Origin of the sequence: Pseudomonas sp. NPDC087029 (genome assembly GCF_044745345.1) — a bacterium.
Classification (GTDB): Bacteria; Pseudomonadota; Gammaproteobacteria; order Pseudomonadales; family Pseudomonadaceae; genus Aquipseudomonas; species Aquipseudomonas faucium.
Genome location: NZ_JBIVAB010000009.1, coordinates 55126 through 110516, shown reverse-complemented (window position 1 = coordinate 110516; position 55391 = coordinate 55126). Strand labels below are relative to the sequence as shown.

Here is a 55391-nt window from a genome sequence, read left to right as displayed (position 1 = left end):
GCCGAGCAGCTGGGCATCGCCCCGCCCACCCTCAGCCGGCAGATCCAGGACATGGAGCGCGAGCTGGGCGTGCGCCTGTTCGAGCGCAATCAGCGTGAAGTGAACCTGACGGCTGCCGGCCAGGCGCTGCTGATCGAAGCCGAACACGCCGTGCGCCAATTCGATGCCGCGCAACTGGGGGCGCAACGTGCCGGGCGTGGCGAAAGTGGCAGCATCGAGCTGGGCTACGTGGCCTCGGCGGCCTACTCGGGCATGCTGCAGCGCCAGGTGATCAGCTTCAGCGATAGCCACCCCGGCGTGCGCCTGAACATCCGCGAGCTGCCCATGGCCGAGCTGCCCGGGATGGTCCGCGATGGCCTGCTGGACCTTGCCTATGTGCGCTCGCCCATGGAGCTGCCGGAAGAACTCGAGGCCATTGCCCTGCACCGGGAAGACTTCGTCCTCGCCCTGCCCGCCAGCTCGCGGATCAACGAACTCCCGCAGATTCCAGCCGCACGCCTGGCGGGTGAAAGCTTCATCCTGCCCGAGCAGATTTCCGGCACGCTGGAGGTGGCGGCGCAAGGGGGATTCGTGCCTCGGTTAGGCCCGCAGCCCGGCAGCCTGGTTGCGGTGATTACCTTGGTTTCCTTGGGCCAGGGGATTGCCGTGGTGCCGGAGTCGGTGGTGCAGCGCATCAACCTGCCGCAGGTGAACTACCGGCGTATTGCCGATTGCCAGGCCAGTTCGTGGTTGAGCCTGGTCTACCGGCGCTTTGAAAAGGCACCGGCGGTGTCCAGGTACGTCGAAATGATGGCCAATTGAGCTTCAGCCTATTTGTCGCATCACCGGTGCGACTTTTCTTGGCTGGATTAGTGTCAGCAGCGCTGGCACTTTTAGATGCTCAAAAAACAAGGGCACCCATCCGGAGTGCCCTCGCCCTTGTTGCCAGGTGAACCCAATCACCCCATCGTCCGCGCCCCCACCGGCTGCGCATGCCCCCGCGACGTCACGATCCCGAGGAACGAAATCACGATCGCCAAGCCCAGGGTGGAACTCACCTCCGCCCGATGCTCAGGGGTATACATCATCACCGCCAACGCTCCACCAATGAACAAGATCACCGCCCAGGTCAGCCACGGGAACAGCCACATGCGGAACTTCAGCTCGGCGTTCTCGCGCTCCAGGCGGCGGCGCATGCGCAGCTGGGAGATGGCGATGACCATGTACACCAGCAGCGCGATGGCGCCGGAGCTGGCGAGCAGGAACTCGAACACGCCCTTGGGTGCGAAGTAGTTGAGGATGGCGATGGCCGCGCCGATCAGCGTGCTGCCGAATACCGCGGCGCGCGGTACGCCGACCTTGGAGGTCTTGTTGAGGAAGGCCGGGGCGTCGCCGCGCTTGGCCAGCGAGTACATCATCCGCGAGGCGATGTAGATCGACGAGTTCATGCAGCTGGTGACGGCCACCAGCACCACCAGGTCGACCATGAAGGCCGCGTTGGGGATGTTCATCAGCTCCAGCGCGCGCTGGTACGAACCCACCACCGCCAGCTGCGGGTCGTTCCACGGCACGATCGAGATGATCACGAAGATCGACAGGATGTAGAAGGTGCTGATGCGCCAGATCACCGAGCGGGTGGCCTTGGCGATGTTGCGCGAGGGGTCGCTGGATTCGGAGGCGGCGATGGTCACCGCCTCGGTGCCGATGAAGCTGAACATCACGGTGATGAAGGCGCCGATCACGGCCGACCAGCCTTTGGGCGCAAAGCCGCCATACTCGGCCATCAGCCCGCTCAGGCCGCTGACTTCGCGGTTGGGCAGCCAGCCCATCAGCGCGGCGAAGCCCAGGCCGATGAAGCCGAGGATCGCGGTGACCTTGAGGATGGCGAACCAGAACTCGAACTCGCCGTACTTGGCCACGCTGAACAGGTTGGTGCAGGCCAGCAGCAGCACCGAGGCCAGGGCGAAGATCCAGCTGTCGACCTGGGGGAACCAGGCGTTGAGCACGTGCCCGGCGGCCAGGGCTTCGATCGGAATCACCAGCACCCAGAACCACCAGTACAACCAGCCGATGGTATAGCCGGCCCAGCGGCCGATGGCCTGGTCGGCGTAGGTGGAGAACGAACCTGTGTCAGGGTGTGCCACGGCCATTTCGCCGAGCATGCGCATGACCAGCACCACCAAAGTGCCGGCCACGAAATAAGAAACGATGGTGGCTGGCCCGGCCGCCGCAATGGCGTGCCCGGAGCCGACGAAAAGTCCGGCGCCGATGATGCCCGCGATGGACAGCATCGTTACATGACGTGGCTTGAAACCTTGTGCAAGGTTGCCATCAGATCCCACGGTGTTCATTGATGTTGTTCTCTTTTTGCTGACACAAGGAAAGGACGGGCAGGCGTAGGCGAAAATATCTCCTTTGAAATCAGTAAGTCGACACGTTACCGGTGCTCTGTTGTTGATCTTTGGCACGCGTCACAGAGCAACGTGTCAGGGCGAGTCGGGGTTCATTTAAGCCCCGTGGGGATGTGGGAAATTACACGAGAACGCCTCGGAACTGTTCGATCACGACAGGGCATTTCCCTGAGCGCCAAATGTCGCGATTGGCATGTCCGATTGCGCCAGGGGGCCGTCTGGCGCTTTAGTTTTTCATTTGGATGTGTTGTGGCCGTAACGGCCAATCGCCGGCAAGCCGGCTCCCACAGGGGCACCACTGTGCTCAAGGGCGGTGGTGTGCCTGTGGGAGCCGGCTTGCCGGCGATTGGGCTCAGTTACCAGGTCAGGCAGATCTTGCCGAAATGCCGGTTGCTCTCCTGGTAACGGAACGCCTCGACGATCTGCTCCAGCTCGAAGTGCTTGTCCACCACCGGCCGCAGGCCGTTGGCATCGATCGCCCGAACCATCGCCTGCTGCTGGGCGCGGTTGCCCACCAGCACGCCCTGCAGGCGGATCTGGCGCACCAGCGCCTGCACCAGCGGCAGCTGCCCGGCGACGCCGGTGAGAATGCCGATCAGCGAAATATGCCCACCGATGCGTGCGGCGATCATCGATTGCTCCAGGGTCGCCGGGCCGCCCACCTCGATCACATGGTCGACGCCGCGGTTGCCCGTGAGCTCGCGCACCTTCTCGCCCCAGGCGGGCGTGCCCTTGTAGTTGATCAGGTGGTCGGCGCCCAGCGCCTTCAAACGCTCGAGCTTGGCATCGCTGGACGAGGTGGCGATCACCGTGGCGCCCGCCAGCTTGGCGAACTGCAGGGCAAATATCGAGACACCACCGGTGCCCTGCACCAGCACGGTATCGCCGGGCTTGAGGTGGTCATCGCTCATCAGCGCGCGCCAGGCGGTGAGGCCGGCGGTGGTCAGGGTGGCGGCTTCGGCGTGGCTGTAGCCCTGGGGCGCCAGGGTGAATGAGGTGGCGCGGGCGGTGACCTTGGCGCGGGCATAGCCATCGATGCCGTCGCCCGGCACGCTGGCGAAGCCTTCGACCAGCGCCTGGCCGTCGAGCCAGTCGGGGAAGAAGGTGCTGACGACGTTGTCGCCGACCTTGAATTCGCTGACGCCGGCGCCCACTGCGGTCACTTCGCCGGCGCCGTCGGCCATGGGGATGCGCCGCTCGCTCGGGCCCCACATGCCGCTGACCACGGCGAAGTCGTGGTAGTTGAGTGAGCTTGCGTGCAACTGCACGGTGATTTCGCCGGGCTTGGGCGCAGCGGCCTCGCACGTGCCGACCTCGACCTTGTCGTAGCCGCCGCCGGGTTGCACATAGATGGCCTTGCTGGTCATGGCTGGGTCTCCAGTTCAGGGGAAAGACTGGAGTTCAGCATAGACAGTGCCGGCCTCTTCGCGGGGCAAGCCCGCTCCCACAGAGCGCCTCTCTGCCCTTGTGGGAGCCGGCTTGCCGGCGATGGGGCCAGCAAAATCAGCCCAACATCCCCTGCAACGCCCGGCAATCCACCGCATGCCAATCCACCAGCTCCGGCCACGGGTTATCCGGCAGGTTCACCAGCACCGTGCGCGCGCCGGCAGCGCGCCCGCAATCCAGGTCGAAGCGGTAATCACCCACCATCACCAGTTCGCTCGGCGCCACGCCCCAAGCCTGGGCGATCTTCAGCAGGCCATCCGGGCTGGGCTTGGGCTCGGCCTCGTCACGCCCCAGCACATGCTCCACCTCGAAGCAGTCCGCCAGGCCGATGGCCTCCAGCGTCACATGCGCGAGCTCGCGCGCATTGCGGGTGAGGATGCCCAGGCGGCACCCGCGCTCGGCCAGCGCCCGCACCAGCTCCACCGCCCCGCTGGCCGCCGTGGAGGCGATCGCCAGGTCACGCTCGTGCTCCAGCAGCCAGGCATGCTTGGCAGCGGCCTCGGCGGCCGGCAACGCCGCCAGGTGCGTGAGGATGTCGTGCTCGGCGGGAATTTCCAGCGCCTCGCGGATGGCGGCAAAATCGTGCACCGCCACGGTCAGGGTGCCGTCCATGTCGAACACCCAGTTGCGGATTTCACCCAGCTTCATGCCCAGTCCTTGCGATGGCGGATCAGGCCTTCCTGGCTGGACGACGCCACCAGTTGCCCGGCGCGGTTGTAGATGCTGCCGCGGCAGAAGCCACGGGCATTGCCGGCCCAAGGGCTGTCGGTGGCATACAGCAGCCACTCGTCGGCGCGCAGGTTGCCGTGGAACCACAGCGAATGGTCGAGGCTGGCGATCTGCATGTCGCGCTGCCACACCGACTTGCCATGGGGCAGCAGCGCGGTGGTCAGCAGGCCGAAGTCGGAGGCGTAGGCCAGCAGGTACTTGTGCAGCGCCGGTACGTCCGGCAGCGTGCCGTCGGCGCGGAACCAGGCGTACTTCACCGGGTCGCCGGGCTTGGGGTTGAACGGGTCGCGCTCGGTGACCGGGCGAATCTCGATCGGCTTGGCGCACAGCACCTTGTCGCGGATGCGCTCGGGCAACTGGTCGGCCATGGCGCGGGCCAGCTCCACTTCCGTGGGCAGGTTTTCCGGGCCCACCACCTCAGGCATCTGCGCCTGGTGCGAGAAGCCCTCTTCGTCGTACTGGAACGAGGCGCTGCAGGTGAAGATGGTCTGGCCCTTCTGGATGGCCGTTACCCGCCGGGTGCTGAAGCTGCCGCCATCGCGCACGCGGTCGACCGAGTACACCACCGGCAGGCTGGCATCGCCCGGGCGCAGGAAGTAGCCATGCAGCGAGTGCACGTGGCGCGCGTCCTCGACCGTCTGGCTGGCGGCCGACAGCGACTGGCCCAATACCTGGCCACCGTACAGCTGGCGGAAGCCCAAATCCTGGCTACGCCCACGAAACAGGTTCTCCTCGATTGGCTCGAGGCTCAACAGGTCGACCAGGTCGTCCAACACATGACTCATCGGGGGTTCTCCTAGCAAGGCATCACAGCTCTACGGCGCTCTCATGAAGGCAAATGATACAGGGTTTGTCATCGGCACCGCGCATACCTGCCTATTCAGCGCGCTGGGTCTGCTCCCAGCGGGCGCGGTCGATGCGGTACAGCACGTGGGGGCGCAGCGGGTGGTCGACGGGCAGGCGGGGGTGTTCGAAGCTGCCCTTCACGTCCTGCAGCATGCCGATGGCCTGCATGACCTTCTGCGACGGCAGGTTGCCTTCGGTAGTGAACGACACCACCTCCTCCAGGCGCAATTGGGCGAAAGCACAACGCAGGCAGGTCCACGCCGCCTCGCTGGCAAAGCCCAGGCCCCAGTGGCGCCGGGCCAGGCGCCAGCCGATTTCCACGGCAGGGCCGAAGGGGGCGTCGAAGTTGACGTTGAGCAGCCCGGTCATGCCGATGAAGGCGCCGCTGTCCTTGCGCTCCAGCGCCCACAGGCCAAAGCCGTATTCGTTGAAGTGGCCGCGTATGCGGCCGATCAGCGCCGCCGTTTCCAGGCGCGTGAGCGGCGCCGGGAAATAGCGCATCACCTGCGGGTCGGCACACATCGCGGCGAACTCGCGCAGGTCGTCGTCGTGCCATTGGCGCAGTACCAGCCGCGCGCTTTCGAGTTCCAGGATGGGTGTCATGGGGGGTGTGCTCCGGTTCTTGCCCTGCAGTTTACAGCGTAGGCGAAATGCAATTTTCACACGCCCTTCACCGCCTCCCGACAGGCCGCTTCGCACAATGCCGCCACCACCGCCGCGCAGGACGCGGCCATGCCATCGGAGCGCAGCATGCAGTCGAGCAACACCCTCGGACACACCGCCATCCACGCCCGCCGCAAGCGGCGTTTGTCACGCAAGGCCCTTGGCGCTGCCCTTGGCTTGTGCATGGTGGTGGCGGCGTTGAGTACCTGGCTGGCGACGAGGACGCACATCGTGGACCTTGGCAATGAACGGCAGTTGAGTGACAGCGGCCTGCTGCAGGACTGGGCCGAAGGTGCAGTGATCGTGATGATCCGCCATGCCGAGCGCTGCGACAGCGCACCCGGCCCGTGCCTGGACGACCCCACCGGCATCACCGTGGCCGGCAGCGCCGCCGCCACCCGGGTTGGCCAAGGCCTGAACGCACTGGGGCTGGCCAATGCCGACCTGATCAGCAGCCCGAAACTGCGCACCCGGCAGACCGCCCACTTCATCCTGGGCCAGGCCGTTGCCAGTGAAGACTGGCTGGAAAACTGCGACAACGGCTTCGCCAAGGAGGCGCTGGCGCACAAGCAGCCAGGGCATAACCTGGTGCTGGTAACGCACAACGGCTGTATCGATCACTTCCAGCGCGACAAGCGCGTGGTGGGCGGCGAACGTGAAAGTGGCTACGCCAGTGCGCTGTTCGTTTCGGTCGATGCCGATGGCAAGACGCGAATCCTTGGCCGCTTGAACGAGCCGGACTGGCAGCGCGTGCTGGCCAGCGCGAGCAAGTAACCCCACCACCGGCTTGCCGGCGATTGGGCCGCAAAGCGGCCCCACCATGGCAACCCAAGCCCAACAACTGGCAAGATCAGCACTGGCCCTGATTGCGACCCCACCATGCCACTGCCGCTGATCTACCACGAAGACTACAGCCCGGAATTCCCCCCCGAGCACCGTTTCCCCATGGACAAGTTCCGCCTGCTGCGCGACCACCTGGTCGACAGCGGGCTGACCCATGACCAGGCCCTGCTGCGCCCGGACATCTGCCCCAACGACATCCTCGCCCTGGCCCACGATCGCGGCTACATCGAGCGCTACATGAACGGCGAGCTCTCCCGCGAAGACCAGCGCCGCCTCGGCCTGCCCTGGAGCGAGGCCCTGGCCCGGCGCACCGTGCGCGCCGTCGGCGGCTCGCTGCTGACCGCCGAAATGGCCCTGCAGCATGGCCTGGCCTGCCACCTCGCCGGCGGCACCCACCACGCCCACTATGACCACCCGGCCGGCTTCTGCATCTTCAACGACCTGGCCGTGATCAGCCGCTACCTGCTCGAAGCCGGCCGCGTGCACCGGGTGCTGATCTTCGATTGCGACGTGCACCAGGGCGATGGCACCGCGCGCATCCTCCAGGACACCCCGGAGGCCATTACCGTGTCGCTGCACTGCGAGCAGAACTTCCCGGCGCGCAAGGCCCACAGCGACTGGGACATCCCCCTGCCCCGCGGCATGGGCAATGCGGCCTACCTGAAGGTGGTGGAAGACGCGCTCAACTACCTGCTGCCGCTGTACCAGCCGGACCTGGTGCTGTACGACGCCGGGGTCGACGTGCACAAGGACGATGCCCTGGGCTACCTGCAACTAACCGACGAGGGCGTGGCCGCGCGCGACGAAATGGTCATGCGCCATTGCCTGGGCCGCGATATCCCGGTGGTCGGGGTGATCGGCGGCGGCTACAGCAAGGACCGCGCAGCACTGGCCAGGCGCCACGGCATCCTTCATCACACCGCGGCGAAGGTCATCGGTTGTTCACAATGACTGTGGAACCGCTTGTGGATAACCTGCGGGAAAGCCGCTACAGGCCTTGAGCAAGCTGGCCTGCAGAGGATTGATCATTTTTTGCCCAGTGCTCAAGCAGGCCGCGCTGCGCTAGAATGGCGGGTCTTTTTCCACAGCCTGCCGCCGACCATGTCCGATTTATCCCCTGCCTCCCCTTCTCGCGCCGTCGTCATCGGCGCTGGCCCCGCCGGCTTGATGGCCGCCGAGGCGCTGGCCCAGCGTGGCCTGGCCGTGGCGGTGTACGACGCCATGCCGTCGGTGGGCCGCAAGTTCCTGCTGGCCGGTGTGGGCGGCATGAACATTACCCACTCCGAACCTTATCCACAGTTCGTGGCGCGCTATGCCGAACGCCAGGGCGAAGTGGAGGGCCTGCTGCGCGACTTCGACGCCACAGCCTTGCGCCAGTGGATTCATGGCCTGGGCATCGACACCTTCGTCGGCACCTCGGGCCGGGTGTTCCCCACCGACATGAAAGCCGCGCCCCTGCTGCGTGCCTGGCTCAAGCGCCTGCGTGACAGCGGCGTAGTTATCCACACCCGCCATCGCTGGCTGGGCTGGAATGCCGATGGCAGCTTGCGGATCGCTTATCCACAGGGTGAGTTGCAGGTGCAGGCCGACGCCGTGGTGCTGGCGCTGGGTGGCGCCAGCTGGGCGAGGCTGGGCTCGGATGGCGCCTGGCAGCCGCTGCTGCAAGACCGCGCTGTGGATATCTCGCCGCTGCGCCCTAGCAACTGTGGTTTCGAGGTACAGGGCTGGAGCGCCCTGCTCAAGGACAAGTTCGCTGGCGCGCCACTGAAGAACATCGCCCTCAGCGTGCCGGGCCAGGCGCCGCGCAAGGGTGAGTTCATCCTCACCGCGCAGGGGGTGGAAGGCAGCCTGGTGTATGCCTGGTCGGCGCCGCTGCGCGAGGCCATCGCCCGTGACGGGCAGGCCACGCTGTTGCTCGACCTGTTGCCCGACAAGCCTGTGGACAAGATTGCCCAGGCGCTGGCCAAGCCGCGGGGCTCGCGCTCGATGGCCAAGCATTTGCACAGCCAGTTGAATATCGATGGGGCCAAGGCGGGCTTGCTGCGCGAGCTGACCGATCAGGCGATCTTTGCCGATGCCACTGCGTTGGCGCGGGCGATCAAGGCGCTGCCGATCACGCTGGTGCGAACGCGCCCGCTGGACGAGGCGATCAGCAGTGCGGGCGGGGTGCGCTTCGAGGGGCTGGATGAGGGGTTGATGGTCAAGGGCCTGCCGGGGGTGTTCTGTGCTGGCGAGATGCTTGACTGGGAGGCGCCGACCGGGGGCTATTTGCTGACCGCATGCTTTGCCAGCGGGCTGCGCGCCGGGCGGGCGGCGGCGGATTGGCTGAACACTCGGCGCTGAAGAATCTCTGGTAGACGCAAGCCTTGTGGGAGCGGGCTTGCCCCGCGAAAGGGCCGGCCCAGGCAACCGCGTTGCATGGCACGGGCATGGCCCGTGTTCGCGGGGCAAGCCCGCTCCCACAGAGACTCATCCAAGCTTTGCTGCTTTGGAGTAACGCCTTATGGCTTGCGCTTTTTCGGCCCGGTATTGAAGCTCGGCACCTTGCGCACCGACTTCACCGGCGCTTCGTCTCCACTGTCCATCCAGCGCCCCAAACCACGCTTGGCGCTGTTCTCCTTCGGTTTCTTGGGCTTCTTCGGCTTCTTGATCACCTGCCCACTGGCGTCGGTCATCGGCACCCGGTGGTCGGGGATGAAGTCCGGCTCTTCGTGGCGCGGCAGGGTCTGGCGGATCAGCGTCTCGATCGACGCCAGCAACTGCACCTCGTCCGCGCACACCAGCGAAATCGCCTCGCCCTTGTTGCCGGCACGGCCGGTACGGCCGATGCGGTGCACGTAGTCTTCGGCCACGATCGGCAAGTCGAGGTTGACCACCAGTGGCAGGTCGTCGATGTCCAGGCCACGAGCCGCCACGTCGGTGGCCACCAGCACCTGGATCTCGCGGGCCTTGAAGCTGTCCAGCGCACGCTGGCGCGTGGCCTGCGGCCGGTCGCCGTGGATGCCGTCGGCGTTCACGCCCTCGGCCAGCAAGCGCTCCACCAGCTGGTCGACGCCGTTGCGGGTCTTGGCGAACACCAGCACCTGCTTCCAGCGCTGCTTGCGCAGCAAGTAGCAGAACAGGTCGGCCTTGCGCTTTTTATCCACAGGCACCAGCCATTGCTTGACCGTGGTGGCGGCGGCGTTGCGCGGGCTCACCTCGATGCTCAGCGGGTCATTCAGCGCCAGGCCCGCGAGCAGGCGAATCTGCTCGGAGAAGGTGGCGGAGAACAGCAGCGTCTGGCGCTTGCGCGGCAGCGCCGCGTACACCGACTGCAGCTCTTCGGCAAAGCCCAGGTCGAGCATGCGGTCGGCTTCATCGAGCACCAGAGTCTGCACCTGGTTGAACTTGACCGCGTTCTGCCGGAACAGGTCGAGCAAACGGCCCGGGGTGGCCACCAGCAGGTCGACGCCGCGGCGCAGGCGCATCATCTGCGGGTTGATGCTGACCCCGCCGTACACCGCGTAGGTGCTCAGCGGCAGGTTCTCGGCGTACTCGCGCACGTTGTTGTGCACCTGCTCGGCCAGCTCGCGGGTGGGCACCAGCACCAGGGCGCGGATCGAGTTGCTGGCCACCTTTTCCCCTTCCAGCGCCAGGCGCTGCAGCACCGGCAGGGCAAAGCCTGCGGTCTTGCCGGTGCCGGTCTGGGCCGCGGCCATCAGGTCGCGGCCGGCCAGCACGGCGGGAATGGCCTGGGCCTGGACCGGAGTCGGGGTGGTGTAGTCCAGCTGCTGCAAGGTGCGCAGCAAAGGTTCGATCAGGCCGAGTTTGGCGAAATTCATGGCAATACCGTCAGGGGGTTCAGCGAAGGCGGCAAGTTTACCGCAACACCCCAGGTTACTTGCAGATTTCGCCCTTCAGCGGCGCTACGGGTGGCTGCGCCGGCTTGCGCCACTGGGGCAGGCCGATCAGCACCACGGCGCCGATGATCACGGCCATGGCCACGCACTCTTCGGCGCCGATCTGCTCGCCGGCGAAGACGATGCCCAGCATCACCGCCACTGCCGGGTTGACGTAGGCATAGCTGGTGGCCGCTGCCGGGCGCACGTTCTTGAGCAGGTACATGTAGGCACTGAAGGCCAGGATCGAGCCGAACAGCACCAGGTAGGCCAGCGCGCCCCAGCCTGCCGCAGTCGGCATCTGGGTCATGCGTTCGCCCGACACGGCGCTGCCCAGCAGCAGCACCGCGCCGCCCACCAGCATTTCGGCCGCACTGGCCATCGGCCCCTGGGGCAGCGGCAGGGTCTTGCTCCAGACCGAGCCAAAGGCCCAGGAGGCTGCGGCAAACACGATCAGCGCAGCGCCGATGGGGCTGGCCTGCAGGTTGGAGCCGAGGTTGAGCAAGCCGATACCGACCAGCCCGAGGACGATGCCCGCCCATTCCAGGCGCGAATTGCGCTGGCCGAACAACAGGCCGAACAGCAGCGTGAACAGCGGCACCGTGGCCACCGCCAGCGCCGCCACGCCCGAGGCTACGCCGGCATGCTCGGCCACGGTGACGCCGCCATTGCCGCAGCTGAGCAGCAGAAAGCCGATGGCCCCTGCCGCGCGCCATTGTGGCCAGGTCGGCGCCGGCACCCCGCGCCAGCGCAGGAAGCCGTACAACAGGCCGCCGGCGATCACGAAACGCACCCCGGCCATCAGCATCGGCGGCCAGGACTCGACGCCGATGCGAATGAACAGGTAGGTAGAACCCCAGACCAGGTACAAGGCCAGGAAGGCGCCAATCAGCAATAACGGGAAGCGACGAGGGGCAGGCATGGGAAAGGCTCGAAATCCGTTTACGGGTGGCTTAGTTTAGAAAGGACTTCGAGCAAACTTAAGTTACAAAACGGCTTTAAATCACCCGCACACTTTTTAATGAGGCTCGCCGGTCGGTTTTCTGCGTCATTGAGATCGAGCGCCGCCCGCGCGGCGCATCGCGGATAAATCCGCTCCTACATTCGTTGCAACGTACCTATGCCTGATAGGCCATGGTTGTCAGCCTCGTGAGTACGACGCAATGTCTCGGCAGGCGCCAAAAGCGGACAACCATGGCCTGACAGACCGTGGCACGTTGCAACAGATGTAGGAGCGGATTCATCCGCGATGCGCCGCGCGGGCGGCGCTCGATCTCAAGAGCAACCCAACCCAGATGCCAAGCACCTCAGTGGCGCAGCAGCAGGCGCCCTTCGATCGGCACGTAGCGGCTGGCCGCGCGAATCAATGACATCGCCGTCAACCCCGGCACGCCATACACCACCGCCTCGGTGCCATGGCGCTGGATCACGCGCTCGAGCAACACATCGAAATCACCATCCCCGGACGCCAGCACCACCTGGTCGACGCGGCTGGCCGCGTCGATCACATCCAGCGTGATGCCCACGTCCCAGTCGCCCTTGGCCGAGCCATCGCTGCGCTGGATGAACGGCTTGAGCCGCACGTCGAAGCCCAGGTTGCGCAAGATCTGCTGGAACTGCTGCTGCTTGCTGTCGCCGCGGTCGATGGCATAGGCCACGGCCTCGACGATCTCGCCTTCGCGGCTGACTTCGGCCCACAGCGCGCTGTAGTTGAAATGGCAACCATGAATCTGGCGCACGGTGTAGTAGAGGTTCTGTACATCGGCGAACAGCGCGATTTTCTTCACGGCATACCCTCGACCGAAAGGGGCGCGTGGCGCCCGCAAAATGCCGGCAGTATGCCAGAGCGGTCAGACGAAGGTGTCGTCGTCCGAGAAGAAGCCGCCATCGTCACTGCCATAATCGGTGTCGGCGAAACCGCCCTGGTCGTTGCCCCAGCCACCGTTGTCGGCAACCTGCTGCTGCCCGCCGTTGTCGTTCCAGCCGCCCGTGTCACTGGCCGGGGCCGGCTCTTCCTTGATCACCTCGACCACCTCTTCGGGCTGCGAGTGGTGGTTGAACAGGCTGCTGATGCCTTGCGCCAGCAACACACCACCGGCAACACCGGCGGCCGTTTGCATCGCGCCGCCAAGGAAGCTGCTGGCGCCACTGCGCGCCGGCGCGGCGCCGAAGCCGGGTTGAGCGGCCTGGGCCTGAGGCTGCGGCTGGGAGAAGCCCGCAGCGCTCGGCTCACGCCAACCGCCGGAAGATGGCGGCGGGGCTACGGAGCGCTGGGGTTGCGGCGCAGGCTCAGGGTTGCGTGCACCGGCGCCAAAGATGCTGGAAAGGAAGCCACCACCGCTGTTGCCGCTGCTGGCACGGGTGGCCTCGAGCTGGGCACGGGCCTGCTTGAGCTCGTTTTCCAGTTGCTTGTTCTGCTCGTCCAGGCGCTTGAGCGCGGCTTCCTGGACCAGGATCGCCTGGGCCATGTAGTACGGCGCCGCCGGCTGCTGGCGCAGGTGGCCCTCGATGCATGCCTGGGCCTGCGCATCACGCGGCTGGCTCGGGTCTTCGGCTTGCTTGATGCGGCCGAACAGGCCGTCGATCAGGGTTTGTTCTTCAGTGTTCATGGGCTACCTCGTGGGCAAGCGGGACATCGGACAGCGTCAAAGATGGGGCCCACAGGCGCAGGATTCAATTAGCCATGTGGTGAAACTTTTTTCAGCAAGCGCCGGCTCTGGGCTAAAGTTATGCCCCTGCTTTTACTGCCATGCGATGTTGACCGATGAATCCGCTGAGCGTTCTGCGCGACTCCTTGTACTTCTTCCGCCGCCACCTGACGAGCATCATCCCGCTGTGCCTGCCGCTGGTGGTGCTCGAAGCCCTGCTGACACAGCTGCTGTACCGCCAGCTGGGCGACCAGGCATCGCCGGCCTACGGCATGCTGGTCAGCCTGCTGCTCTACCCGCTGTACAGCGCGGCGCTGATCCTCTACCTCGACACCCGCAGCAACGGCCAGGACATCCCCCGGCGCGACCTGTTCGCCCGCGCCGTGCAGCTGTGGCCGCAGCTGGCCTTGCTGGTGCTGATCAGCTCGCTGCTGATCATGGCGGGCCTGGCGCTGTTCATCTTCCCGGGCGTGTGGATCATGATCAACCTGGTGTTCGCCGAGTACCTGCTGGTGCTGCGCGGCCTGCCGGTGGTGCAGGCGATGCGCGAGAGCGCTCGCATGACCACGGGGCATTTCATGCGCATCATGGTCTGCGTGGTCGGTGTGCTGGCGCCGATCTGGCTGCTCGACGGCCTGTTGCTGATGGCCTTCCCCGACCCCGCGCCCGGTGTGCAACTGGCCATGGACAGCCTGAGCAGCTTCCTGCAGCTGTTCAGCACGGTGGTGCTGTACCGCCTGTTCATGCTGCTGGAAGCGCAGCCCGCGGCCTGAGCTGCGTTCAGGTGCCGCGCGGCTTGGCCCGCGCGGTCGCCTCGGCTACCAGCGGGTCGTCTGGCCAGTAGTGCTTGGGGTAACGCCCTTTCAGATCCTTCTTCACCTCGGCGTAGGTCGTGCACCAGAAGTTGGCCAGGTCCTGGGTCACCTGCACCGGCCTGCGCGCCGGTGACAGCAGGTGCAACTTGACCTGCTGGCGGCCCTGGGCGATGCGCGGGGTGTCGGCCAGGCCGAACAGCTCCTGCAGGCGCACGGCGAGGATCGGTGGGTTTTCGCTGTAGTCCAGGCGGATGTTCGAGCCCGACGGCACCGCCAGGTGCGTCGGCGCCCATTCGTCCAGGCGCTGGGGCAGCGGCCAGGGCAGCAGGTTGCGCAGCATCGACGACAGGTCCAGGGCGGCGAAGTGGCTCAGGCGCGAGACCTTGCCCAGGTAGGGTTGCAGCCAGTCCTCCAGGCGCGCCAGCAGGGCTTCGTCGCTCAGGTCGGGCCATTCACTCTGGCCAGTGCCAGCCATGTCCAGCTGGCGCAGCAGCGCCACCCGCGCCTGCCACTGGCGCAGCTCCGGCGTCCAGTTGAGCAGGTTCAGGCCTTTGCGCCGCACCAGGCCAAGCAATGCCTTGGCGCGCGCTTCGTCATCCAGGCCCGGCAGCGGTTCGCGGCTGAGCACCAGCTCGCCGACCTTGCGCTGACGCTCGGCACGCAGCACCTGCTCGCGCTCGTCCCAGTCGAGGATATCGATGCGCTCGACCTGTTCGGCCAGCACATTGTCGAGCAACGCCGGGTCGAAATCGGCGGCCAGGTAGATGCGCTCTTCACGCTGGCCCTGGCGGCTGCCCAGGTCGGCAATCACCAGCCAGGGGCATTTCATCAGCGCGTCGGCCTCGGCGAACACCGCCGCGCGGCCGTTGGCCAGGCGATACTCCGCCCCACCCTCGCGCCGTTGCTGGGCGACCCGGTCGGGGTAGGCCAGGGCCAGCAGCGCGCCGAGCCAGCGTGGGTGATCGGGGTCGCTGACGGCGGCGCCAGCCTTGCCGCGCAGCAGGCCGCGGTACTGGCGGGCCAGTTGCCGCGCCCGCTGCACACCGCCTTGGCCACCGCGGGCGGCCTTGCTTTCGCCGCTGACCAGCGCCAGCCGGCTGTGCAAGTCGGCGCCACCACCCCGCTGGATGTCGCGCTCACCGAGCAAGGCGGCGACATCGCAGGCCATGCTGGCCAGACCCAGGTCCTGGCCGCGCAGCAGCAGGTGAGCGATACGCGGGTGAGCCGGCAGTTCGGCCATGGCCTGGCCGTGCGCGCTGAGGTTGTCGCGGCTGCCAGCCTTGAACGCGCCCAGCCGCGCGAGCAGCTCCTGGGCTTGGGCGAACGCCGCGGCGGGCGGCTGGTCGAGCCAACGCAACTGATCGGGCGTGACGCCCCAGCGGGCCAGTTGCAGGGCCAGGCCGGCAAGGTCGGCCTGGAGAATTTCGGCGCTGCCATGGGCGGCCAGTTGCGCGTGCTGGGCCTCGGACCACAAGCGATAGCACACCCCTGGCTGCAGCCGCCCGGCGCGGCCGGCGCGCTGGGTGGCACTGGCGCGGGAGATGCGCTGGGTGTCCAGGCGCGTCATGCCGCTGCCGGGGTCGAAACGTGGTACCCGGGCAAGGCCTGCGTCGATCACCACCCGCACGCCTTCGATGGTCAGGCTGGTTTCGGCGATGTTGGTGGCCAGCACCACCTTGCGCATACCGTCGGGCGCCGGGTCGATGGCGGCGCGCTGGGCGCTGAGGTCGAGCTCGCCGTGCAAGGGGCAGAGCAGGATGTTCGGGCGTTCGCCCAGCGCCTCGTGCAGGCTCTGGTGCACCCTGCGGATCTCCGCCTGGCCCGGCAGGAACACCAGCACGCTGCCGGCCTGGTCGGCCAAGGCCTGGAGCACGCAATCGAGCACCCGCGGCTCGATGAACTCGCCCGGCTGGTAGGGCCTGCCCCACTGGATGTCCACCGGGTGCATGCGCCCTTCGCTGCTGACCACCGGCGCATCGTCGAGCAACCGCGACAGGCGCTCGCCTTCCAGGGTCGCCGACATCAGCAGAATCTTCAGCGCCGGCTCGTCACGCAGCAGTTCGCGGCCATTGAGGCTCAGCGCCAGGGCCAGGTCGGCGTCGAGGCTGCGTTCGTGGTACTCGTCGAAGATCAGCAAGCCGACCCCGTCCAGCGCCGGGTCCGCCTGCAGGCGGCGGGTGAGGATGCCTTCGGTGACCACTTCGATGCGCGTGTTCGGGCCCACCTTGCTGTCCAGGCGGATGCGGTAACCCACGGTTTCACCGACGTTCTCGCCCAGCTCGCTGGCCAGCCGCTCGGCCGCCGCGCGCGCGGCGAGGCGCCGTGGCTCGAGCATGAGGATGGTCTGCCCGGCCAGCCAGGGCTCGTTCAGCAGCGCCAGCGGCACGCGGGTGGTCTTGCCGGCGCCGGGCGGGGCCTCGAGCACGGCTTCATCGCGGTTTTGCAGGGCCAGGCGCAGGGCGGGCAAGGCGGCATCAATGGGTAATGAAATCATGGTGGTCCTCGAACAGTCGCGCGAGTATAACGGCGAACCCAGCCTGCTCTATCATGGTCTTAGCTTCAGGTACTGGCGCTTCGCTTGTCCGCTTGAACCCCTTTTCGGAGATTTACATGCGCATCCCATCCCGCCTTGTTGGTGGCGCCCTGATTGCCACACTGCTGACCCAGCTGACGGCCTGCGGCACGATTTTCTACCCCGACCGCCGTGGCCAGATCGGCGGCAAGATCGACCCGGTCGTTGCTGCGATGGATGCCATCGGCATCCTGTTCTACGTGATCCCCGGCCTGATCGCCTTTGGCATCGACTTCGCCACCGGCGCCATCTACTACCCAGGCGGCCACACGGCCCAAGTCGACCCGGCGAAACTGCACGAAGCCGTGAGCCCGGATGGCAAGGTCGACAACCTCAAGCTGCAGGCGATTCTCGAAAGCGAACTGGGCCAGCGCCTGCCGCTGGATGACCCACGGCTGATCCAGCACCGCGGCAGTGTCGAGCAGCTGGCGACCCTGGGCCTGGTACCGGCCGCCTGACCTCCACAAGGACATCCTCCACGGCATGCCCACCTCGGCCGAACACCAACGCCTGCTACGCCTGGCCACCCGCGCATCGCTGGCGGTGGCCAGCATCCTGGTCCTGAGCAAGGCCGTGGCCTGGTGGCTGAGCGGTTCGGTCAGCCTGCTGGCGGGGCTGACCGACTCGGCCCTGGATGCGGTCGCGTCGTTTCTCAACCTGCTTGCCGTGCACTATGCGCTGCGCCCGGCCGATGACGACCATCGCTTCGGCCATGGCAAGGCCGAGGCCCTGGCGGGCATGGCCCAGGCCCTGTTCATCGGCGTGAGTGCGGTGCTGATCGGGGTGCAGGCGGCCGAACGCTTGCAAACGCCGCAGCCATTGGGCGACACGGCCATCGGCATCGGCGTGATGGTGCTCTCGCTGGTGCTGACCCTTGCCCTGCTGGCTCTGCAGCGCAAGGTCATCCGCGAGACCGGCTCGACCGCAGTGCGCGCCGACTCGCTGCACTACCGCTCCGACCTGCTGCTCAATGGCAGCATCCTGCTGGCGTTGCTGCTGGCGCGCTTTGGCTGGCCGCAGCTGGATGCGCTGTTCGGCCTGGGCATCGCCCTGTACATCCTCTGGAGCGCCCTGCAGATTGCCCGGGAAAGCACGGCAATCCTGATGGACAAGGAGCTGCCGGGCGATATCGGCGAGGCCATGCAGGCGCTGGTGCTGGCCATCCCTGGGGTGGAGGGCGTGCATGACGTGCGTACCCGGGTGTCGGGCAACCAGTGGTTCGTGCAATTGCACCTGGAGTTGCCTGGGCAGTTGCCGCTGGATGAAGCGCATGCCCTGTGCGTGGAGGCCTCGCAGGTCATCCGCCAACGTTATCCGAAGGCGGATGTGATGGTGCATGCCGACCCGGTATGAGCCTCAGTTGATGCTGTAGCCACGCCCACTGAAGCAGGCGCCCAGGGCTCGTCGATAGGTGTCGGCCACGTTGCCCGGCGGGGCGTAGGTCGCGGTCGCCGGGTCGAACCCCGACTGGCTCACCGCCCACCGGTGGCACTGGTAGCGGTCCTGGTCCTGCTGCTGCTGGCCCTGGCCATACATCGGGTAGGCCACCACATCGTAGGCATTGCCGGCCGGCGCCATGGCCACCGGGGCCGGCACTACGGCGGGCGGGCTGACCACCACGTACTCCCCGGTATCGGCCAGGTACTGGTAGTAGGTGTCGGCGACCAGGAAGAAGAGCGCCCCGCTCACCCACACTTCACGCGCATAGGACGGCAGGTAGCCGACCCGCACGCCGTAGGGCGGCGCCACCACGATGTAGCTGCTGCCATGGGGGCGATACCAGTAACCGCCCGAGTAGAAATAGTCCTGGCCGCGATACGGCACTTTCGCATAACGATCGGGGAAATGATCGATGGTATGCCCAGGGTGATACTGCGGCCCTGGGCCCCAGCCATTGCCATGCCCGTCGGGCCGCCCTTGCCAGTCGCCGCCCGGGCGCTGGCCCGGGCCGCCGGCCTGCCAGTGGCGGTTGTCACCATTGCGCCGTGGGATGTCCTGGTAATAGCCCTGTCGCGGGGGCTGGGTCTGGCGCACTTCGTCACGCGAGTTCAGCGGCGAGCTGGCCGGGCCGCCGCCATTGGGGTCGTCCGGGGCATTGCCGTGCCCCCCATGCCCCTCGTTCGGCCCCTGGGCCATGGCCCCGAGGCTGATGCTCAAACCCAGCAAACCAACACCTGCCAACTGCCAGATGCGCGACTTCATGATGTCCCTCGCGGTAAAGAAAACGGCACGCTGCCAGTCTACCGCGCCCATGATGCACGGGCAGGTGAAATCGCGGACATGAAAAAAGGGAGGCCAATGGGCCTCCCTTTGCAATTTGTCGTCCGTTCTCGGCACTTGTGGCGCCGGCTCACCTCACCCCGTCTTCTGGACGGTGTGTAGCCCGGGGGCCTGGCGGCTCCTGTTGGAGCGCTGGCCGCGACCGCCCGCCTAGGGCGTGTCGCCGTGGACTGATGTCCGGGCAGTGATTCTGGGGTTAACTTTACGGGAGCGCAGGCGGCAGAGGATTGCGAAGATTGCTCAGATAAATAGCACTTGCGCAATTTTTAACCCTGGATTGATAATTCGCAGCAATCTGAACAGAAAAGGCCTTTTCCATGAGCAAGCTTGACCGCTACGACCTGAGCATCCTCGCCGAACTGCAGCGCGACGCCCGCATCTCCAACCAGGAGCTGGCCGAGCGCATCGGCCTGTCGCCCTCGCCATGCTCGCGTCGGGTCAAGCAACTGGAAGACGACGGCTACATTTCGCGCCAGGTCGCCCTGCTCGACCGCAAGAAACTGGGCCTGAGCCTGACCGCCTACGTGCTGATCGGCATGGACCGGCACACCCCGGAGCGCTTCGAAACCTTCGAGGCCGCCATCCGCAACCTGCCGCAGGTCCTCGAATGCAGCCTGGTCACCGGGATGGATGCCGACTACCAGCTCAAGGTGGTGGTGCCGGACATGGATCATTACCAGAAACTGCTACTAGGCAGCCTGACCCGCATCGAAGGCGTCACCAGCGTGCGCTCGAGCTTCGTGCTCAACCAGGTGCTGGCGAGCACCGAGCTACCTTTGACCCACCTTCGTTAATCGCTGCCTGGCCTGCGTATAATCGGCTGCTCAGCCTGCCTGGAGAACACAGATGGATCCCGCCGTATTCGAAGAGTGGATGATGATCATCCTGGTGACCGTGTTGATCGGTTTCATGGGCTTCATCGTCTGGGACCTGGCGAAGAAGTCCAAGGCGGGGCGCTTTGGCACGATGATCCTGTTCTTCGTGCTCGGCCTTGGGGTGCTGGCCTTCATCATCAAGAGCGTGGTGGTGGGGTTTCTGGAAGGGGTTTAGTGATTTCTCGGGCCCCATCGCTGGCAGTCCAGCTACCCACAGTTCGTGCATTTCCCTGTGGGAGCCGGCTTGCCGGCGATAAGGCCAACAAGGCCTAAAGCCGCGCCGGAACCTCGCGCCAACACCCCTGCTCCAGCCCCTCCAGTGCCCAATCGCCAATCCGCACGCGCACCAGGCGCAAGGTCGGCAACCCCACCGCCGCCGTCATCCGCCGCACCTGGCGGTTACGCCCCTCGCGAATCACCAGCTCCAGCCAATGGGTCGGCACGCTCTTGCGAAACCGCACCGGCGGGTTGCGCGGCCACAGCTGGGGCTCGTCGAGGCGCCGCGCTTCAGCGGGCAAGGTTGGCCCGTCATTGAGCTCGACTCCTTCGCGCAGGCGCTTTAGCTGCTCATCGCTCGGTTCCCCTTCCACCTGCACCCAGTAGGTCTTGGCCAACTTGTGCTTGGGGTCGGCGATGCGCGCCTGCAACTGCCCGTCATTGGTCAGCAGCAACAGCCCTTCGCTGTCGCGGTCCAGCCGCCCGGCCGGGTAGATGCCCGGGATGTCGATGAAGTTCTTAAGCGTCGCCCGCCCTTCGCCGTCGCTGAACTGGGTCAGCACGTCGAACGGCTTGTTGAACAGGATCAGGCGTGGCTCGGCCGGTGGCGCCTTGGCTTGGCGACGGGGGCCGACAGGCCGCGCCTGGGGGCGGCGCGGCTTGGAACGGGGGGGCAGTGGCATGGATCCTCAGCGGAACGGCGGCTCATCGAAGCTGCGCAGTTTACGCGAGTGCAGCGAGTTGAGCTCGGTGCGCAGCAGGTCGAGGGCCGCAATGCCGATTTTCAGGTGCTGGCTGACAGCGCGGTTGTAGAAGGCGTTGGCCGAACCCGGCAGCTTGATTTCGCTGTGCAGCGGCTTGTCCGAGACGCACAGCAAGGTGCCGTAAGGAACCCGCAGGCGGTAGCCCTGGGCGGCGATGGTGCCGCTTTCCATGTCTACCGCGACCGCACGCGAGAGGTTGATCAACGGCCGCTCCTGGGCCCAGCGCAGCTCCCAGTTGCGGTCGTCGTAGGTCAGCACGGTGCCGGTGCGCAGGCGCTTCTTCAGCTCGTCGCCACGCTCGCCGGTGACCTGCGCCGCCGCTTCCTGCAGCGCCAGCTGCACCTCGGCCAGGGCCGGGATCGGGATGTTCGGCGGCACCACCCGGTCGAGGATGCCATCCCGGCGCATGTAGGCGTGGGCCAGCACGTAGTCGCCGATGGTCTGCGACTGACGCAGGCCACCGCAGTGGCCGATCATCAGCCAGCAGTGCGGGCGCAGCACGGCCAGGTGGTCGGTGATGTTCTTGGCGTTGGACGGGCCGACGCCGATGTTGACCAGGGTGATGCCGTCGCCATCGGCGGCGATCAGGTGATAGGCCGGCATCTGGTAGCGGTGCCACACCACGCTGGCCACCAGGGCCTGCGCTTCACCGTGGTCCATGCCCTTTTCGATCTCGACGTTGCCCGGCAGCACCATGCGCACGAAGCGCGGGTCTTCGCGCAGTTGCTCGAGGCCGTGGCTGATGAATTGGTCGACGTAGCGGTGGTAGTTGGTCAGCAGGATCCACGGCTGCATGTGGCGCCAGTCGCTGCCGGTGTAGTGCACCAGGCGACGCAGGGAAAAGTCGACGCGGGCGGCGTCGAACAGCGCCAGCGGCAGGGCCTTGGAATTGTCCCAGTCGTACAGGCCGTCGGCGATGTTGTCGGTGGCGGCGGACAGGTCGGTGCTGGGGAACACGCGCGCAAGCTCGGCGGCGGTGATGCCGCTGCCGGCCAGCTCGTCGCCCTGGTCGACCACGTAGGGGTACGGGATGTTCTGTTCGCTGACGCCGACTTCCACGGTCACCGTGTAGTCATGCATCAACGGGCGCAGCTGCTCGAGCAGGTAGCCGCGAAACGCCGAAGGCTGGGTGACGGTGACACTGTAGGTGCCCGCGACCTGCACCTTGGCATAGGCACGGGTGGTGGCGGCCACTTCGCCGTGGCTGTAATAGGTCAGGCGCAGGGCCGGGTAGCGGTATTGGGCACGCTCGTCGGCGTCCGGCTCGGTGCGGTCTTTCAGGTAACGCTTGAGGGCCTGGCTGAGGGCACCGGTGGCCTGTTCGTGCAGGGCCGCCAGACGGTCGACGGCCTGTTCGGGAGTATCAACGACTACAAAGGCGTGGCTCACACTGTGCTTCCTGTCTGGACATGCGTGGGAATCATCTTGCCTGCGTTTCATGGCAAATACATCCCCGGTGGTCGCGAGGGCCCCATCGCCGGCAAGCCGGCTGCCACAGGAGGATGAGCACCTTGGCCTGCGTGGCAGCCGGCTTGCCGACGATAGGCCTCAGGACGGCGTGGCCCGCGCCACCAGTGCCTCGACATCGGCCCCGCGCGGCAACGCGCCGTACACCCGCCCGCCGCCCGTGAGCCGGCTGCCGATGAAGGCATCGCTCACCGCCGCGTTGCCCGCCTCGAGCAGCAACTTGGCCTGCAGGGCCAGGGCAATGTCCTCGGTCAGTTGCCGGGCGCGGTACTGGATGTCGCTGGTGTCGGCAAACGCGCCCTTGAGGTTGCCGATGTGCGCCGCCAGGCGTGGGTCGCCATGGCCGTCGCCCAATTCGCTGAACAGCGCATCGAGCACGCCCGGCTCCTTGGACAAGGCCCGCAGCACGTCCAGGCACTGCACGTTGCCCGAGCCTTCCCAGGTGGAGTTGACCGGCGCCTCGCGGTACAGCCGCGGCAGGATGCTGTCTTCGACATAACCGGCGCCGCCGAGGCACTCGGCGGCCTCGTTGATCATCGCGGGGGCGCGCTTGCAGATCCAGTACTTGCCAACCGCCGTCACCAGCCGGGCGAAATGCGCCTGCTGCGGGTCGTCGAGCTGCTCCAGGGCCTGGCCCATGCGCAGGCTCAAGGCCAATGCCGCCTCGCTTTCCAGGGCCAGGTCGGCCAGCACGCTCTGCATCAGCGGCTGCTCGCTCAGCACGCGGCCGCCGACCTTGCGGTGCGCGCAGTGGTGGGTGGCCTGGGTCAGCGCCTGGCGCATCAGGGCGCTGGAGCCGACCATGCAATCGAAGCGGGTCATGGCGACCATTTCGATGATGGTCGGCACACCGCGCCCCTCCTCGCCCACCATCCATGCCAGGGCGCCGCGGAACTCCACTTCGCTGGAGGCATTGGAGCTGTTGCCCAGCTTGTTCTTCAGGCGCTGGATGTAGAACTGGTTGCGCTGGTCGTCCGGCCGGTGGCGCGGCAGCAGGAAGCAGGTCAGGCCTTTTTCGGTCTGCGCCAGGGTCAGGAAGGCATCGCACATCGGCGCCGAACAGAACCACTTGTGCCCGACCAGCTCGTAGGGCTGGCCGGGGCCAGGCGTGCCTACCGGGTAGGCGCGGGTGGTGTTGGCGCGCACGTCGGTGCCGCCCTGCTTCTCGGTCATGGCCATACCGATGGTGACCCCGGCCTTGTGGCGGTCGCCGACATTACGCGGGTCGTACTCCCGCGCCAGGATCTTCGGCAGCCAGTATTCGGCCAGCTCCGGCTGCAGGCGCAGTGCCGGCACGGCGGCGAAGGTCATGGTCAGCGGGCAGCCCGTGCCGGCCTCGGCCTGGCTGTGCAGGTAGGTCATCGACGCCCGCGCCACGTGCGCGCCGGGGCGGGGTTCGGCCCAGGGCAATGACGGCAGGCCGTGCTCGACGGCGGTGCGCATCAGCTCGTGGTAGGCGGGGTGGAACTCCACCAGGTCGATCCGATGGCCATAGCGGTCATGGCTGCTGAACTCCGGCTTGTGGGCGTTGGCCAGGAAGCCTGCGGCCATCAGTGGCCCGCCCGCCAGGGCACCGTAGGCATCGATCCGCGACTCGGCCCAGCCGGCGCCGAAGCGCCGCGACCATTCCTGCAGCGGGATATCGAGGCGGTACAGGTTGGCGCCGTCGAGGGGCGGCGGCTGGTTGGTGACTTCGTGGGTTTCAGCGTACTGGTGCAGGTTCATCGCAAGCTCCTGGGGCCGGGTATGCCTGAAAGCCCCAGTGAAGCATTCCCTGTCAGTCCGTCAAAGTGACAAATAGGACTAAACCTGTGGTGACGCCGGCCGTCAAAACCGCACGGCTCCCGACGCCGCGCGCCCCGGCGGCATCTGGATCTGGGCAATCGCCACATTCAAGCTCAGCTCGAAACGGCTGCCCAAGCCGCGCGTCGATTCGTGCGCCAGCTTGCCGCCGAGCAGCTCGCCCATCTGCCGGCAGATCGACAGGCCGATGCCCAGCCCGCCATAGCGCCGGGTCATCGAGCCGTCGACCTGGAAGAAGCGCTGATAGAGGATGGCCTGGTCCAGGTCATCGAAGCCGATGCCGCTGTCGCTGACGGTGAAGGTCAGCGCCAGGCTGTCCGGCCCCAGGCGCCGACCGCGCACCTGCACCATCACGCCACCCTGGTGGGTGAACTTGAGGCCGTTGTCGACCAGGCAACCCAGGCAACGCAGCAGCTTGTGCCCATCGCCCAGCAGTTCGTCGGGCAGCTCCGCGGGAATGTCCAGGCTCAGGTACAGGCCTTTGCCCAGGGCCGTGCCGGCATGCCCGGCGCGCAGGTCCTGGAGCAGCCGGCGCAAGCTGAATGGGCTGGGCTGGGCGCGCAGGCGGCCGGCCTGCAGTTCGGTGAGGGTGAGGATGTCGTCGACCATGCCCATCATGTCTTGGGCAGAGCCCACCGCCGTGCGCTGGTACTGGGCCATTTCGGCGCTCATGGGCAACGTCTGCATCAGCTCCAGCGAGCCGATCACGCCGTTCATCGGCGTGCGCAACTCGTGGGTGACGGTGGCGAGGAATTCGTCCTTGAGCAGGTTGCTTCTGGCCAGCTGCTGGTTCAGTTGCTCCAGGGTGCGCCCGGTTTCCCGCAGGGTCTGCGCCTGCTGCTCGCGCATGCTGTTGATGCGGTCGGCCAGGGCCAGCGACAGCAGCGCCACTTCCAGCGCCGAGCCCAGCTGGCTGGCGTACATGGTGATGAACACGTTCGGCAGGTAGCCCAGCACCATCAACGTGTTGACCATGCCGCCGAGCAGGAACGCCGTCCAGGCAATGATGAACCAGCGCGCCACGCGCAGCCCCCGCGACCAGGCCAGCAGCCCGGCGGTGAAGATGCTCACGGTGAACAGCAGTGCCAGCACCGTGGCCATGCGCAGGGCAATGCCGTAGGGCATGCTCACCGCCAGCAGCATGACCGCTATCGCGCCCAGCATCAGCAGCTGCAGCAGGCGATCAAAGCCCCGGCTGATCTTGCGCAGGCGCAGGAAGTGGCGGGCGAACTGGCAGCCGAACAGGCCGGCAGCGCCGATGAACAAGGGCGTGGCGGCATTTGCCCACCAGGGGCTGTCCGGCCAGAAGTAGGCCACCCCGGCACCGTTGACCGACACCTGGTACAGGCCGAACGAGGCGATATAGAGGATGTAGTAGAGGTAACTGACGTCGCGCACGCTGATGAAGATGAACAGGTTGTACACCAGCATCACCAGCAATACGCCGTAGATCATCCCCAGCACGTACAGGCGAGTGGGCTGATCTTCCATGTAGGCCTCGCTCGACCACAGCGCCAGCGGCGCCTGTACCGAGCCTTCGCTGTGCAGGCGCAGGTAGGCGGTGGTCGACTGCCCGGGGCGCATGGGCAGCTCGAACAGGTAGTTGTTCTGGCGGATCTGCCGGCTGTCGTAGGGCAAGGCGTCACCGGTACGCTGGGCCAGGCGATAGACGCCATCGCTGCCGGGCAGGTACAGCTCGAGGTGATCCAGCGGCGGGTAGGCCAGCTCCAGCAGCCACTGGCGGGGCGCGGTGCGGTCGGAGGCGAGGTAGTGCAGGTCGACCTTCAGCCAGAACACCGAGGTCGAGTAGCCGGCGTTGAGCACGTCTTCATGGTGGGTACGAAAACGATTGGCAAAGATGGGTGCGCTGACTTGAGCGATGCTCGCCGTGCCATCGCGGTCTTCGTAGACCTGCATGACTTTGCCCAGCGGCAGGTGGCGGGTGGTATCGTCGAATTCGACGGCGGTGGCCAGCACGGGCAGCAAGCCCAGAAGCACGATCAGCAAATAGCGCATACAGCCCCAGCATGGCCTGTCCGGTCGCGTCGCGATGGCCTCCAATCCCTATGAGACGACGAAATCCGGCAGTGCCCGTTTGTCGAGTTATCCGAGCACTCTAGCATAGCTTTGAACGCTGGCAACGGGCCACATTAAATTTCGATTAAAAGGCTCTAGAACAATGCTTTCAGGCTTGTTACAAGAATAAATCTGACCGATCGATCAGCAAAATCCATTTGTAGGACGATCCGCACAATTGGGTTTGGTGGTAAGCTCGCCGACCATGAATACCTACAGCTCCCGCCCCGTTGTCCTCTGTCTCTCCGGCCACGACCCAAGTGGCGGCGCCGGCTTGCAGGCAGATATCGAAGCCCTGATCGCCCAAGGCTGTCACGCCGCACCGACCGTGACCGCCCTGACCGTGCAGGATACCGTCAATGTTTCCGACTTCCGCGTGCTCGACCGCGAGTGGGTGCTGGCCCAGGCCAACGCCGTGCTGGCCGATTCGCGGGTCGCCGCCGTCAAGCTGGGCATGCTCGGCTCGATCGAGATGGTCGACACCGTCGCCGAACTGCTGGGTGCCCACCCGCACCTGCCGCTGGTCTGCGACCCGGTGCTGCGCGCCGGTGGCGGTGGCCGCCTGGGCAAGGACGAAGTCGGCTATGCCCTGCGCGAGCGCCTGCTGCCGCTGGCCACCATTGCCACGCCGAACCTGCCCGAGGCGCGCATCCTGGCCGAACTGCCAGACGGCACGGCCGACGAGTGCGCAGACAAACTGCTGCCCTACATCAAGCACCTGCTGATTACCGGTGGCCACGGCGACGAAGACGAAATCCACAACCGCCTGTACAGCCGCGACGGCCAGAGCCACACCTGGACCTGCCAGCGCCTGCCGGGCAGCTACCACGGCTCGGGCTGCACCCTGGCCAGCGCCCTGGCCGGCCGCCTGGCCCTCGGTGAACAGCTGCAAAGCGCCGTGCGCAGCGCCCTGGACTACACCTGGCGGACCCTGCGCGACGCCGAACAACTGGGCAAGGGCCAGTTCGTCCCGCGCCGCCTGCCCCTGGACTTCTGCTCCTGACACGAGGCCTTCCGATGAAGCTACGCGGCCTGTACGCGATTACCGACAGCCAGCTGCTCGCCGGCCGTTTCCTGTCCCATGTCGAAGCGGCGCTGGAAGGCGGCGTGTGCCTGCTGCAGTACCGCGACAAGAGTGACGACGCCGCCCGCCGCCTGCGCGAGGCCGAAGCACTGATGAAGCTGTGCGAGCGCTACGGCACCGAGCTGATCATCAACGACGACGCCGAACTTGCCGCGCGCCTGGGCGTCGGCGTGCACCTGGGCCAGACCGACGGCCCGCTGACCCCGGCCCGTGCCCTGCTCGGCCGCCAGGCGATCATCGGCTCGACCTGCCACGCCCAGCTCGACCTGGCCCAGCAAGCCGCCAGCGAAGGCGCCAGCTACGTGGCCTTTGGCCGTTTCTTCAATTCCGTGACCAAGCCGGGCGCACCTGCCGCCAACGTCGAGCTGCTGGAGCAGGCCCGCGCCCAGGTCAAGCTGCCGATCGCCGTGATCGGCGGCATCACCCTGGACAACGCCGCCCCGCTGGTCGCCCATGGCGCCGACCTGCTGGCGGTGATCCATGGCCTGTTCGGTGTCGACAGCGCGCAGGAAGTCACCCGCCGCGCCCGCGCCTTCAACGCCCTGTTCGCTTCCTGATTTCGAGAGAAGATCCCATGTCCCGTTCCGAATCCCTGTTCGCCCAAGCCCAGAAGCACATCCCGGGCGGCGTCAACTCGCCGGTCCGCGCCTTCAAGAGCGTCGGCGGCACCCCGCTGTTCTTCAAGCATGCCGAAGGCGCCTATGTGGTCGATGAAGACGACAAGCGTTACGTCGACTACGTCGGCTCCTGGGGCCCGATGATTCTCGGCCACGGCCATCCTGAGGTGCTGGAGGCGGTGCGCAACCAGCTGCAGCACGGCCTGTCCTACGGCGCGCCGACCGCCATGGAAACCGAGATGGCCGACCTGGTCTGCTCGCTGGTGCCGTCGATGGAGATGGTGCGCATGGTCAGCTCCGGCACCGAAGCCACCATGAGCGCCATTCGCCTGGCCCGCGGCTACACCGGCCGCGACGCCATCATCAAGTTCGAAGGCTGCTACCACGGCCACTCCGACAGCCTGCTGGTCAAGGCCGGCTCCGGCCTGCTGACCCAGGGCGTACCGAGCTCGGCGGGCGTGCCGGCGGACTTCGCCAAGCACACCCTGACCCTGCCGTTCAACGACCTGGCGGCGGTCGAGAAGACCCTGGCCGACGTCGGCCAGAGCGTGGCCTGCATCATCGTCGAGCCGGTAGCCGGCAACATGAACTGCGTACCGCCGGCGCCAGGCTTCCTCGAAGGCCTGCGCGAGCAGTGCGACAAGCACGGCGTGGTGCTGATCTTCGACGAAGTGATGACCGGTTTCCGGGTATCGCTCGGCGGCGCCCAGGGCTACTACGGCATCACCCCGGACCTGTCGACCTTCGGCAAGATCGTCGGCGGCGGCATGCCGGTCGGCTGCTTCGGTGGCAAGCGCGAGATCATGGGCTGCATCGCCCCGCTGGGCCCGGTCTACCAGGCCGGCACCCTGTCGGGCAACCCGCTGGCCATGGCCGCCGGCCTGACCACCCTGAAGCTGATCAGCCGCCCGGGCTTCCACGACGAACTGAGCGCCTTCACCAGCCGCATGCTCGATGGCCTGCAGCAACGCGCCGATGCCGCTGGCGTGCCGTTCGTCACCACCCAGGCAGGCGCCATGTTCGGCCTGTACTTCAGCGGTGCCGACGACATCGTCACCTTCGATGACGTGATGGCCAGCGATGCAGAGCGCTTCAAGCGCTTCTTCCACCTGATGCTCGAAGGCGGCGTGTACCTGGCGCCGAGCGCATTCGAGGCAGGCTTCACCTCGATCGCCCATGGCGAGAAAGAGCTGCAGATCACCCTGGATGCAGCTGAGCGGGCCTTTGCCAAGCTGAAGTAAGCAATAACCTGCACTGGCCTCATCGCGGATGAATCCGCTCCTACGCTTTCTGTAGGAGCGGATTCATCCGCGATGAGGCCGGCGCAGGCAACAAAAGCCCTTCTGCCATCAGCAACTTTCCCCACCCGCACAGAAATTCGAGTAAAACTTTGTAAGGTTGGCGCTGCTTATCCCATAATGTGCCACCAGAGACATTGGCCGCAGCTTTGCAGAGGTAAGTCGATCCCCATGAACCGCACCGGCCGCGCCCTGACCTTGGGCTGCCTGTTGCTTCTTCCGCCTCTGCTGGCCCAGGCCGAGGGCGGCAATTCGTTGCTGATTCCGGCAACGGGGCGCTGCACGCTCAACGTTCAGCCAGAAGACCAGGAAAACGCCCTCAAGGCTTGCGAGCAGACGGCGGCGACCGGGGACGCCCAGGCGCAGTACGAACTGGGTGAGTACTACTACACGCAAACGCCCAAGGACCTGAAAAAGGCCCTGGACTGGTTCGAAAAAGCCTCGCTGCAAGGCCACGCCGACGCCCAGTACCGCCTCGGTGCCATGTTCTTCCATGGCGAGGGGGTCAAGGCCAACAACGTGCAGGCCTACATCCTGCTGAAGATGGCCGCGGTCAACGGCGCCGAGGATGCGCTGGACATGGCCGACGAAGTCACCGAGCAGATGCCCCGCGACGAGCTGGAGCATGCCACCCAGGTGCTTGGCCAGATCTTCCGCAAATACCTGCTGGAGCTGCAGAACGCCGAAGGGCGCACGCCGTTCTCGCCCCTCCCCTGATCACTTCTCCGGCATTGGCATCGGGAACGGCATGACATTGCCGCCACCCTTGGCCTCGCTGATCTTCGCCGTACCCAGGCGCTCCACCTCGTCGATGCGCACGATCGCGTGCATCGGCACGAAGCTGCGGATCACGCCCTCGAACTGGTTCTTCAGCCGCTCCTCGCTGGGGTCGACCACCACCTGGGTACGCTCGCCGAAGACGAACTCCTCGATTTCCAGGAAGCCCCACAGGTCGCTCTGGTAGATCTGCTTGGCATACATCTCGAAGACCTGCCCCTGGTTGAGGAAGATCACTTTATAGATGGCGGGTTCGCGTTTGCTCATCTTGGGATAACACATGCGTAAGAAAAGGCGCGCATCATAGCAGACAGCCCTGTACCGACCGTTGAACGTTTCAGTGCTTTCGCCCCTGCCCTTCAGGGGTTATTCTTGAGTTCACCTTCATTGCCGTCGAGCGGCTAAAAACGACCTTGAACGCACCCATAGAACCCCATCGTTTCATCCTCGAACCTTTCGAGGCCCACCGTTTCGCCAACTTGTGCGGCCAGTTCGACGAGCACCTGCGCCTGATCGAACAACGCCTGGCTATCGAGATCCGCAACCGCGGCAATCAATTCGAGCTGATCGGCGAACCCAAGACCACCTCCGCTGCCGAGCAACTGCTGCGCCGCCTCTACCGCGAGGCCAAGGCCACCGAGCTGTCGCCGGAAACCGTGCACCTGTACCTGCAGGAGTCGGCCGTCGAGAACATCGACAACCCGGCCGTGAACGAGGTCAGCGTCTCGCTGCGCACGCGCAAGGGCAACATTCGCCCGCGCGGGGCCAACCAGCAACGCTACGTCAAGGAAATCCTCGCCAACGACATCAACTTCGGCATTGGCCCGGCCGGTACCGGCAAGACCTACCTGGCCGTGGCCTGCGCCGTGGATGCCCTGGAACGCGAGCAGGTGCGCCGCATCCTGCTGGTGCGCCCGGCCGTCGAGGCTGGCGAGAAGCTCGGCTTCCTGCCCGGCGACCTGGCCCAGAAGATCGACCCGTACCTGCGCCCGCTGTACGACGCGCTGTACGAGATGCTGGGCTTCGAGCACGTGGCCAAGCTGATCGAGCGCCAGGTCATCGAAATCGCCCCGCTGGCCTACATGCGCGGGCGCACCCTGAACAACAGCTTCATCATCCTCGACGAGAGCCAGAACACCACGCTCGAGCAGATGAAGATGTTCCTCACCCGTATCGGCTTCGGCTCCACGGCGGTGATCACCGGTGACATCACCCAGGTCGACCTGCCGCGCGGCACCAAGTCGGGCCTGGCCCACGTGATCGAGGTGCTCAAGGACGTTCCGGGGATCAGCTTCACCCACTTCCAGCCCAAGGACGTGGTCCGTCACCCACTGGTGCAGCGCATCGTCGAAGCCTACGACCGCTTCGAAGCCCGCCAGGCCAAGCCCGAGGTCAGCAGCAAAGATGCTTGAACTTGACCTGCAACGGGCCACCGACGCTGCCGCGCCGGATGATGCCGCCTTCCGCCGCTGGTGCGAGCTGGCCTTGCGCCAGCGCAGCGCCGACTCGGAAATGACCATTCGCCTGGTCGATGAAGCCGAGGGCCGCGAACTCAACCGCACCTACCGGCACAAGGACTACGCGACCAATGTGCTGTCGTTCCCGGCCGACGTGCCCGACGAGCTGCTCGATATCCCGCTGCTGGGCGACCTGGTGATCTGCGTACCGGTGGTCGAGCGCGAGGCTGCCGAACATGGCAAGGCGCTGGAGGCACACTGGGCGCACCTGGTCATCCACGGCTGCCTGCACCTGCTCGGCTACGACCACATCGAAGACGATGAGGCCGAAGAGATGGAAGCGCTGGAACGGGAATTGCTGGCAGAACTGGGTCACCCCGACCCGTATGCCGACGATGAAACCGACTCAATCACACACTGATACACCAAGGATCACGAGAACCGCCATGAGCGAAGATCGATCGAGCAACGGGCAGAAGTCCTGGCTGGGTAAACTGACCCAGGCTTTTGCCCATGAGCCGAAAAACCGCCAGGAGCTGCTGGAGCTGCTGCGCGAAGCCCATCAGAACAAGCTGCTCGACAGCGAAGCGCTGACCATCGTCGAAGGTGCCATCCAGGTCGCCGACCTGCAGGTACGCGACATCATGGTGCCGCGCTCGCAGATGATCAGCATCAAGGCTACCCAGTCGCCTCGCGAGTTCCTGCCGGCGGTGATCGACGCCGCGCACTCGCGCTACCCGGTGATCGGCGAAAGCCATGACGATGTGCTCGGGATCCTGCTGGCCAAGGACCTGCTGCCGCTGATCCTCAAGGAGAACGGCGACAGCTTCAACATCAAGGACCTGCTGCGCCCGGCCACCTTCGTGCCGGAGTCCAAGCGCCTGAACGTGCTGCTGCGCGAGTTCCGCGCCAACCACAACCACATGGCCATCGTCATCGACGAATACGGCGGCGTGGCGGGCCTGGTGACCATCGAAGACGTGCTCGAACAGATCGTCGGCGACATCGAGGACGAGCATGACGTCGAGGAAGACAGCTACATCAAGCCGCTGCCAAGCGGCGATTTCCTGGTCAAGGCACTGACGCCGATCGACAACTTCAACGAGTTCTTCGACAGCGAGTTCTCGGACGATGAGTTCGACACCGTGGGCGGCCTGGTGATGAGCGCCTTCGGCCACCTGCCCAAGCGCAACGAAACCACCGAGATCGGCGCCTACAAGTTCCGTATTCTCAATGCCGACAGCCGGCGGATACACTTGCTGCGCCTGACCCCGATCACCCGCTAAGGACAAACATGCGTTGGATCACCCGCCCCGGCTGGCCCGGTAACCTGCTGGCCTTGGCGGCCGGCGCATCTACCCTTCTGGCCCTGGCGCCCTTCGACATCTGGCCGCTGGCCTTGCTGTCCATCGCCGTGCTCTACCTCGGCCTGCGCGAGCTCAGCCCGCGCCAGGCCATGTGGCGCGGCTGGTGGTTCGGCTTCGGCCTGTATGGCGCCGGCACCTGGTGGATCTACGTCAGCATGAACACCTACGGCGGCGCTTCGCCGCTGTTGGCCATCGTGCTGCTGCTGGCGTTCTTCGCCGCCCTTGCCTGGTTCTTCGCCTTGCCCACGTGGCTCTGGGCGCGCTGGTTGCGGCGCAACGAGGCGCCACTGGCCGACGCCTTGTGCTTCGCGGCCTTGTGGCTGGTGCAAGAAGCCTTCCGCGGCTGGTTCCTCACCGGTTTCCCTTGGCTCTACGCCGGTTACAGCCAGCTGGACGGCCCCCTGGCGGGCCTGGCCCCGCTGGGCGGTGTATGGTTGGTCTCGTTTACCCTGGCCTTGACCGCCGCGCTGCTGTGCAACCTGCACCGCCTGCGTGAGCGCCGCTCATTCCTGGCCATCGGCATCGTCCTGCTGCTGGCCACCTGGGCCGCCGGCATGGCCCTGAAAGGGCACGCCTGGACCAAGCCCGCCGGCGACCCGCTCAAGGTCGCGGCGCTGCAGGGCAACGTCGAGCAGGAGCTGAAATGGGACCCGGCGCACATCGATGCGCAACTGGCGCTGTACCGCGACATGACCTTCACTGCCAAGCCCGTGGACTTGCTGGTGTGGCCGGAAACGGCGGTGCCGATCCTCAAGGACCAGGCCCAGGGCTACATCGACGTGATGGGCCGCCTGGCCGCCGATCGCCACTCGGCGCTGATCACCGGCGTGCCGGTGCGCGAAGAGGTGCACCACCAGCGCCGCTACTACAACGGCGTGACCGTGACCGGCGAAGGCGACGGCACCTACCTCAAGCAGAAGCTGGTGCCGTTCGGCGAATATGTGCCGCTGCAGGACATGCTCCGCGGCCTGATCGAGTTCTTCAACCTGCCGATGTCGGACTTCGCCCGCGGGCCTGAAGACCAGCCGCTGCTGCAGGCCAAGGGTTACCAGATTGCCCCGTACATCTGCTACGAGGTGGTCTACCCCGAGTTCGCCGCAGGCCTGGCCGCGCGCAGCGACCTGCTGCTGACGATCAGCAACGACACCTGGTTCGGCACCTCGATCGGCCCGCTGCAGCACCTGCAGATGGCGCAGATGCGGGCGCTGGAAGCTGGCCGCTGGATGATCCGCGCGACCAATAACGGCGTGACCGCATTGATCGACCCGTTTGGGCGGATTACTGCAGAGATCCCGCAGTTCCAGCGCGGGATCCTGTATGGCGAGGTGGTGCCGATGCAGCAACTGACGCCGTATCTGCAGTGGCGCTCGTGGCCGCTGGCGATCGTCTGCGTGCTGCTGCTGGGGTGGGCGCTGCTGGCGGGGCGGATCGCCAAGACCGTTTGAGGGTGCCGGCTCCCACACTGTGATGTACCCGTGGGAGCCGGCTTGCCGGCGATAAGGACGAAACCCGTTCAATAGAACAATCGATACCCCACCAACCCCACCGCTTCATTGAGCAACTGGCTGCTCTGCCACATCGCCCGGCTCTCCGGCAGCAACCCTGCGAACGGCCGCGCATGCTCGCGCCCAAGGAAGCCCATCGGCGCCGGCACCACCTCGAAACCCGCCCGCTCGAAGCTCCAGCGCGCACGCTGCATGTGCCACGCCTGGGTCACCACCACGACTCGGCGAACCCCTTGCGCCAGCAACAGATCGGCACTGAGCCGGGCGTTTTCCCAGGTGGTACGGCTGGCGCCTTCCTGCCATTTGACCTCGACCGCGAAGTCCTCCCGCAGCCGCTCTGCCATCAACTGCGCCTCGCTAGGCGGGGTGCCGTAGTGCAGCCCGCCGCTGGTCAACACCGGCAAACCCGAGGCCTTGGCCAGCGTCGCCGCAAAACGCATGCGCTCCAGCGCCGTGGCAGTGGGCTGGTCGGCGCCGCCCCAGCCGGGGTCGCCACGCTCGCGCCCGGCGCCCAGCACGACGATCGCATCCGCCCTGCTCGCCAGGCCCGCCCATTCGTTCACCGGCAAGGCCGGCTCGCTCTCCAGCAGGCTGGCGGCCTTCTGCATCACCAGTGGCAGACTCATCAGCCACAAACCGCCCAGGCCCAGCGCGAAGCACACCGCCGCCAGCCCCGGGCGCCGCACCCGCAGCCACCAGGCGAGCAGCAACAGCAGGAAGAGGACGCCAGGCGGCATCAGCCATTGTTTGATGAAGAACTTGATGGGCATCGGCTACACCTCCATGGAAGGCATGCAGCCTAAGAGGATCGACGCCAGCCAACAAGTGGGCGGCCGGCGCCGATCATGAGAAGTGTTGTCGAAGAACCGGCGCGCGATGGCCTGCGCCTGGCGTCCTGAACGGCTAGCGATGCGGCAGCGTCCTGGATCTCGCCGTACTGGCGGGGCGTTTCTTGTCCTTGAGCCAGATGATCTTTGCCGAGCTCGGTTCCGCTTGCGGGTATATTCCGGCGCAGGCATTGCGGCGTTCCGGGAGGGACTCCAGGTAAGCCTTGATCACTTCGAACTCTGCGTGGCTAAGACCGCGCAACTCCAGCTCGGCTGGCATCTCGTCGCGTAATCGCACCGACGTTCTGGCAACTTCCAGTGCCAGGCCAAGACGGTCGATCAGGCGTTCGTAAAGCTCCGGTTTGATTGCGGGTAGCTGCGTCTCTCCCATCCGTTCACCTCATTGAAGATAAAGAATATCTCCCCCCACACATGAGCTTAGCGGCGCTATGAAAAGCAGCCGGATGCAGCGACCAGCGGCCATTCGCAATCAGGGTTTCCCACGACGCGCGGCGCTGCTGTATGCTTAGGCGTTCACCCTCATGACACCGGAGTGCCGGACGCAGCGAGGTTCCGCTGCCTGGAACAAGGTCTCTTCTCTCTCAGCCAAAAGTAGCCATGCACGAACAATACACGCCCCGTGATATCGAAGCCGCCGCCCAGAAGTTCTGGGACGAGCAACAATCGTTCGCTGTTACCGAACAGCCAGGCAAAGACACCTACTATTGCCTATCGATGTTCCCGTACCCGAGCGGCAAGCTACACATGGGCCACGTTCGCAACTACACCATCGGCGACGTGATTGCCCGTTACCAGCGCATGCTGGGCAAGAACGTCCTGCAGCCGATGGGCTGGGACGCCTTCGGCATGCCCGCGGAAAACGCGGCGATGAAAAACAACGTCGCCCCGGCCAAGTGGACATACGAAAACATCGACTACATGAAGACCCAGCTCAAGAGCCTGGGCCTGGCCATCGACTGGGCACGTGAAGTCACCACCTGCAAGCCGGACTACTACCGCTGGGAACAGTGGCTGTTCACCCGCCTGTTCGAGAAAGGCATCATCTACCGCAAGAACGGGACCGTGAACTGGGACCCGGCCGACCAGACCGTACTGGCCAACGAACAGGTCATCGACGGCCGTGGCTGGCGTTCGGGCGCGCTGATCGAGAAGCGCGAAATCCCGATGTACTACTTCCGCATCACCGACTACGCCGACGAGCTGCTGGAAAGCCTCGACGAGCTGCCGGGCTGGCCTGAGCAGGTCAAGACCATGCAGCGCAACTGGATCGGCAAGTCGCGCGGCATGGAAGTGCAGTTCCCCTACGACCAGGCGAGCATCGGCCACGAAGGCACCCTCAAGGTCTTCACCACCCGCCCCGACACCCTGATGGGCGCGACCTACGTCGCCGTCGCCGCGGAACACCCGCTGGCCACCCAGGCCGCCCAGGGCAACCCGGCGCTGCAGGCGTTCATCGACGAGTGCAAGAGCGGCAGCGTTGCCGAGGCCGACATGGCCACCCAGGAGAAGAAGGGCATGGCCACTTCCCTGCTGGTCGAGCACCCGCTGACCGGCGAGAAGCTGCCAGTGTGGGTCGCCAACTACGTGCTGATGCACTACGGCGACGGCGCCGTGATGGCCGTGCCTGCCCATGACGAGCGCGACTTCGAGTTCGCCCACAAGTACAACCTGCCGGTCAAGGCAGTGGTGCGCACCAGCGTTGGCGACGAAGTCGGCAGCGAGTGGCTGGCGGCCTACGGCGAGCACGGCCAGCTGATCAACTCCGGCGAGTTCGACGGCCTGGACTTCGCCGGCGCCTTCGACGCCATCGAAGCGGCCCTGATCCGCAAGGAACTGGGCAAGTCGCGCACCCAGTTCCGCCTGCGCGACTGGGGCATCAGCCGCCAGCGTTACTGGGGCTGCCCGATTCCGATCATCCACTGCCCGTCCTGCGGCGACGTGCCGGTGCCGGAAGACCAGCTGCCGGTCACCCTGCCAGAGAACGTGGTACCGGACGGTGCCGGCTCGCCGCTGGCGCGCATGCCCGAGTTCTACGAGTGCACCTGCCCGAAATGCGGCACGGCGGCCAAGCGTGAAACCGACACCATGGACACCTTCGTCGAATCGTCCTGGTACTTCGCCCGCTACGCCTCGCCGAACTACGACAAGGGCCTGGTCGATCCGAAAGCCGCCAACCACTGGCTGCCTGTGGACCAGTACATCGGCGGCATCGAGCACGCCATCCTGCACCTGCTGTACGCGCGCTTCTTCCACAAGCTGATGCGCGACGAAGGCCTGGTCACCTCCAACGAGCCGTTCAAGAACCTGCTGACCCAGGGCATGGTGGTCGCCGAGACCTACTACCGCGTTGCCAGCAATGGCGGCAAGGACTGGTTCAACCCGGCCGACGTCGAGATCGAGCGGGATGCCAAGGCCAAGATCATCGGCGCACGCCTGAAGACCGACGGCCTGCCGGTGGAAATCGGCGGCACCGAGAAGATGTCGAAGTCCAAGAACAACGGCGTCGACCCGCAGTCGATGATCGAGGCCTACGGTGCCGACACCTGCCGCCTGTTCATGATGTTCGCCTCGCCGCCCGACATGAGCCTGGAATGGTCCGACTCCGGCGTCGAAGGTGCCAGCCGCTTCCTGCGCCGCGTCTGGCGCCTGGCCCAGGGCCACGTCAGCCAGGGCCTGCCAGGCCAGCTGGACATCGCCGCGCTGAGCGACGAGCAGAAAGCCATCCGCCGTGCGATCCACGCCGCGATCAAGCAGGCCAGCACCGATGTCGGCCAGTTCCACAAGTTCAACACCGCCATCGCCCAGGTGATGACCGTGATGAACGTGCTGGAAAAGGCTCCGCAGGCCACCGCGCAAGACCGTGCCCTGCTGCAGGAAGGCCTGGAGGCCGTTACCCTGCTGCTGGCGCCGATCACCCCGCACATCAGCCACGAGCTGTGGCAGCAACTGGGCCACGCCGAGTCGGTGATCGATGCCGCCTGGCCGAGCGTCGACGAACAAGCGCTGGTGCAGGACACCATTACCCTGGTCGTCCAGGTCAACGGTAAACTGCGCGGCCAGGTCGAGATGCCTGCCGCAGCCAGCCGCGAGGAAGTCGAAGCCGCTGCCCGCAGCAACGAGAATGTCCTGCGCTTCATCGATGGCCTGACCATCCGCAAGGTCATCGTGGTTCCGGGCAAACTGGTCAACATCGTCGCCAACTGATGGCAACGCCCACCCGCAGCCAGTGCGGGTGGGCGGTATCGGCCCACAAGGGAGCAACAACATGATCAAACGCAATCTGCTGGTAATGGGCCTGGCTGTCATGCTCAGCGCCTGCGGTTTCCAGCTGCGCGGCACCGGTACCAACGAGCTGAGCGTCAAGGAAATGGACGTCGGCGCGCGCAATGCCTACGGCCAGACCGTGGTCCAGCTGCGTCAGGCACTCGAGCGCAGCGGCGTCAACGTGCACACCGGCGCGCCTTACCGCCTGGAGCTCACCAACGAGCAGGAAAACCAGCGTTCGGCGAGCTACAGCGGCGGCAGCCGTACTGCTGAATACGAACTCACCACCACCCTCAACTACAGCATCCTGGGCCTGAACAACCTGGAACTGCTGAGCGACAAGGTTGAAGTGCGCAAGATCTACGTGCGCGACGGCGGCAACATCACCGGTTCCGACCAGGAAGCCAGCCAGGCCCGCGTGGAAATGCGCCGCGAACTGGTGCAGTCGATGATGGCCCGCCTGCAGAACCTGACCCCGACTCAGCTCGACGAGCTGCAGCGCAAGGCTGACGAACGTGCCAAGGCCGAAGCCGACGCACTGGAAGCGGCGCGCCGCCAGCAGGCGGAAACGCCGCAGCAGTCGCCACTGGAAATCCCGGGCCGCTAAGCCCGCACGGGGCACTTCGGTGCCCCGTCCGTTTCCCATGAAACTCGCCCCCGCCCAACTCAACAAGCACCTGCAAGGCGCACTGGCCCCGGTTTACGTGGTCAGCGGCGACGACCCGCTGCTGTGCCAGGAAGCCGCTGACGCCATCCGCAATGCCGCGCGCCAGCAAGGCTTCGATGAACGCCAGGTGTTCAGTGCCGACGCCAACTTCGACTGGGGCACCTTGCTCCAGGCCGGCGCCAGCCTGTCGCTGTTTGCCCAGCGCCGCCTGCTGGAGCTGCGCTTGCCCTCGGGCAAGCCTGGCGACAAGGGCGCTGCAGCACTCATGGAATACTGCGCACGCCCCGCTGAGGACACCGTGCTGCTGGTCAGCCTGCCCAAGCTCGATGGCAGTGCGCAGAAGACCAAGTGGGGCAAGGCGCTGATCGAGGGCGCGCACTGCCAGTTCATCCAGATCTGGCCGGTGGACGCCCAGCAGCTGCCGCAGTGGATCAACCAGCGCCTGGCCCAGGCCGGTTTGTCTGCGCAGCGCGATGCGGTCGACCTGATCGCGGCGCGAGTCGAAGGCAACCTGCTGGCCGCGGCCCAGGAGATCGAAAAGCTCAAGTTGCTGGCCGAAGGCAGCCAGATCACCGTGGAAACGGTGCAGGCCGCCGTGGCCGACAGCGCCCGCTTCGATGTCTTCGGCCTGGTCGATGCCATTCTCAATGGCGAGGCCGCCCATGCCCTGCGCATGCTCGAAGGCTTGCGCGGCGAAGGGGTGGAGCCGCCGGTCATCCTCTGGGCACTGGCCCGTGAACTGCGCCTGCTGGCGGGCCTGGCCCAGCAGTTCAGCCAGGGGGTGCCACTGGACAAGGCCTTCAGCCAGGCCCGGCCACCGGTGTGGGACAAGCGCAGGCCGCTGGTGAGCAAGGCCCTGCAGCGCCTCTCGGCGCAGCGTTGGGCGCAGCTGCTGCAAGATGCCCAGCGCATCGATGCGCAAATCAAGGGGCAGGCCGAAGGGTCGCCGTGGACTGGCTTGTCGCGGTTGTCGCTGCTGATGGCCGGCCAACGCCTGGTCTTGCCACCCGAGTAACATTCAAGGGACCTATCGCCGGCAAGCCGGCTCCCACAGGGATAGCACAGGACCTGAGCATTGTGGTTAACCTGTGGGAGCCGGCTTGCCGGCGATAGGGCCCTGAGCCATAAACACAATCAATTGGCCCTGCCCCCGCTACCGGCCTACAGTCCGCCGCGCAACCCATCCCTCAAGCAGGAAACCCGCCATGAGCAAAAAGCCGAAAAAGCACGGCCCCAACAAGGCCAAGTCGATCATCGCCCAACCGCTGTTCCGCTGCCGCCAGGAACAACCGAACAAGGGCAAAGGCAGCTACCGCCGCGAAGCCTTCCAATCGAGAGATTGGGAGGCTTCTTACTTTTTGGCCGCATGAAAGCATCGCAAGCGCAGGCATGATATGGTCGGCACCTGACCTGAATTTCTGGATCTGTGCATGCCCTTCAGCCTCCTCCCCCGTTGGAAATCCCGCCAGCTCATCGCGGCCTCCAGCTTCATCCTGCTCGTCGCCTGCGCGGAAAAACCCACCGCCGCCGACGCCCTGCCGCTGGCACCTGCCCAGCCCACGCCGGTAGTGACCCTGCCCAGCGCCACGCCCGACGTCAGCACCGAAATCCAGCCATTGCAGACCTTTGCCCAATGGCAGGCTGGTTTCCGCCAGCAAGCGCTGCAGGCCGGCATCTCGGCCAGCACCTTCGACCGCGCGTTCATTGGCGTCACGCCGGACATGGACGTGATCAAGGCCGACCGCAGCCAGCCCGAATTCACCCGCCCGGTGTGGGAATACCTCGATGGCGCGCTGTCCCCGCTGCGCGTGCGCAACGGCAAGCGCCTGCTGGAGCAGAACGCCGAGCTGCTTTCGCGCATCGAGCAACGCTATGGCGTCGACCGCCAGGTGCTGGTGTCGGTGTGGGGCATGGAGAGCAACTTCGGCCAGTTCCAGGGCAACAAGTCGGTGATCCGTTCGCTGGCCACCCTGGCCTACGAGGGGCGCCGCCCGCAGTTCGCCCAGGACCAGCTGATCGCCGCCTTGCAGATCATCCAGCACGGCGACATCCAGCCTGAAGCCATGCGCGGCTCGTGGGCCGGGGCCATGGGCCAGACCCAGTTCATCCCGACCACCTACAACACCCATGCGGTGGATTTCGACGGCGATGGCCGCCGCGATATCTGGAACAGCACGCCCGATGCCCTGGCCTCGACTGCCCACTACCTGCAGAGCTCTGGCTGGAAACGCGGCCAGCCATGGGGCTTCGAAGTGCAGGTGCCGCAAGGTTTCGACTACTGGCTGGCCGACGGCTCGCTGCGCAAACCGGTCAGCGAGTGGCTGCAGCTGGGCGTGAAGCTGCCGGCGGGCACGCAGTTGCCGGCGGGCAGCAACGAGCTGTCTGCCGCCCTGCTGCTGCCGGCGGGCGCCCGTGGCCCGGCGTTCCTGGTGCTGGACAACTTCCGCGCGATCCTCAAGTACAACAACTCGTCGTCCTATGCGTTGGCGGTGAGCTTGCTGGGCGATCGCTTCTCGGGCTGGGGGTTCATTGCCGGCAACTGGCCGAAGGAAGACTTGCCGCTGAGCCGCAGCGAGCGCATGGAGCTGCAGAACCTGCTGAACGCCAGCGGGCATGATGCGGGCAACCCAGATGGCATCATCGGCGCCAACACCCGCAAGGCGATCCGCAATGCCCAACAGGGGCTGGGGTGGCCGGCGGATGGGTATCCGACGCACAAGCTGCTCGATAGCCTGCGCCAACGGTGAGAATGCTGGGGGGCGCTTTGCGCCCCTTTCGCGACACAAGGCCGCTCCTACAAGGCCCACGATTGCCTGTAGGAGCGGCCTTGTGTCGCGAAAGGGCCGCAAAGCGGCCCCAGCGATCTCAAGCCTTGAACAACCCCTGAGCCAACACCAGGCTCCGTGCTTGGCTATCCAGCCTCACCCTGGCCCCCAGCGGCAAGCACACATTCGGATCACAATGCCCACTGCGCCACCCGGCCAGCACCGGCACGCCCAGCGGCCCGAACACCGCCTGCAGCAACGGCGTCATCGCCGCCACGGTAATCCCGGCAAAATCCCCCACCAGCACGCCCCTCACGCCTTCGAGCTTGCCCGCCAGGCGCATCTGGGTCAGCAGGCGATCCACCCGGTACAGCGGCTCGTTGACGTCCTCGATGAACAGGATGCTGCCTTGCGTGTCGATCTCGGCCAGCGTGCCCAGGGTCGCCCCCAGCATCGACAGATTGCCGCCCAGCAACCGCCCACTGGCCACACCCGGTACCACGCAGCTCAAGGCAAACTCGCCAGGATGGGCAATCTCGTCACCCTCCTCCACGCGCCCCGTCAATTGCGCCAGCAGCGAAGACTCGGTCGGTTGCAGCTTGGCGCCCAGCAGGTCGGCATTGAGCATGCCCCCATGGAAGGTCAGCAAGCCGGTATGCCGGTAGATGGCCGTGTGCAATGCGGTGATGTCGCTGTAGCCGATCAGCGGCTTGGGGTGGCGGCGAATCAGCTCGAAGTCGAGCTTGTCGAGCAAGCGCATGCTGCCATAGCCGCCGCGCATGCACAGGATGGCATCGACCGCCGGGTCGGCGAAGGCGGCGTGCAGGTCATCCAGCCGCTGCTGGTCAGTGCCGGCCAGATAACCCTGGGCCTGCTCGACGCCGGGATAGAGGCGGCAACGGTAACCGCGCTCGGCGAACCACTGGCTGGCCTTCTGCGCATCCAGCCGCGCCGGCCCGGCCGGGGCGACGATGGCAAAGCAGGCATCGCCCGGCAGCGCGGCTGGCAAGCGCGATCCGATGCTTTCAGGGGAATTCATCGTGCAACTCCTTGCAGGTAGAAGGCCGCCCAATATGCAGACGGAAGCGATTCCGACACAGTGGGAACGAGGCCCTAACAAAAATGCCGATGCCGCCTTGCGGCGCACATCGGCATCGGCCACTCGAACCAGGATCAGAGCTTGATCTTGGCCTCGTGGGCTTGCTGGTCAGCATGGTAGGACGAACGCACCAGCGGGCCGGATGCGACGTTCTTGAAGCCCATCTTGTAACCTTCCTCGGCGAACCAGGCGAAGGTGTCCGGGTGCACGAAACGCTGCACCGGCAGGTGGCTGCGCGACGGCTGCAGGTACTGGCCGAGGGTCAGCATGTCGATGTCGTGCTCGCGCATGCGCTGCATCACTTCGATCACTTCCTCGTCGGTCTCGCCCAGGCCGAGCATCAGGCCCGACTTGGTCGGCACGTGCGGCACCAGCTGCTTGAACTTCTGCAACAGGTCCAGCGACCAGTCGTAGTCGGAACCCGGGCGCGCGGCCTTGTACAGGCGCGGTACGGTTTCCAGGTTGTGGTTGAACACATCCGGCGGCTCTTGCGCGGTGATTTCCAGCGCAACGTCCATGCGGCCGCGGTAGTCCGGCACCAGGGTTTCGAGCTGCACGCCCGGCGACAGCGCGCGGATTTCGCGGATGCAGTCGGCAAAGTGCTGGGCACCGCCGTCACGCAGGTCGTCGCGGTCCACCGAGGTGATCACCACGTACTTCAGGCGCAGGTCGGCGATGGCCACGGCCAGGTTCTTCGGCTCGTCCAGGTCCAGCGGCTTCGGCCGGCCGTGGCCGACGTCGCAGAACGGGCAGCGACGGGTGCAGATGTCACCCATGATCATGAAGGTCGCGGTGCCACCGGAGAAGCACTCGCCCAGGTTCGGGCAGGAGGCTTCCTCGCACACGCTGTGCAGCTTGTGCTTGCGCAGCAGCTGCTTGATGCGATCGACCTCCGGGGAAACCGGGATTCGCACGCGGATCCAGTCCGGTTTCTTCGGCAGTTCATCGGTGGGGATGATCTTCACCGGGATGCGCGCGACCTTTTCGGCGCCACGCAGCTTGACCCCAGCTTCCACCTTCTTCGGCGCTGGGCGCGGGGTGGCATCCTGGGTAGGTATCAGGTTCGGCACGGCTTCTTGCACAGTTGTCATATTCAGTCGATTCCGCCCGTGAGGGTCGTCTGCTCAGCGTAGTCGAGGTGCTTGACCAGCTGTCCGCGCAGCCTTGTCCTGACCTCGTCGAGTTCGATCGGGCCTGCCAGGTCACGCAGCTGGGTCATGGCCAGCCCCGCATACCCGCAGGGGTTGATTCGGCGGAATGGCGCAAGGTCCATGTCCACGTTCAGAGCAAGGCCGTGGAAAGAACGGCCATTGCGGATTCGCAGGCCGAGGGAGGCGATCTTCGCTCCATCGACGTAGACACCCGGCGCATCGGGCTTGGCCGCCGCCTGGACGCCGTAGCTGGCCAGCAGGTCGATCAGGGTCTGCTCGATGCGGCTGACCAGTTCGCGCACGCCAAAGCCCAGGCGGCGCACGTCCAGCAGCAGGTAGGCAACCAGCTGGCCGGGGCCATGGTAGGTCACCTGGCCGCCGCGGTCGGTCTGCACCACCGGGATATCGCCCGGCACCAGCAGGTGCTCGGCCTTGCCGGCCTGGCCCTGGGTGAAGACCGCGGGGTGCTCGACCAGCCAGATTTCGTCCTGGCTGTCCGGGCTACGCTGCTCGGTGAAGCGACGCATGGCCTCCAGCACCGGTTCATAGGGCTGCAGGCCAAGCTCGCGAATACCGAGGCAAAGGGACATCAGAGCACCATTTTCACGATGCCGGTCGCGCGCAGGGCGCTGTTGATATCGTGCAGCTGGTTCTCGCTTTCGGCAACGATGTGCAATTGCACGGTGGTGTACTTGCCTTCCTTGCTCTGGCGCTCGGCCAGGGTGGAAAGGTCGACCTTGGCGTGCTTGCTCAGGACTTCGATCACCATGTCCTTGAAGCCCACCACGGTGTCACCGATGACCTTGATCGGGTAATCGGCGCAGGGGAATTCGATTTTGTGCGACTTGACGTCAGGTTCGCTCATGGCGGAAACGGCCTCGTAAGCCGTGGCAACAACAACGCCCCCGCAAGATCAGCGGGGGCGTGGCAGGTCACGTATCAGTTGAACAACCCGTAGAAGAATAGACGGATGCTATCCCACATACGACGGATGAAACCACCTTCCTCGACACCATCAAGGGCGATCAGGTCGGCGCTGTGAACCACGTTCTCGTCCAGTTTGACTTCCACCTTGCCGATCACGTCACCTTTGGCGATCGGAGCGGTGAGCTGCGGGTTCATGGTCATCGAAGCCTGCAGGCGCTTCAATTGGCCTTTAGGCATAGTCATGGTCAGGTCGTTGGCCAGGCCCGCCTTGACGATGCTGGTCGCGCCCTTCCAGACCGGCGCCTGGGTCAGCTCGGTGCCCTTCTGGTAGAAGGTCTGGGTTTCGAAGAAGCGGAAGCCATAGGTCAGCAGCTTCTGGGTCTCGGCAGCACGGGACTGCTCGCTGTTGGTGCCGAACACCACGGCGATCAGGCGCTGGCCGTCGCGTACCGCCGAAGCCACCATGCAGTAGCCGGCTTCGTCGGTGTGGCCGGTCTTCAGGCCATCGACGGTCTTGTCACGCCACAGCAGCAGGTTGCGGTTCGGCTGCTTGATGTTGTTCCAGAAGAACTCTTTCTGCGAGTAGATCGCATAGTGCGCCGGGTCGACGTCGATGATGGCACGGGCCAGCAGCGCCATGTCGTGGGCCGACGAGTAGTGATCCGGGTTCGGCAGGCCGGTCGGGTTCATGAAGTGGCTGTTGGACATGCCAAGGTCGGCGGCCGTCTTGTTCATCATGTCGGCGAAGGCGTCTTCGCTGCCGGCGATGTGCTCGGACAGGGCCACCGATGCGTCGTTGCCCGACTGGATGATGATGCCGTGCAACAGGTCGCTGACGGTGACCTGGCTGCCCACCTTGATGAACATGCGCGAACCACCGGTGCGCCAGGCGTTTTCGCTGACGGTGACCGGGTCGTTCTCGCCGATCTGGCCACGACGGATGTCCAGGGTGGCGATGTAGGCGGTCATCAGCTTGGTCAGGCTGGCCGGCGGCAGGCGCTCGTCACCGTTGTTCTCGACCAGCACGTTGCCGCTGGACGCGTCCATGAGTACGTAGGACTTGGCTGCCAGTTGCGGTGGTGCCGGCATCATCTGCTCGGCCGCGAAGGCGGCGGGCGTGATCATCAGCAGTACAGGCAGGCAAAGTCGTTTGGCAAGGTTGGTGATGTTCATCCGTCTCTCGAAAATCGCTAATGGTCTGAGATGTTCCCTGGGCCACATCGTGTGCCCAGCGCCAGTCAGTCTAGTTTTTAGTGGCTGCAATGCAGCCCGGCGCAACGCGCAAAAGCTGGCATTGTACATGGCCGGGCCCGGCAATTCATGACAAAACCTGTAGGAGCGGCCTTGCGTCGCGAAAGGGCTGCACAGCAGCCCCGGTACTCTGCGCGATAAGGCATAAATCGGGGCCGCTTTGCGGCCCTTTCGCGACGCAAGGCCGCTCCTACATGACACAGCAGCGCCATTGTCAGTCAGCTGTGACCAGCTTGGCCTGCCCAAGGTTCGCCAGGCGGATGCTGTCCTGCGCCTGCTGGATCTCGCCCTGGCTGTTGATCGGCCCCAGGCGCACCCGGTGCAGGGTCTGCTGGTTACGCACGATGGAGCTGATGAATACCGGCGCGCTGACCATGGTGCTGAGCTTGGAGCGCAGCAGTTCGGCGGCGTCCGGGTTGGCGAAGGCGCCCACCTGGAGGAAGCTGCCGCCGTTGGCGCCCGGCACATTACCGCCGCCCACCTGCACCGGCACCACCGGCGCCGCATGCTGCTGTGGCGGCGGCGTCCATTGCTCGACGCGCCCGGTGGTGGCCGGAATCGCCTGGGTCTGCGCCACCTGAGGCTCCTTCAGCACCAACGGCGGCTGCTGGCCGCGCTGGGCCCACCATTGTTGCGGGTCGATGCCTTCGACGCGCACGTGGGCGGTGCCGATCTCGGCGTAGCCGAGCTTCTTGGCGGCGGCATAGGACAGGTCGATGATGCGGTCGGAGTAGAACGGGCCACGGTCGTTGACCCGCAGGATCACGCTGCGCCCGTTGGCCAGGTTGGTCACCCGCACGTAAGCCGGCAGCGGCAGGGTCTTGTGCGCCGCGCTCATGCCGTACAGGTCATACAGCTCGCCGTTGGCGGTGTTCTGGCCATGGAACTTGGTGCCGTACCACGAGGCCGTGCCCTCGGCGCGGTAGCTGCGCGAGTCCTGCATCGGGTAGTAGGTCTTGCCCAGCACCGTGTACGGGTTGGCCTTGTAGGCACCGTTGTGCACGGTCGGGGTGGCATCGGGGATCTTGTTGACGTCCACGTCCCACCACGGCGCACCGTCCTTGTGGGCGCGGTTGATGTCCAGGCCCGGCTGCGAGCGCACGGCATTGCCGCTGGCCTTGGTGGTCGGGCGGCTGGACGAACAGCTGACCAGCAGCATGCCGACGGCCATGCAGGTCAGCAGCTTGAAGGTGTTGGCAGAGAAGATTGCGCGCATTACTTGACGCCCCGTGCTTGGACCAGCTGTTCAGCGAGCTGATGCACCGCCATGGCATACATCACGCTGCGGTTGTAGCGCGTGATCGCGTAGAAGTTCTTCAGGCCCATCCAGTACTCGGGGCCGTTGTCGCCCTCCAGGCGGAAGGCGGTAACCGGCAGATCATCGCGCAACGCATCATGACTCGACCAGCCCAGCGCCCGCAACTCCCCGGCCGTGCGGGTCGGCTCGATACCGGTGGTCAGGCCCTCGTCGGCCCGCGCGCCGCTGACATCGGCGCGGCTGACCACCGGCTGGCCGGCCAGCCAGCCGTGGCGCTTGAAGTAGTTGGCGACGCTGCCGATGGCATCGTCGGGGTTGTTCCAGATGTTGATATGGCCGTCGCCGTCGAAATCCACGGCGTAGTTGCGAAAACTGCTCGGCATGAACTGCGGCAGGCCCATGGCACCGGCATAGGAGCCCTTGAGCGTGAGCGGGTCGAGTTGCTCGTCGCGTGCCAGCAGCAGGTACTCGCGCAGTTCCTTGCGGAAGAAGTCGGCGCGCGGCGGGTAGTCGAAGCCCAGGGTCGACAGGGCATCGATGACCCGGTAGTTGCCGGTATTGCGGCCGAAGAAGGTCTCCACGCCGATGATCGATACGATGTACTGCGCCGGCACGCCGTATTCCTGCTCGGCACGGGCCAGCACCGCCTCGTGCTGGCGCCAGAAGTCCACCCCGCGGGCGATGCGCGCGTCGGTGATGAACATCGGCCGGTAGTCCTTCCACGGCTTGACCCGCTCGGCGGGGCGCGAAATGGCGTCGAGGATCGACTGCTTGCGATGCACCTCGCGGAACACGCCGGTCAATTGTTCGCTGGCAAAACCGTAGTCGCGAGCCATCTCGCTGACGAACTCGGCCACCTGGGGCGAGTTGTCGTAGTCGCCGGCATGGGCTTGCTGGACAGCGCTGAACAGGCCCACCGCGCCGATCCACGGCGCACAACGGGCAGCCCAGTTACGCACTGCTTGCATGAAATTCTTCACCTTATTCAAACCTGTGCGATCCATTTGCGGTGCGTATGGATCGACATCAGAACGCCAAACGCTGACAGCAGCGTCACCAACGAAGTTCCGCCATAGCTGATGAAGGGCAGCGGCACGCCCACCACGGGCAGAAGGCCGCTGACCATACCGATATTGACGAACACGTACACAAAGAAGGTCATGGTCAAGCTGCCCGCCAGCAGCTTGCCGTAGAGAGTCTGGGCCTGGGCTGTGATCATCAGCCCGCGGCCGATCAGCAGCAGGTAGACGATCAGCAGCAGGCAGATGCCGACCAGGCCGAACTCCTCGCCGAGCACGGCGATGATGAAGTCGGTGTGGCTTTCCGGCAAAAAGTCCAGGTGCGACTGGGTGCCCAGCAGCCAGCCCTTGCCGAACACCCCGCCGGAGCCGATCGCCGCCTTGGACTGGATGATGTTCCAGCCAGTGCCCAGCGGGTCGCTTTCCGGGTCGAGGAAGGTCAGCACGCGCTGCTTCTGGTAGTCGTGCATCACGAAGAACCACATGGCCACCGCCACCGGCACCGCGGCCGCCAGCACGCTGATGATCCAGCGCCAGCGCAGGCCGCCCATGAACAGCACGAAGGCCCCGGAGGCGAGAATCAGCAACGCGGTACCCAGGTCGGGCTGGCGGACGATGAGGATGAACGGCATGCCGATCAGCACCAGGCTGATGGCCACGTGCTTGAGCTGTGGCGGCAAGGTGCGCTTGGACAGGTACCAGGCGATCGTCGCCGGCATGATGATCTTCATGAACTCGGAGGGCTGGAAGCGGATCACCCCGGGGATGTTGATCCAGCGCGTGGCGCCCATGGCGTTGTGGCCCATGACGTCCACCACGATCAGCAGGAACACCCCGGCCAGGTACGCCAACGGCACCCAGCGGGCCATGAAGCGCGGCTCGAGCTGGGCGATGACGAACATCGACACCAGGCCGATGCCGAACGAGGTGGCCTGCTTGAGCAGCAGGTCCCAGTTCTTGCCACTGGCCGAATACAGCACGAACAGGCTGCCGGCCGCGAGGGTCAGCAGAATGACCAGCAACGGGCCGTCGATGTGGATGCGCTGCAGAAAGCTCGCGCGCCGACGCATCACGTCCTCGCTGGAGAGCATGCGATCGAAATTGTTCTTCACGGGGCCGTTTCCTGGGCGACGGTGGCAGGCGCGAATTCTGGCTTGAGCCGGCCGTGCTCATCGAGCAGCCAGGCGTCCATGATCTGTCGCACCACGGGGGCAGCGACGCCGGACCCGGATTCGCCGTTCTCGACCATCACCGACACCACGATCTTCGGATCGTCGGCGGGGGCGAAGGCGACGAACAGGGCGTGGTCGCGGTGGCGCTCCTGAAGTTTGTTGCGGTCGTACTTCTCGCCTTGCTTGATCGCCACCACCTGGGCGGTACCGCTCTTGCCGGCAATGCGGTACTGGGCGCCGGCCGCGGCCTTGCGCGCGGTACCCCGGGCGTTGTGCATCACCTGCTCCATGCCGTGGGTGACCTTGGCCCAGTCGGACTTGTCACGCAGCACGATGTCTTCCATCGGGTTGGGGTCCACTGGCAGCTGGCCTTCGATGGTCTTGGCCAGGTGCGGGCGGTTCCACACACCCTTGTTGGCGATCAGCGCGGTGGCCTGGGCCAGCTGCAGCGGCGTGGCCTGCATGTAGCCCTGGCCGATGCCGAGAATCAGGGTTTCACCCGGGAACCAGGCCTGGCGCCGGGTGGCGCGTTTCCATTCGCGCGACGGCATCAGCCCGGGCGATTCCTCGAACATGTCCAGGGCGACCTTCTGGCCGATGCCGAACTTGTTCATGTAGGTGGACAGCCGATCGATGCCCATCTTGTGGGCAAGGTCATAGAAGTAGGTGTCGTTGGAACGCATGATCGCGGTGTCGAGATCGACCCAGCCATCACCGGTGCGGTTCCAGTTACGGTATTTGTGGTCGTAGTTGGGCAACTGGTAGTAGCCAGGGTCGAACACCCGGCTGCCGGCGTTGACCACACCACTGTCGAGGCCGGCGATGGCCACGGCCGGCTTGATCGTCGAGCCGGGCGGATAGAGGCCGCGCAATACCCGGTTGAACAGCGGCCGGTCGATCGAGTCGCGCAGTTCGGCATAGGCCTTGAAGCTGATGCCGGTGACGAACAGGTTGGGGTCGAAGCTCGGTTGGCTGACCATCGCCAGCACCTCGCCGGTGCGCGGGTCAAGCGCGACGATCGCGCCACGGCGCCCGCCCAGGGCGGCCTCGGCGGCTTCCTGCAGCTTGATGTCCAGGCTCAGCACGATGTCCTTGCCGGGCTTGGGGTCGGTGCGCTTGAGCACGCGCAGCACCCGGCCACGGGCGTTGGTCTCGACTTCCTCGTAGCCGACCTGGCCATGCAGGTCGTCTTCGTAGAAGCGCTCGATGCCGGTCTTGCCGATATGGTGGGTGCCGCTGTAGTTGACCGGGTCGAGGGTCTTGAGCTCTTTCTCGTTGATCCGCCCGACATAGCCGACCGAGTGGGCAAAATGCGCACCCTGCGGGTAATGCCGCACCAACTGGGCCACCACCTCCACGCCTGGCAGGCGGAACTGGTTCACCGCCACCCGGGCGATCTGCTCCTCGTTGAGCTCGAACAGGATCGGTACCGGCTCGAACGGCCGGCGCCCCTGCTTCATGCGCTTCTCGAACAGCGTCCGGTCATCTGGGGTGAGTTCCAGCACTTCGACGATGTTGTCCAGCACTTGCTGCCAGTCACCCGCACGTTCGCGGGTCATCGACAGGCTGAAGCTTGGCCGGTTATCGGCGATGATCACCCCGTTGCGGTCGAAGATCAGCCCGCGTGTCGGCGGAATCGGCTGCACGTGCACCCGGTTGTTCTCCGACAGCGTGGAGTGATAGTCGTACTGGATGATCTGCAGGTAATACAGGCGGGCAATCAGCACGCAGATCAGCAGCATGATCGCGATCGCGCCGAACACGACGCGGTTGCGCACCAGGCGGGCGTCTTTCTCGTGGTCCTTGAGACGGATCGGCTGCGACATCGGACTGCTTACAGGCTCATTTGTGGTAAGGATGCCCGGACAGCACGGTCCAGGCGCGGTAGATCTGCTCGCCGATCAGTATCCTTACCAACGGGTGCGGCAAGGTCAGCGGTGACAGCGACCAGCGCTGCTCGGCGCGTGCGCAGACCTCCGGCGCCAGCCCTTCCGGGCCGCCCACCATCAAGTTCACCGTACGCGAGTCCAGGCGCCAGCGGTCCAGCTCGGTGGCCAGCTGCTCGGTACTCCAGGGCTTGCCATGGACCTCGAGGGTGACGATGCGTTCCCCCGGCTGCACTTTGCTCAGCATGGCTTCGCCCTCCTGACGGATCAGGCGGGCGACGTCGGCATTCTTGCCACGGGTGTTCAGCGGTATTTCCACCAGCTCGAGCGACAGCTCCTGGGGCAGGCGCTTGGCATATTCATGCCAGCCTTCCTCGACCCACTTGGGCATGCGCGAACCGACCGCGATCAGGCGCAGACGCACAGCGCTTTATTCCCGGTCTTTGAGCTTGTCGGTGAAGTAGTCGCTGGCGTTTTCCGGGCTGTGGTGCTTGGCATCGGCGGCACGGCTCTGCTCGGCACCCAGCCACAGGCGCTCCAGGTCGTAGAACTGGCGGGCAGCGGCGGTCATCATGTGCACGATGACGTCGTTCAGGTCCAGCAGCACCCAGTCGCTGTCGCCCTTGCCTTCTTCGCCCAGCGGCTGTGCGCCTTCTTTCTTGACCGCTTCACGGACCTTTTCCAGCATCGCGTTGATCTGGCGGTTGGAGGTACCGGTGGCAATGATCATGTAGTCGGTGAGGCTGTGCTTGTCGCGCACGTCGATGACCTGGATGTCCTGGGCCTTGACGTCTTCCAGCGCGCCGATGGTCAGCTTGACCAGTGCTTCGCCGCTGATGCCGTTGTTTTTTTGCTTGCTCATATAAAACTCGTTCAACTCGTTGGATGAGGCGCCCGCAGGGCACCGTCAGTTAGGCACACGATACAGTTCGTGTGCCTCGATGTAGGCCAGTACGGCGTCCGGCACCAGGAACCTCACCGATTTGCCGCTGGCCAGCAGCTGTCGGATCTGTGTAGCCGACACCGCGAGCGGTGTCTGCCAGACGAACGAAATATTTCCCGCCGGGCCGGACATGGCGGTGGGATCGCTCTCGGAGCGCGCAGCCAGCAGGTTGCGCAGCTCGTCAGGGGGTTCGACGTCGGCATCCGGGCGTTGCAGCACCAGGATGTGACAGTGTTGCAGCAATTCTTCCCAGCGGTGCCAGGCAGGCAGGCCGCAAAAGGCATCCCAGCCCAGCACCAGGAACAGCTGGTCAGCGGCGCCCAGTTCGGCGCGGATCGATTCCAGGGTGTCGATGGTGTACGACGGTTTGTCGCGCGCCAGCTCCCGGGCATCGACGCTCAGGCGTTCGACGCCCTGCACCGCTTCACGCACCATCGCCAGGCGATCCTGCGCCGCCACCTGCGGGGTGTCGCGGTGCGGCGGCCGGGCGTTGGGCAGCAGGCGCAACTCATCGAGCGCCATGAACTCGGCCACCTCCAGCGCGCTGCGCAGGTGACCGATGTGCACAGGGTCGAAAGTACCGCCAAGAATGCCGATGCGCCGGACTGCCTGGGCCTTGCTCAACTCAGCAGGACTCCTGGCCGCGCAGTTGGCCGTCGCCGATCACCACGTACTTCTCGCAGGTCAGGCCTTCGAGGCCGACCGGGCCGCGGGCATGCAGCTTGTCGGTGGAAATGCCGATTTCCGCACCCAGGCCGTATTCGAAGCCGTCGGCGAAACAGGTCGGGGTGTTGAGCATCACCGATGCCGAGTCGACTTCCGCCATGAACTGGCGAGCCTGACCCTGGTGTTCGGTGATGATCGAGTCGGTGTGGTGCGAGCCATAGTGGTTGATGTGCTCGATCGCCTGGTCCAGGCCATCGACCACCCGAACCGACAGGATCGCGTCGAGGTATTCGGTGTGCCAGTCGTCTTCGGTGGCCGGCTTGGCATCGATCAGCGCACGGGTGCGCTCGCAGCCACGCAGCTCGACGCCTTTTTCCTGGAAGCGGCGAGCCATTTCCGGCAGGAAGCCTGCGGCAACGCGCTGGTCGACCAGCAGGGTTTCCATGGCGCCGCAGATGCCGTAACGGTAGGTCTTGGCGTTGAACGCCACGCGCCAGGCCTTGTCCAGGTCGGCGTGCTCGGCCACGTAGACGTGGCAGATGCCGTCCAGGTGCTTGATCACCGGCACACGGGCATCACGGCTGATGCGCTCGATCAGGCCACGGCCGCCACGCGGGACGATGACATCGACGAACTCGGGCATGCTGATCAGCGCGCCGACCGCTTCCCGGTCGGTGGTCTCGACCACTTGCACCACCGCCGCCGGCAGGCCGGCCTCGGCCAGGCCACGCTGGATGCAGGTGGCGATGGCGCGGTTGGAGTGGATGGCCTCGGAGCCGCCACGCAAGATGGTGGCGTTGCCCGACTTCAGGCACAGGCTGGCGGCATCGATGGTCACGTTCGGGCGCGACTCGTAGATGATGCCGATGACGCCCAGGGGCACACGCATCTTGCCGACCTGGATGCCCGATGGGCGATAGCTCATGTCGCGGATGGCACCGACCGGGTCCGGCAGGCTGGCCACCTGACGCAGGCCGGTGATCATGCCGTCGATGCGCGCCGGGGTCAGGGCCAGGCGGTCCAGCAGCGCAGGCTCCAGGCCATTGGCGCGGCCGGCGGCCAAGTCCAGTTCGTTGGCTGCGGCGAGCTCGGCACGCGCGGCGTCCAGGGCATCGGCAGCGGCTTGCAGGGCGCGGTTCTTCTGCGCGGTGCTGGCACGGGCGATCACCCGGGAGGCCTGGCGAGCGGCGCGACCCAAACGGGTCATATAGTCAAGAACGGACTCAGTCATGGGTTCGGTGTCTTGGCGAAGGGGAAATCGGCTGATTATAACTGTCGCGCAGGTATACGCCCAGCGGCGGGTGGCGGATGGTCGAAAATGGCCGGTTCGATCTGTGGGTAAGTTGTAACGGCGCTTATCGAAATGCCCCGGTTCAGCCTCCATTAAGCCATTCGTTGCTATCATCCGCGCCTTGCCCCTGATGAACTGCCAGCATGCCAGATACAGCCCCCTGCCCTGCCCGCGCCCTGCCCGACAGCTTCTTCGACCAAGACGCCCAAACCCTGGCCAAGGCCCTGCTGGGCAAGGTCATCCGCCACCGCCACGGCGACCTGTGGCTGGCCGCGCGGATCATCGAGACCGAGGCCTACTACCTGACCGACAAAGGCAGCCATGCGTCCCTGGGCTACACCGAGAAGCGCAAGGCGCTGTTTCTCGATGGCGGCCATATCTACATGTACTACGCACGTGGCGGCGACTCGCTCAACTTCAGCGCCAAGGGCCCGGGCAACGCGGTGCTGATCAAGTCGGCCTACCCTTGGGTCGACGCCATCTCCACGGCCAATAGCCTGGCGCAGATGCAACTGAACAACCCCGACGCCAGCGGCAACCTGCGCCCGCCAGAGCGCCTGTGCGCCGGGCAGACGCTGCTGTGCCGGGCCATGGGCCTGAAGGTGAGGCAATGGGACGCCCAGCGCTTCGACCCCGAGCGCCTTTATGTCGAGGACTGCGGCATCGCCGTGCCCAAGGTGATCCAGGCAGCCCGCCTGGGCATTCCCCATGGCCGCGACGAACACCTGCCGTACCGCTTCGTCGATGCCGAATACGCCCGCTTCTGCA

At 65.6% G+C, this 55391-nt stretch carries 54 protein-coding genes (2 of these 54 only partly in view); 23 read left to right on the top strand and 31 right to left on the bottom strand.

Features of this window, described 5'->3' with window-relative positions:
• A protein-coding gene (locus ACIPG5_RS16310; protein WP_401376301.1) for a LysR family transcriptional regulator crosses the window boundary here: on the top strand, window positions 1-801 show its 3' portion. 63 nt of this gene lie to the left of the window's left edge; 801 of the gene's 864 nt are visible here — the last part of the coding sequence; the start codon falls outside the window, past its left edge; the stop codon is at window positions 799-801.
• 137 nt (window positions 802-938) lie between these two features.
• Here the strand turns inward: ACIPG5_RS16310 and gabP are convergent, their stop codons facing one another.
• The 5 genes from gabP to ACIPG5_RS16285 all read right to left on the bottom strand — a co-directional run bounded on the left by gabP (window position 939) and on the right by ACIPG5_RS16285 (window position 6014).
• Window positions 939-2330, bottom strand: coding sequence for a GABA permease (gene gabP / locus ACIPG5_RS16305; RefSeq protein ID WP_176513966.1), 1392 nt, complete (start codon window positions 2328-2330; stop codon window positions 939-941).
• Between the two features lie 416 nt (window positions 2331-2746).
• Window positions 2747-3757: an NAD(P)-dependent alcohol dehydrogenase gene (locus tag ACIPG5_RS16300; RefSeq protein ID WP_286912525.1), complete on the bottom strand. Its 1011-nt coding sequence runs from the start codon at window positions 3755-3757 to the stop codon at window positions 2747-2749.
• 136 nt (window positions 3758-3893) lie between these two features.
• Window positions 3894-4484, bottom strand: a complete 591-nt coding sequence (locus tag ACIPG5_RS16295; RefSeq protein WP_176513962.1) for an HAD family hydrolase — start codon at window positions 4482-4484, stop codon at window positions 3894-3896.
• Complete coding sequence (gene tesB / locus ACIPG5_RS16290; RefSeq protein WP_176513960.1) at window positions 4481-5350, bottom strand: acyl-CoA thioesterase II; 870 nt, start codon at window positions 5348-5350, stop codon at window positions 4481-4483. Before tesB ends, ACIPG5_RS16295 begins: the two co-directional genes overlap by 4 nt.
• Window positions 5351-5441: 91 nt before the next feature.
• Window positions 5442-6014 (bottom strand): GNAT family N-acetyltransferase, encoded by a 573-nt coding sequence (locus ACIPG5_RS16285; RefSeq protein WP_401376297.1) that lies wholly within the window; start codon window positions 6012-6014, stop codon window positions 5442-5444.
• Between the two features lie 147 nt (window positions 6015-6161).
• Between ACIPG5_RS16285 and ACIPG5_RS16280 the strand changes: the two genes are divergently transcribed.
• From ACIPG5_RS16280 to ACIPG5_RS16270, 3 genes are all read left to right on the top strand, one after another.
• Window positions 6162-6848, top strand: coding sequence for a histidine phosphatase family protein (locus ACIPG5_RS16280; RefSeq protein ID WP_176513955.1), 687 nt, complete (start codon window positions 6162-6164; stop codon window positions 6846-6848).
• 105 nt (window positions 6849-6953) lie between these two features.
• A complete protein-coding gene (locus ACIPG5_RS16275; RefSeq protein WP_401376294.1) occupies window positions 6954-7868 on the top strand; it encodes a histone deacetylase in 915 nt (304 codons plus the stop codon).
• A 150-nt stretch (window positions 7869-8018) separates the two neighbouring features.
• On the top strand, window positions 8019-9260 hold the full coding sequence (locus ACIPG5_RS16270) for a TIGR03862 family flavoprotein (protein ID WP_401376291.1): 1242 nt from the start codon (window positions 8019-8021) through the stop codon (window positions 9258-9260).
• A 158-nt stretch (window positions 9261-9418) separates the two neighbouring features.
• On the opposite strand, the gene ACIPG5_RS16265 is transcribed toward ACIPG5_RS16270, so the two are convergent.
• The 4 genes from ACIPG5_RS16265 to ACIPG5_RS16250 form a co-directional block, all read right to left on the bottom strand.
• Window positions 9419-10738: a DEAD/DEAH box helicase gene (locus tag ACIPG5_RS16265; RefSeq protein WP_176513948.1), complete on the bottom strand. Its 1320-nt coding sequence runs from the start codon at window positions 10736-10738 to the stop codon at window positions 9419-9421.
• A 55-nt stretch (window positions 10739-10793) separates the two neighbouring features.
• Entirely contained in the window at window positions 10794-11717 is a 924-nt protein-coding gene (gene yedA / locus ACIPG5_RS16260) for a drug/metabolite exporter YedA (RefSeq protein ID WP_401376288.1), read from the bottom strand.
• Window positions 11718-12102: 385 nt separating this feature from the next.
• Entirely contained in the window at window positions 12103-12582 is a 480-nt protein-coding gene (locus ACIPG5_RS16255) for an NYN domain-containing protein (protein ID WP_176514756.1), read from the bottom strand.
• A gap of 63 nt (window positions 12583-12645) precedes the next feature.
• Window positions 12646-13404, bottom strand: a complete 759-nt coding sequence (locus tag ACIPG5_RS16250) for a DUF2076 domain-containing protein (protein WP_286912516.1) — start codon at window positions 13402-13404, stop codon at window positions 12646-12648.
• Window positions 13405-13559: 155 nt separating this feature from the next.
• Between ACIPG5_RS16250 and ACIPG5_RS16245 the strand changes: the two genes are divergently transcribed.
• Window positions 13560-14216: a YciC family protein gene (locus ACIPG5_RS16245; protein WP_176514760.1), complete on the top strand. Its 657-nt coding sequence runs from the start codon at window positions 13560-13562 to the stop codon at window positions 14214-14216.
• A 7-nt stretch (window positions 14217-14223) separates the two neighbouring features.
• Here the strand turns inward: ACIPG5_RS16245 and hrpB are convergent, their stop codons facing one another.
• Window positions 14224-16752 carry an ATP-dependent helicase HrpB gene (gene hrpB / locus ACIPG5_RS16240; protein ID WP_401376283.1) on the bottom strand — a complete coding sequence of 843 codons (2529 nt, stop codon included), beginning with the start codon at window positions 16750-16752 and terminating at the stop codon, window positions 14224-14226.
• 116 nt (window positions 16753-16868) lie between these two features.
• On the opposite strand from hrpB, the gene ACIPG5_RS16235 reads away from it, so the two are divergent.
• Both ACIPG5_RS16235 and ACIPG5_RS16230 read left to right on the top strand, forming a co-directional pair.
• Window positions 16869-17288 (top strand): polyribonucleotide nucleotidyltransferase, encoded by a 420-nt coding sequence (locus tag ACIPG5_RS16235; protein ID WP_176514804.1) that lies wholly within the window; start codon window positions 16869-16871, stop codon window positions 17286-17288.
• 25 nt (window positions 17289-17313) lie between these two features.
• Complete coding sequence (locus tag ACIPG5_RS16230) at window positions 17314-18183, top strand: cation diffusion facilitator family transporter (protein WP_401376280.1); 870 nt, start codon at window positions 17314-17316, stop codon at window positions 18181-18183.
• 3 nt (window positions 18184-18186) lie between these two features.
• On the opposite strand, the gene ACIPG5_RS16225 is transcribed toward ACIPG5_RS16230, so the two are convergent.
• Window positions 18187-19032, bottom strand: a complete 846-nt coding sequence (locus tag ACIPG5_RS16225) for a DUF6515 family protein (protein ID WP_401376277.1) — start codon at window positions 19030-19032, stop codon at window positions 18187-18189.
• Window positions 19033-19427: 395 nt separating this feature from the next.
• Between ACIPG5_RS16225 and ACIPG5_RS16220 the strand changes: the two genes are divergently transcribed.
• Entirely contained in the window at window positions 19428-19904 is a 477-nt protein-coding gene (locus tag ACIPG5_RS16220) for an Lrp/AsnC family transcriptional regulator (protein ID WP_003249795.1), read from the top strand.
• Between the two features lie 52 nt (window positions 19905-19956).
• The gene (locus ACIPG5_RS16215) at window positions 19957-20160 is read left to right on the top strand and encodes a DUF2788 domain-containing protein (protein ID WP_008092861.1); all 204 of its coding nucleotides are present in this window, start codon (window positions 19957-19959) and stop codon (window positions 20158-20160) included.
• 94 nt (window positions 20161-20254) lie between these two features.
• Here ACIPG5_RS16215 and ACIPG5_RS16210 read toward each other — a convergent pair whose 3' ends face one another.
• The 4 genes from ACIPG5_RS16210 to ACIPG5_RS16195 form a co-directional block, all read right to left on the bottom strand.
• Window positions 20255-20884 carry a pseudouridine synthase gene (locus ACIPG5_RS16210; protein WP_401376275.1) on the bottom strand — a complete coding sequence of 210 codons (630 nt, stop codon included), beginning with the start codon at window positions 20882-20884 and terminating at the stop codon, window positions 20255-20257.
• 6 nt (window positions 20885-20890) lie between these two features.
• Window positions 20891-22405, bottom strand: a complete 1515-nt coding sequence (gene amn / locus ACIPG5_RS16205) for an AMP nucleosidase (protein WP_371871960.1) — start codon at window positions 22403-22405, stop codon at window positions 20891-20893.
• Between the two features lie 108 nt (window positions 22406-22513).
• Complete coding sequence (locus tag ACIPG5_RS16200; RefSeq protein WP_401376272.1) at window positions 22514-24157, bottom strand: acyl-CoA dehydrogenase family protein; 1644 nt, start codon at window positions 24155-24157, stop codon at window positions 22514-22516.
• Between the two features lie 102 nt (window positions 24158-24259).
• Window positions 24260-26251 carry a 7TM diverse intracellular signaling domain-containing protein gene (locus ACIPG5_RS16195; protein WP_401376269.1) on the bottom strand — a complete coding sequence of 664 codons (1992 nt, stop codon included), beginning with the start codon at window positions 26249-26251 and terminating at the stop codon, window positions 24260-24262.
• A gap of 265 nt (window positions 26252-26516) precedes the next feature.
• On the opposite strand from ACIPG5_RS16195, the gene ACIPG5_RS16190 reads away from it, so the two are divergent.
• From ACIPG5_RS16190 to ACIPG5_RS16175, 4 genes are all read left to right on the top strand, one after another.
• Window positions 26517-27314, top strand: a complete 798-nt coding sequence (locus ACIPG5_RS16190) for a hydroxymethylpyrimidine/phosphomethylpyrimidine kinase (protein ID WP_176514814.1) — start codon at window positions 26517-26519, stop codon at window positions 27312-27314.
• 14 nt (window positions 27315-27328) lie between these two features.
• Window positions 27329-27952, top strand: a complete 624-nt coding sequence (gene thiE, locus ACIPG5_RS16185) for a thiamine phosphate synthase (RefSeq protein ID WP_313394537.1) — start codon at window positions 27329-27331, stop codon at window positions 27950-27952.
• Window positions 27953-27969: 17 nt separating this feature from the next.
• Window positions 27970-29253 (top strand): glutamate-1-semialdehyde 2,1-aminomutase, encoded by a 1284-nt coding sequence (hemL, locus tag ACIPG5_RS16180; protein ID WP_176514817.1) that lies wholly within the window; start codon window positions 27970-27972, stop codon window positions 29251-29253.
• Window positions 29254-29481: 228 nt separating this feature from the next.
• Window positions 29482-30027, top strand: coding sequence for a tetratricopeptide repeat protein (locus ACIPG5_RS16175; protein WP_236237779.1), 546 nt, complete (start codon window positions 29482-29484; stop codon window positions 30025-30027).
• Here the strand turns inward: ACIPG5_RS16175 and ACIPG5_RS16170 are convergent, their stop codons facing one another.
• Complete coding sequence (locus ACIPG5_RS16170) at window positions 30028-30354, bottom strand: DUF1820 family protein (RefSeq protein WP_176514821.1); 327 nt, start codon at window positions 30352-30354, stop codon at window positions 30028-30030.
• Window positions 30355-30500: 146 nt separating this feature from the next.
• Between ACIPG5_RS16170 and ACIPG5_RS16165 the strand changes: the two genes are divergently transcribed.
• The 4 genes from ACIPG5_RS16165 to lnt are packed head-to-tail and all read left to right on the top strand — an operon-like array spanning window position 30501 to window position 34356.
• Entirely contained in the window at window positions 30501-31499 is a 999-nt protein-coding gene (locus ACIPG5_RS16165; protein WP_176514823.1) for a PhoH family protein, read from the top strand.
• Window positions 31492-31965, top strand: a complete 474-nt coding sequence (ybeY, locus tag ACIPG5_RS16160; protein ID WP_401376264.1) for an rRNA maturation RNase YbeY — start codon at window positions 31492-31494, stop codon at window positions 31963-31965. Before ACIPG5_RS16165 ends, ybeY begins: the two co-directional genes overlap by 8 nt.
• A gap of 25 nt (window positions 31966-31990) precedes the next feature.
• Window positions 31991-32830: an HlyC/CorC family transporter gene (locus ACIPG5_RS16155; RefSeq protein WP_027917759.1), complete on the top strand. Its 840-nt coding sequence runs from the start codon at window positions 31991-31993 to the stop codon at window positions 32828-32830.
• An 8-nt stretch (window positions 32831-32838) separates the two neighbouring features.
• Window positions 32839-34356, top strand: coding sequence for an apolipoprotein N-acyltransferase (gene lnt / locus ACIPG5_RS16150; protein ID WP_401376261.1), 1518 nt, complete (start codon window positions 32839-32841; stop codon window positions 34354-34356).
• A 68-nt stretch (window positions 34357-34424) separates the two neighbouring features.
• Here the strand turns inward: lnt and ACIPG5_RS16145 are convergent, their stop codons facing one another.
• Both ACIPG5_RS16145 and ACIPG5_RS16140 read right to left on the bottom strand, forming a co-directional pair.
• Window positions 34425-35186 carry a YdcF family protein gene (locus ACIPG5_RS16145; protein ID WP_176514829.1) on the bottom strand — a complete coding sequence of 254 codons (762 nt, stop codon included), beginning with the start codon at window positions 35184-35186 and terminating at the stop codon, window positions 34425-34427.
• A 133-nt stretch (window positions 35187-35319) separates the two neighbouring features.
• Entirely contained in the window at window positions 35320-35634 is a 315-nt protein-coding gene (locus tag ACIPG5_RS16140) for a hypothetical protein (RefSeq protein ID WP_176514831.1), read from the bottom strand.
• 227 nt (window positions 35635-35861) lie between these two features.
• Between ACIPG5_RS16140 and leuS the strand changes: the two genes are divergently transcribed.
• The 5 genes from leuS (at window position 35862) to ACIPG5_RS16115 (ending at window position 41942) form a co-directional block, all read left to right on the top strand.
• Window positions 35862-38468, top strand: coding sequence for a leucine--tRNA ligase (gene leuS / locus ACIPG5_RS16135; protein ID WP_176514833.1), 2607 nt, complete (start codon window positions 35862-35864; stop codon window positions 38466-38468).
• A gap of 61 nt (window positions 38469-38529) precedes the next feature.
• Window positions 38530-39135 carry an LPS assembly lipoprotein LptE gene (lptE, locus tag ACIPG5_RS16130; RefSeq protein WP_176514836.1) on the top strand — a complete coding sequence of 202 codons (606 nt, stop codon included), beginning with the start codon at window positions 38530-38532 and terminating at the stop codon, window positions 39133-39135.
• A 37-nt stretch (window positions 39136-39172) separates the two neighbouring features.
• Window positions 39173-40210 carry a DNA polymerase III subunit delta gene (gene holA, locus ACIPG5_RS16125; protein ID WP_236237784.1) on the top strand — a complete coding sequence of 346 codons (1038 nt, stop codon included), beginning with the start codon at window positions 39173-39175 and terminating at the stop codon, window positions 40208-40210.
• 190 nt (window positions 40211-40400) lie between these two features.
• Window positions 40401-40565 carry an alternative ribosome rescue factor ArfA gene (arfA, locus tag ACIPG5_RS16120; RefSeq protein ID WP_003257578.1) on the top strand — a complete coding sequence of 55 codons (165 nt, stop codon included), beginning with the start codon at window positions 40401-40403 and terminating at the stop codon, window positions 40563-40565.
• 60 nt (window positions 40566-40625) lie between these two features.
• Entirely contained in the window at window positions 40626-41942 is a 1317-nt protein-coding gene (locus tag ACIPG5_RS16115) for a lytic murein transglycosylase (RefSeq protein ID WP_176514839.1), read from the top strand.
• A gap of 118 nt (window positions 41943-42060) precedes the next feature.
• Here ACIPG5_RS16115 and ACIPG5_RS16110 read toward each other — a convergent pair whose 3' ends face one another.
• From ACIPG5_RS16110 to ACIPG5_RS16050, 13 genes are all read right to left on the bottom strand, one after another.
• The gene (locus ACIPG5_RS16110; RefSeq protein ID WP_401376255.1) at window positions 42061-42999 is read right to left on the bottom strand and encodes an LD-carboxypeptidase; all 939 of its coding nucleotides are present in this window, start codon (window positions 42997-42999) and stop codon (window positions 42061-42063) included.
• Window positions 43000-43133: 134 nt separating this feature from the next.
• Entirely contained in the window at window positions 43134-44150 is a 1017-nt protein-coding gene (gene lipA / locus ACIPG5_RS16105; protein ID WP_236193699.1) for a lipoyl synthase, read from the bottom strand.
• A 2-nt stretch (window positions 44151-44152) separates the two neighbouring features.
• Entirely contained in the window at window positions 44153-44800 is a 648-nt protein-coding gene (lipB, locus tag ACIPG5_RS16100) for a lipoyl(octanoyl) transferase LipB (protein ID WP_286913802.1), read from the bottom strand.
• Window positions 44800-45075 (bottom strand): DUF493 domain-containing protein, encoded by a 276-nt coding sequence (locus ACIPG5_RS16095; protein WP_008100495.1) that lies wholly within the window; start codon window positions 45073-45075, stop codon window positions 44800-44802. Before ACIPG5_RS16095 ends, lipB begins: the two co-directional genes overlap by 1 nt.
• A 74-nt stretch (window positions 45076-45149) precedes the next feature.
• Complete coding sequence (locus ACIPG5_RS16090; RefSeq protein WP_016393472.1) at window positions 45150-46310, bottom strand: D-alanyl-D-alanine carboxypeptidase family protein; 1161 nt, start codon at window positions 46308-46310, stop codon at window positions 45150-45152.
• Between the two features lie 292 nt (window positions 46311-46602).
• Entirely contained in the window at window positions 46603-47604 is a 1002-nt protein-coding gene (locus ACIPG5_RS16085; protein ID WP_176513747.1) for a septal ring lytic transglycosylase RlpA family protein, read from the bottom strand.
• Window positions 47604-48614, bottom strand: coding sequence for a lytic murein transglycosylase B (gene mltB / locus ACIPG5_RS16080; RefSeq protein ID WP_176513744.1), 1011 nt, complete (start codon window positions 48612-48614; stop codon window positions 47604-47606). The genes ACIPG5_RS16085 and mltB overlap by 1 nt, the downstream gene beginning before the upstream one ends.
• Before the next feature lie 17 nt (window positions 48615-48631).
• Complete coding sequence (rodA, locus tag ACIPG5_RS16075) at window positions 48632-49735, bottom strand: rod shape-determining protein RodA (RefSeq protein WP_176513755.1); 1104 nt, start codon at window positions 49733-49735, stop codon at window positions 48632-48634.
• A 38-nt stretch (window positions 49736-49773) separates the two neighbouring features.
• Entirely contained in the window at window positions 49774-51663 is a 1890-nt protein-coding gene (gene mrdA / locus ACIPG5_RS16070; protein ID WP_176513741.1) for a penicillin-binding protein 2, read from the bottom strand.
• 16 nt (window positions 51664-51679) lie between these two features.
• Window positions 51680-52147, bottom strand: a complete 468-nt coding sequence (gene rlmH, locus ACIPG5_RS16065; RefSeq protein WP_008090421.1) for a 23S rRNA (pseudouridine(1915)-N(3))-methyltransferase RlmH — start codon at window positions 52145-52147, stop codon at window positions 51680-51682.
• Window positions 52148-52153: 6 nt separating this feature from the next.
• Window positions 52154-52585 carry a ribosome silencing factor gene (rsfS, locus tag ACIPG5_RS16060; protein WP_176513738.1) on the bottom strand — a complete coding sequence of 144 codons (432 nt, stop codon included), beginning with the start codon at window positions 52583-52585 and terminating at the stop codon, window positions 52154-52156.
• Window positions 52586-52630: 45 nt separating this feature from the next.
• On the bottom strand, window positions 52631-53290 hold the full coding sequence (gene nadD, locus ACIPG5_RS16055) for a nicotinate-nucleotide adenylyltransferase (protein ID WP_176513735.1): 660 nt from the start codon (window positions 53288-53290) through the stop codon (window positions 52631-52633).
• A 1-nt stretch (window position 53291) separates the two neighbouring features.
• Window positions 53292-54563, bottom strand: coding sequence for a glutamate-5-semialdehyde dehydrogenase (locus tag ACIPG5_RS16050; protein ID WP_314616461.1), 1272 nt, complete (start codon window positions 54561-54563; stop codon window positions 53292-53294).
• Window positions 54564-54766: 203 nt separating this feature from the next.
• Here ACIPG5_RS16050 and ACIPG5_RS16045 point away from each other — a divergent pair, with 203 nt between their 5' ends.
• Window positions 54767-55391, top strand: the 5' portion of a protein-coding gene (locus tag ACIPG5_RS16045; protein ID WP_236237790.1) for a DNA-3-methyladenine glycosylase. It continues 68 nt past the right edge of the window; 625 of the gene's 693 nt are visible here — the first part of the coding sequence; the start codon lies at window positions 54767-54769; its stop codon lies off the right edge, out of view.

What these genes read in the sequence shown, in the direction of transcription:
- ACIPG5_RS16085 (WP_176513747.1), bottom strand. Translation starts at nt 47,604, where the DNA reads ATGCGCGCAATCTTCTCTGCCAACACCTTCAAGCTGCTGACCTGCATG.
- ACIPG5_RS16155 (WP_027917759.1), top strand. Translation starts at nt 31,991, where the DNA reads ATGAGCGAAGATCGATCGAGCAACGGGCAGAAGTCCTGGCTGGGTAAA.
- ACIPG5_RS16200 (WP_401376272.1), bottom strand. Translation starts at nt 24,157, where the DNA reads ATGAACCTGCACCAGTACGCTGAAACCCACGAAGTCACCAACCAGCCG.
- ybeY (WP_401376264.1), top strand. Translation starts at nt 31,492, where the DNA reads ATGCTTGAACTTGACCTGCAACGGGCCACCGACGCTGCCGCGCCGGAT.
- ACIPG5_RS16110 (WP_401376255.1), bottom strand. Translation starts at nt 42,999, where the DNA reads ATGAATTCCCCTGAAAGCATCGGATCGCGCTTGCCAGCCGCGCTGCCG.
- lipA (WP_236193699.1), bottom strand. Translation starts at nt 44,150, where the DNA reads ATGACAACTGTGCAAGAAGCCGTGCCGAACCTGATACCTACCCAGGAT.
- ACIPG5_RS16275 (WP_401376294.1), top strand. Translation starts at nt 6,954, where the DNA reads ATGCCACTGCCGCTGATCTACCACGAAGACTACAGCCCGGAATTCCCC.
- ACIPG5_RS16225 (WP_401376277.1), bottom strand. Translation starts at nt 19,032, where the DNA reads ATGAAGTCGCGCATCTGGCAGTTGGCAGGTGTTGGTTTGCTGGGTTTG.
- thiE (WP_313394537.1), top strand. Translation starts at nt 27,329, where the DNA reads ATGAAGCTACGCGGCCTGTACGCGATTACCGACAGCCAGCTGCTCGCC.
- mltB (WP_176513744.1), bottom strand. Translation starts at nt 48,614, where the DNA reads ATGCAAGCAGTGCGTAACTGGGCTGCCCGTTGTGCGCCGTGGATCGGC.
- ACIPG5_RS16140 (WP_176514831.1), bottom strand. Translation starts at nt 35,634, where the DNA reads ATGGGAGAGACGCAGCTACCCGCAATCAAACCGGAGCTTTACGAACGC.
- ACIPG5_RS16285 (WP_401376297.1), bottom strand. Translation starts at nt 6,014, where the DNA reads ATGACACCCATCCTGGAACTCGAAAGCGCGCGGCTGGTACTGCGCCAA.
- ACIPG5_RS16235 (WP_176514804.1), top strand. Translation starts at nt 16,869, where the DNA reads ATGCGCATCCCATCCCGCCTTGTTGGTGGCGCCCTGATTGCCACACTG.
- ACIPG5_RS16265 (WP_176513948.1), bottom strand. Translation starts at nt 10,738, where the DNA reads ATGAATTTCGCCAAACTCGGCCTGATCGAACCTTTGCTGCGCACCTTG.
- ACIPG5_RS16115 (WP_176514839.1), top strand. Translation starts at nt 40,626, where the DNA reads ATGCCCTTCAGCCTCCTCCCCCGTTGGAAATCCCGCCAGCTCATCGCG.
- mrdA (WP_176513741.1), bottom strand. Translation starts at nt 51,663, where the DNA reads ATGTCGCAGCCGATCCGTCTCAAGGACCACGAGAAAGACGCCCGCCTG.
- yedA (WP_401376288.1), bottom strand. Translation starts at nt 11,717, where the DNA reads ATGCCTGCCCCTCGTCGCTTCCCGTTATTGCTGATTGGCGCCTTCCTG.
- ACIPG5_RS16090 (WP_016393472.1), bottom strand. Translation starts at nt 46,310, where the DNA reads ATGAACATCACCAACCTTGCCAAACGACTTTGCCTGCCTGTACTGCTG.
- lnt (WP_401376261.1), top strand. Translation starts at nt 32,839, where the DNA reads ATGCGTTGGATCACCCGCCCCGGCTGGCCCGGTAACCTGCTGGCCTTG.
- rodA (WP_176513755.1), bottom strand. Translation starts at nt 49,735, where the DNA reads ATGCGTCGGCGCGCGAGCTTTCTGCAGCGCATCCACATCGACGGCCCG.
- lptE (WP_176514836.1), top strand. Translation starts at nt 38,530, where the DNA reads ATGATCAAACGCAATCTGCTGGTAATGGGCCTGGCTGTCATGCTCAGC.
- arfA (WP_003257578.1), top strand. Translation starts at nt 40,401, where the DNA reads ATGAGCAAAAAGCCGAAAAAGCACGGCCCCAACAAGGCCAAGTCGATC.
- ACIPG5_RS16195 (WP_401376269.1), bottom strand. Translation starts at nt 26,251, where the DNA reads ATGCGCTATTTGCTGATCGTGCTTCTGGGCTTGCTGCCCGTGCTGGCC.
- ACIPG5_RS16050 (WP_314616461.1), bottom strand. Translation starts at nt 54,563, where the DNA reads ATGACTGAGTCCGTTCTTGACTATATGACCCGTTTGGGTCGCGCCGCT.
- rsfS (WP_176513738.1), bottom strand. Translation starts at nt 52,585, where the DNA reads ATGAGCAAGCAAAAAAACAACGGCATCAGCGGCGAAGCACTGGTCAAG.
- ACIPG5_RS16210 (WP_401376275.1), bottom strand. Translation starts at nt 20,884, where the DNA reads ATGCCACTGCCCCCCCGTTCCAAGCCGCGCCGCCCCCAGGCGCGGCCT.
- ACIPG5_RS16145 (WP_176514829.1), bottom strand. Translation starts at nt 35,186, where the DNA reads ATGCCCATCAAGTTCTTCATCAAACAATGGCTGATGCCGCCTGGCGTC.
- ACIPG5_RS16220 (WP_003249795.1), top strand. Translation starts at nt 19,428, where the DNA reads ATGAGCAAGCTTGACCGCTACGACCTGAGCATCCTCGCCGAACTGCAG.
- leuS (WP_176514833.1), top strand. Translation starts at nt 35,862, where the DNA reads ATGCACGAACAATACACGCCCCGTGATATCGAAGCCGCCGCCCAGAAG.
- ACIPG5_RS16270 (WP_401376291.1), top strand. Translation starts at nt 8,019, where the DNA reads ATGTCCGATTTATCCCCTGCCTCCCCTTCTCGCGCCGTCGTCATCGGC.
- holA (WP_236237784.1), top strand. Translation starts at nt 39,173, where the DNA reads ATGAAACTCGCCCCCGCCCAACTCAACAAGCACCTGCAAGGCGCACTG.
- ACIPG5_RS16245 (WP_176514760.1), top strand. Translation starts at nt 13,560, where the DNA reads ATGAATCCGCTGAGCGTTCTGCGCGACTCCTTGTACTTCTTCCGCCGC.
- ACIPG5_RS16295 (WP_176513962.1), bottom strand. Translation starts at nt 4,484, where the DNA reads ATGAAGCTGGGTGAAATCCGCAACTGGGTGTTCGACATGGACGGCACC.
- hemL (WP_176514817.1), top strand. Translation starts at nt 27,970, where the DNA reads ATGTCCCGTTCCGAATCCCTGTTCGCCCAAGCCCAGAAGCACATCCCG.
- ACIPG5_RS16215 (WP_008092861.1), top strand. Translation starts at nt 19,957, where the DNA reads ATGGATCCCGCCGTATTCGAAGAGTGGATGATGATCATCCTGGTGACC.
- amn (WP_371871960.1), bottom strand. Translation starts at nt 22,405, where the DNA reads ATGAAACGCAGGCAAGATGATTCCCACGCATGTCCAGACAGGAAGCAC.
- ACIPG5_RS16250 (WP_286912516.1), bottom strand. Translation starts at nt 13,404, where the DNA reads ATGAACACTGAAGAACAAACCCTGATCGACGGCCTGTTCGGCCGCATC.
- hrpB (WP_401376283.1), bottom strand. Translation starts at nt 16,752, where the DNA reads ATGATTTCATTACCCATTGATGCCGCCTTGCCCGCCCTGCGCCTGGCC.
- ACIPG5_RS16230 (WP_401376280.1), top strand. Translation starts at nt 17,314, where the DNA reads ATGCCCACCTCGGCCGAACACCAACGCCTGCTACGCCTGGCCACCCGC.
- gabP (WP_176513966.1), bottom strand. Translation starts at nt 2,330, where the DNA reads ATGAACACCGTGGGATCTGATGGCAACCTTGCACAAGGTTTCAAGCCA.
- tesB (WP_176513960.1), bottom strand. Translation starts at nt 5,350, where the DNA reads ATGAGTCATGTGTTGGACGACCTGGTCGACCTGTTGAGCCTCGAGCCA.
- ACIPG5_RS16300 (WP_286912525.1), bottom strand. Translation starts at nt 3,757, where the DNA reads ATGACCAGCAAGGCCATCTATGTGCAACCCGGCGGCGGCTACGACAAG.
- ACIPG5_RS16170 (WP_176514821.1), bottom strand. Translation starts at nt 30,354, where the DNA reads ATGAGCAAACGCGAACCCGCCATCTATAAAGTGATCTTCCTCAACCAG.
- ACIPG5_RS16190 (WP_176514814.1), top strand. Translation starts at nt 26,517, where the DNA reads ATGAATACCTACAGCTCCCGCCCCGTTGTCCTCTGTCTCTCCGGCCAC.
- ACIPG5_RS16280 (WP_176513955.1), top strand. Translation starts at nt 6,162, where the DNA reads ATGCAGTCGAGCAACACCCTCGGACACACCGCCATCCACGCCCGCCGC.
- lipB (WP_286913802.1), bottom strand. Translation starts at nt 44,800, where the DNA reads ATGTCCCTTTGCCTCGGTATTCGCGAGCTTGGCCTGCAGCCCTATGAA.
- ACIPG5_RS16095 (WP_008100495.1), bottom strand. Translation starts at nt 45,075, where the DNA reads ATGAGCGAACCTGACGTCAAGTCGCACAAAATCGAATTCCCCTGCGCC.
- ACIPG5_RS16175 (WP_236237779.1), top strand. Translation starts at nt 29,482, where the DNA reads ATGAACCGCACCGGCCGCGCCCTGACCTTGGGCTGCCTGTTGCTTCTT.